Source organism: Actinomadura monticuli, assembly GCF_041463655.1.
GTDB classification, from domain to species: Bacteria; Actinomycetota; Actinomycetes; order Streptosporangiales; family Streptosporangiaceae; genus Spirillospora; species Spirillospora monticuli.
Map to the genome: position 1 here is coordinate 1 of NZ_JAXCEI010000027.1, position 57356 is coordinate 57356.

46 protein-coding genes and 1 pseudogene are annotated in these 57356 nt (G+C 75.2%); 30 read left to right on the forward strand and 17 right to left on the reverse strand.

Annotated features, from left to right (window positions below):
• Positions 1 to 1324 (forward strand): maltokinase N-terminal cap-like domain-containing protein (locus tag SM611_RS35565; protein WP_371954784.1); only part of this gene is annotated, 1324 nt, incomplete at its 5' end.
• 158 nt (positions 1325 to 1482) lie between these two features.
• Positions 1483 to 2487, forward strand: coding sequence for a C40 family peptidase (locus SM611_RS35570; RefSeq protein WP_371954785.1), 1005 nt, complete (start codon positions 1483 to 1485; stop codon positions 2485 to 2487).
• An 85-nt stretch (positions 2488 to 2572) separates the two neighbouring features.
• Here SM611_RS35570 and SM611_RS35575 read toward each other — a convergent pair whose 3' ends face one another.
• Both SM611_RS35575 and SM611_RS35580 read right to left on the reverse strand, forming a co-directional pair.
• Entirely contained in the window at positions 2573 to 4414 is a 1842-nt protein-coding gene (locus tag SM611_RS35575; protein ID WP_371954786.1) for an N-6 DNA methylase, read from the reverse strand.
• Complete coding sequence (locus SM611_RS35580) at positions 4411 to 5226, reverse strand: PP2C family protein-serine/threonine phosphatase (protein WP_371954787.1); 816 nt, start codon at positions 5224 to 5226, stop codon at positions 4411 to 4413. Before SM611_RS35580 ends, SM611_RS35575 begins: the two co-directional genes overlap by 4 nt.
• A 387-nt stretch (positions 5227 to 5613) precedes the next feature.
• Here SM611_RS35580 and SM611_RS35585 point away from each other — a divergent pair, with 387 nt between their 5' ends.
• Together SM611_RS35585 and SM611_RS35590 are read left to right on the forward strand one after the other, a co-directional pair.
• Positions 5614 to 6672, forward strand: a complete 1059-nt coding sequence (locus SM611_RS35585; protein ID WP_371954788.1) for a rod shape-determining protein — start codon at positions 5614 to 5616, stop codon at positions 6670 to 6672.
• A 22-nt stretch (positions 6673 to 6694) separates the two neighbouring features.
• The gene (locus SM611_RS35590) at positions 6695 to 7633 is read left to right on the forward strand and encodes an MBL fold metallo-hydrolase (protein WP_371954789.1); all 939 of its coding nucleotides are present in this window, start codon (positions 6695 to 6697) and stop codon (positions 7631 to 7633) included.
• 73 nt (positions 7634 to 7706) lie between these two features.
• On the opposite strand, the gene SM611_RS35595 is transcribed toward SM611_RS35590, so the two are convergent.
• Entirely contained in the window at positions 7707 to 8003 is a 297-nt protein-coding gene (locus SM611_RS35595) for a hypothetical protein (protein ID WP_371954790.1), read from the reverse strand.
• Between the two features lie 49 nt (positions 8004 to 8052).
• Here SM611_RS35595 and SM611_RS35600 point away from each other — a divergent pair, with 49 nt between their 5' ends.
• The 4 genes from SM611_RS35600 (at position 8053) to SM611_RS35615 (ending at position 14931) form a co-directional block, all read left to right on the forward strand.
• A complete protein-coding gene (locus SM611_RS35600; RefSeq protein WP_371954791.1) occupies positions 8053 to 11532 on the forward strand; it encodes a protein kinase domain-containing protein in 3480 nt (1159 codons plus the stop codon).
• Entirely contained in the window at positions 11529 to 12428 is a 900-nt protein-coding gene (locus tag SM611_RS35605) for a tetratricopeptide repeat protein (protein WP_371954792.1), read from the forward strand. Before SM611_RS35600 ends, SM611_RS35605 begins: the two co-directional genes overlap by 4 nt.
• Positions 12429 to 12519: 91 nt before the next feature.
• Positions 12520 to 13641, forward strand: a complete 1122-nt coding sequence (locus SM611_RS35610) for a cystathionine gamma-lyase (RefSeq protein ID WP_371954793.1) — start codon at positions 12520 to 12522, stop codon at positions 13639 to 13641.
• Positions 13642 to 13665: 24 nt separating this feature from the next.
• The gene (locus SM611_RS35615; protein WP_371954794.1) at positions 13666 to 14931 is read left to right on the forward strand and encodes a tetratricopeptide repeat protein; all 1266 of its coding nucleotides are present in this window, start codon (positions 13666 to 13668) and stop codon (positions 14929 to 14931) included.
• 57 nt (positions 14932 to 14988) lie between these two features.
• On the opposite strand, the gene SM611_RS35620 is transcribed toward SM611_RS35615, so the two are convergent.
• Together SM611_RS35620 and SM611_RS35625 are read right to left on the reverse strand one after the other, a co-directional pair.
• The gene (locus SM611_RS35620) at positions 14989 to 16377 is read right to left on the reverse strand and encodes an FAD-dependent oxidoreductase (protein ID WP_371954795.1); all 1389 of its coding nucleotides are present in this window, start codon (positions 16375 to 16377) and stop codon (positions 14989 to 14991) included.
• A 27-nt stretch (positions 16378 to 16404) separates the two neighbouring features.
• Positions 16405 to 17517, reverse strand: a complete 1113-nt coding sequence (locus SM611_RS35625) for an amidohydrolase family protein (protein WP_371954796.1) — start codon at positions 17515 to 17517, stop codon at positions 16405 to 16407.
• Between the two features lie 97 nt (positions 17518 to 17614).
• On the opposite strand from SM611_RS35625, the gene SM611_RS35630 reads away from it, so the two are divergent.
• The 3 genes from SM611_RS35630 (at position 17615) to SM611_RS35640 (ending at position 21144) form a co-directional block, all read left to right on the forward strand.
• Positions 17615 to 19060: a type I glutamate--ammonia ligase gene (locus tag SM611_RS35630; RefSeq protein WP_371954797.1), complete on the forward strand. Its 1446-nt coding sequence runs from the start codon at positions 17615 to 17617 to the stop codon at positions 19058 to 19060.
• A gap of 170 nt (positions 19061 to 19230) precedes the next feature.
• A complete protein-coding gene (locus SM611_RS35635; protein WP_371954799.1) occupies positions 19231 to 19734 on the forward strand; it encodes a CGNR zinc finger domain-containing protein in 504 nt (167 codons plus the stop codon).
• A gap of 81 nt (positions 19735 to 19815) precedes the next feature.
• Positions 19816 to 21144, forward strand: coding sequence for an FUSC family protein (locus SM611_RS35640; protein ID WP_371954800.1), 1329 nt, complete (start codon positions 19816 to 19818; stop codon positions 21142 to 21144).
• 149 nt (positions 21145 to 21293) lie between these two features.
• On the opposite strand, the gene SM611_RS35645 is transcribed toward SM611_RS35640, so the two are convergent.
• The gene (locus SM611_RS35645; protein ID WP_371954801.1) at positions 21294 to 22685 is read right to left on the reverse strand and encodes an MFS transporter; all 1392 of its coding nucleotides are present in this window, start codon (positions 22683 to 22685) and stop codon (positions 21294 to 21296) included.
• 64 nt (positions 22686 to 22749) lie between these two features.
• Between SM611_RS35645 and SM611_RS35650 the strand changes: the two genes are divergently transcribed.
• Both SM611_RS35650 and SM611_RS35655 read left to right on the forward strand, forming a co-directional pair.
• Positions 22750 to 23319 carry a TetR/AcrR family transcriptional regulator gene (locus SM611_RS35650; protein ID WP_371954802.1) on the forward strand — a complete coding sequence of 190 codons (570 nt, stop codon included), beginning with the start codon at positions 22750 to 22752 and terminating at the stop codon, positions 23317 to 23319.
• A gap of 62 nt (positions 23320 to 23381) precedes the next feature.
• Positions 23382 to 24404, forward strand: a complete 1023-nt coding sequence (locus SM611_RS35655; RefSeq protein ID WP_371954803.1) for a LacI family DNA-binding transcriptional regulator — start codon at positions 23382 to 23384, stop codon at positions 24402 to 24404.
• A 57-nt stretch (positions 24405 to 24461) separates the two neighbouring features.
• Here the strand turns inward: SM611_RS35655 and SM611_RS35660 are convergent, their stop codons facing one another.
• Positions 24462 to 25514, reverse strand: coding sequence for a polysaccharide deacetylase family protein (locus SM611_RS35660; RefSeq protein ID WP_371954804.1), 1053 nt, complete (start codon positions 25512 to 25514; stop codon positions 24462 to 24464).
• Between the two features lie 202 nt (positions 25515 to 25716).
• Here SM611_RS35660 and SM611_RS35665 point away from each other — a divergent pair, with 202 nt between their 5' ends.
• Complete coding sequence (locus SM611_RS35665; protein ID WP_371954805.1) at positions 25717 to 26280, forward strand: LmrA/YxaF family transcription factor; 564 nt, start codon at positions 25717 to 25719, stop codon at positions 26278 to 26280.
• Positions 26281 to 26288: 8 nt separating this feature from the next.
• Complete coding sequence (locus tag SM611_RS35670) at positions 26289 to 27074, forward strand: MBL fold metallo-hydrolase (RefSeq protein WP_371954807.1); 786 nt, start codon at positions 26289 to 26291, stop codon at positions 27072 to 27074.
• Here SM611_RS35670 and recD2 read toward each other — a convergent pair.
• Both recD2 and mtnA read right to left on the reverse strand, forming a co-directional pair.
• Positions 27065 to 29296: an SF1B family DNA helicase RecD2 gene (gene recD2 / locus SM611_RS35675; protein ID WP_371954808.1), complete on the reverse strand. Its 2232-nt coding sequence runs from the start codon at positions 29294 to 29296 to the stop codon at positions 27065 to 27067. The two genes, SM611_RS35670 and recD2, sit on opposite strands and share 10 nt — an antisense overlap.
• A 45-nt stretch (positions 29297 to 29341) precedes the next feature.
• On the reverse strand, positions 29342 to 30370 hold the full coding sequence (mtnA, locus tag SM611_RS35680) for an S-methyl-5-thioribose-1-phosphate isomerase (protein WP_371954810.1): 1029 nt from the start codon (positions 30368 to 30370) through the stop codon (positions 29342 to 29344).
• Positions 30371 to 30506: 136 nt separating this feature from the next.
• Here mtnA and imuA' point away from each other — a divergent pair, with 136 nt between their 5' ends.
• The 4 genes from imuA' to SM611_RS35700 all read left to right on the forward strand — a co-directional run bounded on the left by imuA' (position 30507) and on the right by SM611_RS35700 (position 38259).
• Positions 30507 to 31259 carry a DnaE2-dependent mutagenesis accessory factor ImuA' gene (gene imuA', locus SM611_RS35685; RefSeq protein ID WP_371954811.1) on the forward strand — a complete coding sequence of 251 codons (753 nt, stop codon included), beginning with the start codon at positions 30507 to 30509 and terminating at the stop codon, positions 31257 to 31259.
• Complete coding sequence (locus SM611_RS35690) at positions 31256 to 32773, forward strand: DNA polymerase Y family protein (RefSeq protein WP_371954813.1); 1518 nt, start codon at positions 31256 to 31258, stop codon at positions 32771 to 32773. Before imuA' ends, SM611_RS35690 begins: the two co-directional genes overlap by 4 nt.
• A gap of 9 nt (positions 32774 to 32782) precedes the next feature.
• Positions 32783 to 36070: an error-prone DNA polymerase gene (locus tag SM611_RS35695; RefSeq protein ID WP_371954814.1), complete on the forward strand. Its 3288-nt coding sequence runs from the start codon at positions 32783 to 32785 to the stop codon at positions 36068 to 36070.
• A gap of 113 nt (positions 36071 to 36183) precedes the next feature.
• Positions 36184 to 38259, forward strand: a complete 2076-nt coding sequence (locus SM611_RS35700; RefSeq protein ID WP_371954815.1) for a protein kinase domain-containing protein — start codon at positions 36184 to 36186, stop codon at positions 38257 to 38259.
• A gap of 12 nt (positions 38260 to 38271) precedes the next feature.
• On the opposite strand, the gene SM611_RS35705 is transcribed toward SM611_RS35700, so the two are convergent.
• Complete coding sequence (locus SM611_RS35705) at positions 38272 to 39201, reverse strand: Ppx/GppA family phosphatase (RefSeq protein ID WP_371954816.1); 930 nt, start codon at positions 39199 to 39201, stop codon at positions 38272 to 38274.
• A 73-nt stretch (positions 39202 to 39274) separates the two neighbouring features.
• Here SM611_RS35705 and SM611_RS35710 point away from each other — a divergent pair, with 73 nt between their 5' ends.
• Positions 39275 to 39703, forward strand: a complete 429-nt coding sequence (locus SM611_RS35710) for a PH domain-containing protein (protein ID WP_371954817.1) — start codon at positions 39275 to 39277, stop codon at positions 39701 to 39703.
• A gap of 21 nt (positions 39704 to 39724) precedes the next feature.
• Here SM611_RS35710 and SM611_RS35715 read toward each other — a convergent pair whose 3' ends face one another.
• The 4 genes from SM611_RS35715 to SM611_RS35730 all read right to left on the reverse strand — a co-directional run bounded on the left by SM611_RS35715 (position 39725) and on the right by SM611_RS35730 (position 42058).
• Positions 39725 to 40627, reverse strand: coding sequence for a ribokinase (locus SM611_RS35715; protein ID WP_371954818.1), 903 nt, complete (start codon positions 40625 to 40627; stop codon positions 39725 to 39727).
• 44 nt (positions 40628 to 40671) lie between these two features.
• Positions 40672 to 40890, reverse strand: a complete 219-nt coding sequence (locus SM611_RS35720; RefSeq protein ID WP_371954819.1) for a hypothetical protein — start codon at positions 40888 to 40890, stop codon at positions 40672 to 40674.
• A 70-nt stretch (positions 40891 to 40960) separates the two neighbouring features.
• Positions 40961 to 41437 (reverse strand): MarR family winged helix-turn-helix transcriptional regulator, encoded by a 477-nt coding sequence (locus SM611_RS35725; RefSeq protein WP_371954821.1) that lies wholly within the window; start codon positions 41435 to 41437, stop codon positions 40961 to 40963.
• 72 nt (positions 41438 to 41509) lie between these two features.
• The gene (locus SM611_RS35730; protein WP_371954823.1) at positions 41510 to 42058 is read right to left on the reverse strand and encodes a hypothetical protein; all 549 of its coding nucleotides are present in this window, start codon (positions 42056 to 42058) and stop codon (positions 41510 to 41512) included.
• Between the two features lie 156 nt (positions 42059 to 42214).
• On the opposite strand from SM611_RS35730, the gene SM611_RS35735 reads away from it, so the two are divergent.
• The 8 genes and pseudogenes from SM611_RS35735 (at position 42215) to SM611_RS35770 (ending at position 53834) form a co-directional block, all read left to right on the forward strand.
• Positions 42215 to 42628: a substrate-binding domain-containing protein gene (locus tag SM611_RS35735; protein ID WP_371954825.1), complete on the forward strand. Its 414-nt coding sequence runs from the start codon at positions 42215 to 42217 to the stop codon at positions 42626 to 42628.
• Complete coding sequence (locus SM611_RS35740) at positions 42625 to 43338, forward strand: (Fe-S)-binding protein (protein WP_371954827.1); 714 nt, start codon at positions 42625 to 42627, stop codon at positions 43336 to 43338. Before SM611_RS35735 ends, SM611_RS35740 begins: the two co-directional genes overlap by 4 nt.
• Positions 43335 to 44804, forward strand: coding sequence for a LutB/LldF family L-lactate oxidation iron-sulfur protein (locus tag SM611_RS35745; protein ID WP_371954828.1), 1470 nt, complete (start codon positions 43335 to 43337; stop codon positions 44802 to 44804). Before SM611_RS35740 ends, SM611_RS35745 begins: the two co-directional genes overlap by 4 nt.
• Entirely contained in the window at positions 44801 to 45421 is a 621-nt protein-coding gene (locus tag SM611_RS35750) for a LutC/YkgG family protein (RefSeq protein ID WP_371954829.1), read from the forward strand. The genes SM611_RS35745 and SM611_RS35750 overlap by 4 nt, the downstream gene beginning before the upstream one ends.
• A pseudogene (locus SM611_RS35755) lies at positions 45418 to 46837 on the forward strand (rhamnulokinase). Before SM611_RS35750 ends, SM611_RS35755 begins: the two are co-directional and overlap by 4 nt.
• Positions 46838 to 47094: 257 nt before the next feature.
• Complete coding sequence (locus tag SM611_RS35760; protein ID WP_371954830.1) at positions 47095 to 50028, forward strand: helix-turn-helix transcriptional regulator; 2934 nt, start codon at positions 47095 to 47097, stop codon at positions 50026 to 50028.
• A gap of 134 nt (positions 50029 to 50162) precedes the next feature.
• Positions 50163 to 51257, forward strand: coding sequence for an alpha/beta hydrolase (locus SM611_RS35765; RefSeq protein ID WP_371954831.1), 1095 nt, complete (start codon positions 50163 to 50165; stop codon positions 51255 to 51257).
• Positions 51258 to 51260: 3 nt separating this feature from the next.
• Positions 51261 to 53834, forward strand: a complete 2574-nt coding sequence (locus SM611_RS35770) for a GMC oxidoreductase (protein ID WP_371954832.1) — start codon at positions 51261 to 51263, stop codon at positions 53832 to 53834.
• Between the two features lie 132 nt (positions 53835 to 53966).
• Here the strand turns inward: SM611_RS35770 and SM611_RS35775 are convergent, their stop codons facing one another.
• From SM611_RS35775 to SM611_RS35785, 3 genes are all read right to left on the reverse strand, one after another.
• Entirely contained in the window at positions 53967 to 54416 is a 450-nt protein-coding gene (locus SM611_RS35775) for an SRPBCC family protein (RefSeq protein ID WP_371954833.1), read from the reverse strand.
• A gap of 48 nt (positions 54417 to 54464) precedes the next feature.
• Entirely contained in the window at positions 54465 to 54893 is a 429-nt protein-coding gene (locus SM611_RS35780) for a PPOX class F420-dependent oxidoreductase (RefSeq protein ID WP_371954834.1), read from the reverse strand.
• Positions 54894 to 55003: 110 nt separating this feature from the next.
• Positions 55004 to 55699, reverse strand: a complete 696-nt coding sequence (locus SM611_RS35785; RefSeq protein ID WP_371954835.1) for a hypothetical protein — start codon at positions 55697 to 55699, stop codon at positions 55004 to 55006.
• A gap of 327 nt (positions 55700 to 56026) precedes the next feature.
• Here SM611_RS35785 and SM611_RS35790 point away from each other — a divergent pair, with 327 nt between their 5' ends.
• Entirely contained in the window at positions 56027 to 56623 is a 597-nt protein-coding gene (locus SM611_RS35790) for a sigma-70 family RNA polymerase sigma factor (protein WP_203596324.1), read from the forward strand.
• Positions 56620 to 57348 (forward strand): anti-sigma factor family protein, encoded by a 729-nt coding sequence (locus SM611_RS35795; protein ID WP_371954837.1) that lies wholly within the window; start codon positions 56620 to 56622, stop codon positions 57346 to 57348. Before SM611_RS35790 ends, SM611_RS35795 begins: the two co-directional genes overlap by 4 nt.
• The last annotated feature ends 8 nt before the right edge of the window (positions 57349 to 57356 follow it).

Below are 57356 nucleotides of genomic sequence, written 5' to 3' on the forward strand. Positions count from 1 at the left end.
CGAGCTGTCCATCGGCACCGCCACCGAACTCCGCTCCGGCGACCCCGCCCTCCACCACCTCGTCCTCGACGTCCGCCAGAACGGCGCCACCGACCACTACCAGCTCCTCCTCGGCGTCCGCCGGCACCTGCCCGACCGGCTCCGGCACGTGGAGATCGGCCGCGAGACGCGGAGTGCGGGGCCGCGGCTGTACGACGCCGCCCACGACCCGGAGCTGACCCGGACGCTGCTGGACGCCCTGGCGGACGAGGCGTCCATCGGCCCGCTGCGGTTCAAGCACCTGGCCGGCGCCCGCATCCGCACCGACCTGGCGAGCCTGCCCATCACCGCCGAGCAGAGCAACACCTCGCTGCTGTTCGGCGACGCCTACATCTGCAAGCTGTTCCGGCGGCTCAGCCGCGGCGTCAACCTCGACCTGGAGGTCAACCTCGCGCTGACCCAGGCCGGCTGCACGCACGTCCCGGCCGTGCACGGCTGGATCGAGTTCGAACCGGGCGGTCCCGGCGCGGAGCCGGTCACGCTCGGGCTCCTGTCGGACTACCTGCACACCGGCGCGGACGGCTGGAGCCTGGCGATCGCGAGCGTGCGCGACTGGTTCGCCTACCCGCTGCCGTCCGGGGACGAGTGGGCGGAGCTGGACTCCAGCGCCGCCGGCGGCGACTTCGCGGCCGAGGCCGAACGGCTCGGCGCCGCCACGGCGCGGGTGCACCGGTCGCTGGCCGACGCGTTCGGCGTGACGGTCGTCCCCGGGGACGAGGTGCGCGCGCTCGCCGCGCGGATGAACGCCGAGCTGACCGCCACCTGCCGGGCCGTGCCCGGCCTCGCGCCGCACGCGAAGGCGCTCACCGCGGCGTTCCTCGACCTGGCCGCGCGGGCGGAGCCGATGCCGGTCCAGCGCGTGCACGGCGACTACCACCTCGGCCAGGTGCTGCGCACCGAGTCGGGCTGGGCGCTGCTGGACTTCGAGGGCGAGCCGGCCCGCGCGGAGAGCGAGCGCCGCGCCCTGGCGCACCCGCTGCGGGACGTCGCCGGGATGCTGCGCTCCTTCGAGTACGCGGCGCGCTTCCTCATCACCAAGGCCGGCACGGTCCCGACCGAGTCCGGGCCGCACCTGGAGACGCGGGCGCACGCCTGGGCCGCGCGGAACAGGGCGGCGTTCTGCCGCGGCTACGCGGCGGCCGGCGGCGCCGACCCGGCCGCGCATTCGGTGCTGATGCACGCCTTCGAATTCGAGAAGGCCGTGTACGAGGTGCGGTACGAGGCGCGGAACCGGCCGGCCTGGCTGCCCGTGCCGCTGAAATCGCTGGCCCATCTGACCGCTTGATCAAAGACACTGAAGCGCGCCTCCAATTCCGCGTCATGATCATGTAAAATCGGCCGGTTCTCTCAATTCCGCGGCGATCAACGGGTACCCGAACTCACGGCAGGATGATGATCACCTGCGGAGTACCACCCGGCAATGGGGAACGGGGAGAACGGATAATGTCCATCGGACGCCACTCGCACGACGACGCCGCCGGAAACGAAGCGATCGACGGCCCTAGCGGCCGCACCCGCGCGGACGGCCGAAAACAGGGAACGCTCCGCGCGGCCGTCACCGCGACGGTGACCGGGCTCGCGCTGGCGGTCCCGCTCGGCGCGCCCGCCACGGCGGCGCTCAACCCGTCGGCACTGCGGAGCCTGCACCTGGACTCCGCCATGCTGCAGAAGGTCAAGGCGTACGACGCGTACCGGACGCGCGAGGCCTCCCAGCGCAAGAAGGCGAAGAAGGCGCTCCGGTTCGCGCGGAAGCAGATCGGCAAGCCGTACCGGTGGGGCGCCGACGGGCCGAGCGGCTACGACTGCTCCGGGCTGGCGATGGCGTCGTGGCGCAGGGCCGGTGTGAGGCTGCCGCGCGTCACCTACGCCCAGTACCGCAAGGTCGACCGGAAGGTGAAGTACCGGAACCTCGAACCCGGCGACCTCGTCTTCTTCCACGGCCGCGGCCACGTCGGCCTCTACGTCGGGCACAAACGCTTCCTGCACGCGCCGCACTCCGGCGCGCGGGTCCGGATCGACAAGATTTCCAAATGGCGGAAGAAACAGTTCGCCGGCGCGGTACGGCCCGGCGCGCCCGCCTACCGCGAATGGGCGCCCTCCGTCCGGGAGCTGGTCGAGAAGATCGACCGGATGAGCACGCAGAAGAGAGCGGACCAGAAGCCGCCAGATAAGGAGCGGACCCCCCAGATTCCGCCACCTTCCGATACGTTGCCCAAGAAACACGACAATCCCCCGATGACCGCCCCCGGACACACCCCGGCGAAACAGGCCGCGCCACCCGGCGGCCCCGCCCCGAAGAAGCCGGGCGATTCCGCGGCCGCGCCGCCGCGCGGCGAGGCGGCCTCGAAGACGAGGCCCGACCCGAGGCCGCGAGCCATGGCTCCCGAGCACCAGCGACGACCGTTCCCCATGTGGAACCGCCCATGGGCCAGATACGTCGCTCCATGATCCAGAGCGGCCGTCCCGGCGCCGGGCACCCCGCGCCGGGACGGTCCGTCCATCGCCTCGGCGCCGGACGCTAGAGCGCCGGACGCTACAGCGCCGTCCGCGGGCGGGCACCGCCGTGAACGGAGTCCTCCTCGGGGACGAGAGCGCCGTCCAGCAGGCCGTCGAAGCTCAGCCGGACCAGGGCCTCCCCCAGCGCGGACATCTCGCGCAAGGTCTCGGTCAGGCCGATCAGCTCGCGGAACGCGCGGCCGTACGCCCGCTGGCGGTCCAGGGAGAGCCGCGGGACGCGGGTGCGGCGCAGGTCCGTGCGACTCGACGAGGCGCTGCTGCCGCGGACGCGCGCCAACGTGAGGACGCCCGCGAGGAAGTGCGCGTCGAGCCGTTCGGGGTCCGGGCGGTAGCGCGTCAGATAGGGGCCGAGGGCGGTGCCGGGCTCCTCGATCACGCGCGCCGATCCGGCGGCGGTGGCGACGACGTCCCCGGCGTCCAGCATGATCAGGCCGGGGCCGGCGGCGGCCGTCGCGGAGGGGCCGCTCCCGGTGGTCAGGTCGTGCACGGTGAGGACGGGGACGTCGCCGCCGGCCGGCGGCCGGGCGGGCGCGTGGCTGACCGCGACGGCGCCGGCCCGGGCCAGCTCGGCGAGCGTGGTGACCGGCACCGGCCGCGGGTCGTCCCGCAGTCCGAGGGCGGGCGGGGCGGGCGACGCCGCGCGCAGCCGCTCCGAGACCTCGGTGTACCGGCGGCCGAACGCCTCGGCGGTCTGCCGGGGGCGGTGCCGGGACGGGCTGACGTCGACCTCGTCGTCCAGCAGGTCGAGGACCGGCACGGAGAACGCGCCGTCCGGGTGCCGCTCCAGCTCGTGCTCGGCGCGCGCGAGGTCGCCCTCGGCGTCCAGCAGCAGGACGGCGGCGGGCGGGCGCTCACCGGGGCGGGGCCGCCGCAGCAGCCACAGGTCGGGACCGCCGGGCGCGGTCGTGATCACGGCCCGCAGCGCGCCGGCCCGCAGCAGGTTCCCGCGGACGCGGCGGCCGGGCCGGCGGCTCGCGGCGGCCGCCGGCATCAGCACCGCGGCGCGCCCGCCGGGGCGGACGCGGGCGAGGCAGTGCTGCGCCCAGGCCAGCTCCGGCTCGCCGCGCGGCGGCAGCCCGTACTCCCAGCGCGGGTCGCCGGCCAGTTCCGCGTGGCCCCAGCCGCGGTCGCCGGACGGCGGGTCGCAGACGACCGCGTCGGCGGCCTCGCCGGTGAAGCCGTCGGCGCGCAGCGAGTCGCCGGCGACGATCTCGGCGGGCGTCCCGGCGAGCAGCAGCCGGACCGCGGCGATGCGCGCGGCGGACGGGTCGGCCTCCTGGCCGAGCGCGCGCCGCGCGCCGGGGGCCGCCAGCAGCAGGGTCCCGAGCCCGCAGGCGGGGTCGAGGACGGTACCGCCGTCGCGGCACACCAGGCGCGTCATCAGCCGGGCCACGTCCGCCGAGGTGACGACGAGCCGCCGCGAGTGCGCCCGCACGTAGCGCTCGACGAGCGACTCGAACGCGGCGGCGCGGCCGTGCTCGGCGGCGAGGCCGTCGAGCGCGCCGGGAAGGCCGGGGTCGCCGGGTTCGAGGTCGGGCGGGGGGATCTTCGCGGCGTCCCCGCCCGAGTCCAGCAGGTGCAGCCCGGCCCAGCCGACGAGGTCGGCGAGCCGGAAGTCGTCGCCGGACGCGCGCAGCCGCTGCCAGGTCCGGTCGGCGAGGGAGACCTCGAACGGCTTGCCGTTGCGGCGGAGCCAGTCCTCGACCTCGGCGAGCGAGAACAGCGGGCTCGCGGCCGTCCCGCCGGCCGGGCGCGGGAAGTCGCCGTGCCGGCGGCGCCAGTTGCTGACCGTCGCGCGCCCCACGCCGGCCAGCCGGGCGATGTCGCCCGCGGTGACCGCCGGGTCGCCCCCGCTCATGCGCGGCGGAGCCGGCGGGCGAGCCGGGCGAGGGGCCCGGGGCCGGCGTCCGGCGCCGCGGCGCCGAGCAGCACCGGCTCGCGTTCGGGGGCGCCGCCGGCCGGGACGACGTCCGCGACGACGCAGGTGATGTTGTCGGGCCCGCCCGCGCGGAGGGCGAGGTCGACGAGGCGGGCGACGGCGTCCGCCGGGCGCGCCGCTGCGGCGAGGGCGTCCCTGAGCGCCTCGGGCGGGACGGGCCCTGACACGCCGTCGGAGCACAGCAGGTACCGGTCGCCGGGCCGGGCGTCGTGCCGGAACACGTCGGGCTCGCCGCTCTGCTCGCTCTGCAGCGCCCTGACCAGTGCCGACCGCTGCGGATGCCGGGCCGCCTCGGCCGGGGTGAGCCGGCCCGCGTCCACGAGCGACTGCACCATCGTGTGGTCGCGGGTGAGCTGGACCAGCTCGCCGGCGCGCAGCAGGTAGGCGCGGGAGTCGCCGATGTGGGCGATCGCGAACCGCGTCCCGTCCCAGGCCATCGCGGTCAGGGTCGTGCCCATGTGGGCCAGTTCGGGCTTCTGCCGTCCGAGTTCGTCCAGGCGCGCGGCGATGCCGGCCACGGCGGCGGCGAGGCCGGCGGCCGGGTCGCCACCGAGCGCGTGACCGGCCAGTGCCGTGACGGCCGTCCGGCTGGCGACGTCGCCGTGCGGGTGGCCGCCCATCCCGTCGGCGACGGCGAGGAGCCGCGGACCGGCGAGCGCCGAGTCCTCGTTCACCTTCCGCCGCCGCCCGATGTCCGTCGCGGCGGCGAAGTCGAGCGCGTGGTGAGCCATGCGGCCATGGAAGCACGCTAAAACACGATTCACAATCATTTCGCTTCGATACACGGCTTCCCCCGCACCCGAGCGATACGGACACTCACCGGTCGCGGGCGCGGTTCTGGGGGTCGTCGGCGGGCCGGCCGGGACGTTCGTCGTCATGCGCGACGGCCGGACGGCCCGGCGCGGCGCCGGGCCCGCATGATCTCCGCCACAGGATGTCTTGGTGCCCGCCCGGTGCTCGGCGCCGGGCGGGCGCCGGGTGGCGGGCCGCGTTCCGGACATGCCGGATCTCTGGTCGCGATGACGTTGCGATTCGCTTACCCGGCCGTGGGCATCGCCGCCGAGCGCAAGGGCATCAACAAGACTCTTGCGACTTTCGGGGCGATTGGGAGGGACGCGATGTGGGACTTCGCGGGCCGTGACACCGCTATCGACCTGGGCAGCGACACCGTGCGGATGCACGTGCGGGACCGCGGCGTCGTGTGCCGCGAGCCGTCCGTGCTCGCACGGTCCCGGGAGACCGGGCACATCCTGGCACTGGGCCGGCCCGCGCGGCAGATGGCCGGGCGCAACCCCGACGTGACCCTCGTCCGGCCGATCCGCGAGGGCGCGCCCACGGAGACCGACGAGGCCGAGTACCTGATGCGGCACCTGGTCCGCCGCCACCACCGGCGCCATTACACCGCCCGTCCCCGGCTCGTCGTCACCGTCCCGAGCGGGATGACGTCCGTCCACTACCGGGCCCTGCAGTTCTCCGCCTACCAGGCCGGCGCGCGGCGGCTCACGCTCGTGCCGACGCCGATCGCCGCCGCCATCGGGATGGGCATGACCTCCTCCACCCGTCCCGAGATCGCCGTCATCGCCTGCATCGGCGCGGACGTCACCGACGTCGGCGTCATCGCGTTCGGCGGGCTCGTCACCTCGCACACCGCGCACGTCGGCGGGTCGTCGCTGGACAAGGCGATCGTCGCGCTCGTCAGGCGCGAGCACCAGGTGACGCTGTCGCGGACGGCCGCCGAGGAGGCGAAGCTGGCGGTCGGGGCGGTGCCGCCGCTCGGCCGGCGTCCGGTGAAGCAGACCGTCGTGACCGGCCGCGACATCGCGACCGGCATGCCGCGCGAGATCGTCCTCACCACGCTGGACGTCGGCCGCGCGATCGCCGGGCCGGTCGCCGAGATCGTGGACGCGATCGGCGCCGGCCTCACCGGCTGCGCCCCGGAGATCTCCGGCGACCTGCTGTCGGTCGGCATCACGCTGAGCGGCGGGTGCGCCCGGCTGCCCGGCCTGGACCGGCTGATCCGGGACCGTACCGGGCTGGAGGCGCGGCTCGGCGACGACACCGGCGACGCGGCCGTGCTCGGCGCCGGCGAGGTGCTGCGCTCGGCCGGCACGCAGGAGCCGTCGGCGCGCAGGTCGTCGCCGCGTCCGCAGGTGCTGACCACGCTGCCGGAGTACTGACCGGGGCTACACTGCCGGTCGCATGAGCGACGCACCCGGCCTCGACGGCCCCGGAAGCCCCCGCCTGCAGGAGGTCTCGGAGGGGATCTTCGCCTACGTGCAGCCGGACGGCACCTGGTGGATCAACAACACCGGATTCCTCGCCGGTACGCGCGGGGTGGTGAGCGTCGACGCCTGCTCGACCGAGCGCCGCACCCGCGCGTACCTGGAGTCGATCCGGTCGGTGACGGACCGGCCCGTCCGGACGCTGGTCAACACCCACCACCACGGCGACCACACGTTCGGCAACTACCTGTTCGCGGGCGCGACCATCGTCGGCCACGAGGGGACGCGGGAGGGCGCGCTCGCCTGGGGCAGGCCGTTCGACGAGCCGTTCTGGACGAAGGTGGACTGGGGCGGCATCGAGGTCGAGCCGCCGTTCCTCACCTACACCGACGGCGTGACCCTCTGGGTGGACGACCTGCGCTGCGAGGTCCGGCACGTCGGGACGCCCGCGCACACGACCAACGACTCCATCGTCTGGATCCCCGAGCGCCGCGTCCTGTTCTGCGGCGACCTCCTCTTCAACGGCGGCACCCCCTTCCTCATGCAGGGCTCGGTCGCCGGGGCCATCAGGGTGCTGGAAGAGGTCGTCGCGCCACTCGGCGCGGAGACGATCGTCCCCGGCCACGGCCCGGTCGGCGGCCCGGAGCTGATCGACCGCGTCGTCGGCTACGCGCGGTTCGTGCAGGCGACGGCCGCCGAGGCCGGGCCGGCCGGGCTGACCCCGCTGGAGGCCGCACGCGAGGCCGACATCGGCCCGTACGCGGAGCTGACCGACGCCGAGCGCCTCGTCGGCAACCTGCACCGCGCCTACGCCGAGCTGAACGGCCTGGAACCGGGCGGCGAGATCGACCTGGCCGCCGCCCTCGGCGACATGATCACCTACAACGGCGGTCGTCCGCTGACCTGCCGCGCCTGAGCCCTCGCGGCCCGCGCGGGTGGAACGGCGTGCGGTGCGGCGGCGGCGCGAGCGGCTCCGGGGTGACCGCCGGTCAGCGGAGTTCGGCGGTCGCCAGCAGGCGGATGCAGGCGGTGGCCCAGGCGCCGGCGGCGCGGCGCGGGTCGTCGGCGGTGAGCGCGCCGGCGAGGGCCGCCAGGGTCCCGGCGGCGGCGCGGAGGCCGGCGCGGTCCAGGTCCTCACCGGCGCGGGCGATGCGCTCCCGCAGGCCCGGCGGGAGGTGCAGGAGGCCGCGGTGCGCGGCTTCGGCGCAGGCGGCGAGGGCCTCGGCCAGGACGCGGTCGAGCGGGTCGCGGCCGGCCGGGGGCGGGGCGTCGAGAGCGGCTTCCATGGCGCCCAACGGTAGAGGGGCGGGCCGACAAATCCGTAGGATCTCCAACATGATCGACGCGACGTGGCGGCGCGGCGATGTCGTGCTCGATCTGTACGAGGTGCGTGACGTGGTCGCCACCGGCGGCATGGGGCTGGTCTACCGGGTCCGGCACCGGGGCTGGGACGCCGAGCTCGCCATGAAGGTCCCCCGTCCCGAGCTGGTCGGATCCGAGCACGCGCTGCGGGGCTTCGAGGACGAGGCGGAGACCTGGGTCGGGCTCGGCCTGCACCCGCACATCGTGAACTGCGCCTACGTGCGCCGGCTCGGCGCGCTGCCGGGGGTGTTCGCCGAATGGGTCGGCGGCGGCAGCCTCGCCGACGCGATCAGGGAGGGGCGGCTGCGCGGCCCCGACCCGCGCGGCGCCACCGGGCGGATCGTCGACGTCGCCGTCCAGTTCGCCTGGGGCCTGGACCACGCGCACCGGCACGGGCTCGTCCACCAGGACGTGAAGCCCGCCAACGTGATGCTCACCCCGGACGGGACGGTCAAGGTCACCGACTTCGGGCTGGCGAAGGCCCGGATCCGGGCGGGCGAGGACGGCGTCCCGCGCCCGGACGCCGACCCCCTGGTCAGCTTCGCGGGCCTCACCCCGGCGTACTGCTCCCCCGAGCAGGCGCGGGCGGCGGCGGGCGACCGGGCGCCGCTGACCCGCGCGACGGACGTGTGGTCGTGGGCGCTCAGCGTGCTGGCGATGTTCACCGGCGGCCCGCCGGTGCGGTCGGGCGCGGAGGGCGGACGGGCGTTCGAGGAGTTCGCCGTGCGGGCCGCCGGTGTGCTGCCGCCCGGCCTCGCCGACGTGCTGCGCGCGTGCTTCCGGCCGGACCCGTCGTCGCGCCCCGACCGGATGGACGAGCTGGCCGAGGCGCTCGCCACCGTGTACGCGCAGGTCACCGGTACGCCCTATCCCCGGGAGCGGCCGGCGCCCGCGACGTTGCTCGCGGACGGGCTGTCGAACCAGGCGCTGTCCATGCTCGACCTCGGCCACCCCGCGGAGGCCGAGGCGCTGTGGGCGCGGGCGCTGGAAGCCGATCCCCACCACCCGCACGCCGTCTTCAACCGGGGGCTGCGCCTGTGGCGCACCGGCCGGATGACGGACGCGCAGCTCATCGGCGATCTGGAGCAGGTCCGCGCGACGCACCGGGACGACTGGATCGGCGACCACCTGCTCGGGCTCGTCCACCTGGAGCGCGGCGCCGCGGCCGAGGCGGTGGCGCTGCTGGAGTCCGCCGCCGGGCGGGCGCCGGACGCTCCGGAGCCGGCCGCCGCGCTGCGGAGCGCACGGCGGCTGCCCGGCGCGCCGCCGCCCGTCGTCCTCGCGGGCCACGCCAACCCGGTCGGCGCCGTCGCCCTCGGCGCCGGCGCCGGGCTGGCGGTGAGCGGCGGCCGGGACGCCTCGAACCCGCCCCCGCCCGGCGCGGAGGGCGGCACCGTGCGGATCTGGGACCTGGCGGCCGGACGCTGCGTCCACACGCTGCCCGCGCACTCCGCCGGGCTCGCGGGCGGGGTGGCCGCGGTCGCGCTGAGCCCCTGCGGGCGGTTCGCGGCCTCCGGCGGCGCGGACGGCGCCGTGCTCGTCTGGGACGTCCGGTCCGGAGCCCGGCTGCACCGGCTCGGCGGCCACGCCGGCCGCGTCGACGCGCTCGCGTTCGCGCCGGACGGCTCGCTCCTGGCGACGGCCACGGAAGGCGGGGCCGTCCGGCTGTGGGACACCGGCGGCGGTCACTGCGTCCGCACCCTGCAGCGGGAACAGGACCTCCCGCGCGCCCTCGGCGGAGCCGTCGCGCTGACGGACGAAGGGCATGTCGTCAGGTGGGAGCCCACCACCATGCGCCTGCGCGTCTGGGACGCGGCCACGGGCATGCTCGTCCGGACGACGTCGATGCCGCGGGCCCGCGTCGCGCTCAGTGCGGGAGGACGGGTCGCGCTCGCCGCCACCGAGGCGGAACTGCGCGTCTGGGACGCCGTGGCGGGGCGTCCGCTGCGCGCCCTGGAGCGGCCGGTCAGCCCCGACACCCGGTTCGCCGTCAGCGGCGACGGCACGCTCGCCCTGTCGACCGGCCCCGACGGCCTGCGGCTGTGGGACCTGGAGGAGGGGCGGGGCGTCCGCACGCTGCAGGACGAGGGCGCCCTCACGGGGACGGCGGCGCTGAGCGACGACGGCCGGCACGCGCTCACCGCGCCGGGCGGCCCGGCCGTCCACGCGTGGCGGCTCACGGACCCCGGGCCGCTCGCCCCCTGGAGCCACGCGCGTCCGCGGACGGCGGCGGAACTGGCCCGGGAGGCCGACGCGGCCGGCCTGGCCGTCGCCCGCGCCCGGCGGCTCGCGGACGCCGGGGACTGGGCGCGGGCCGGGGCGGAACTGCGCGCCGCCCGGAACGTCCCCGGCCACGAGCGGAACCGCGACCTGCTCCGCCTGTGGCGCGAGGTGGGGCGGCACGGCCGCCGGACGGACCTGCTGGGCGCCTGGCAGGGATCCGAGCTCCCCGGCACGGAGCGCAGGTCGGTGAGCGCCGCAGTGCTGAGCTCCGGCGGCGTCCTGGCGGTGGCGTTCGGAGGCTGGTCGATCGTGTGGCTCGTGGACGCCGTGTCCGGCGACCTCCTGCACACGCTCCAGGTGGGCGGCATGTCCGTCGAGTGCGTCGCCTTCACCCCGGACGGGCGCCGGCTGCTGACCGGGGCGAGCGACGGGAAGGTCCGCGTGTGGGAGGTGGCGTCCGGCGAGTGCCTGCGCGTCCTCGGCGGCCACAAGGCCGACGTCAGGTCGCTGGCGGTGAGCCCGGACGGGCGGCTCGCGGCATCCGGCGACCAGGACGGCGCCGTCCGCGTCTGGGACCTCGCCAAGGGCAGGCGCAGGCACGTCCTCAGGGGACACAGCGGAGTCGTGCTCTCCCTGCGCTTCGGCCCCGGCGCCGGAACCCTCCTGGCGTGGGACATGCGCCGCGTGGTGACGCTCTGGCGGCTCCGAGACCGGCGCTCGCGCGTCCTGCCGGGCCAGTCCCCGGCCGCCATGAGCGCCGACGGCCGCACGGTCGTGACATGCGGCCACACGGTCGGCACCCTCTGGACCTCGGACGGGACGACCGGCGAAGGCACCGGCTACGTCCGGGGCGCGCCGGAGGAGCTCGCGTCCATCCACGTGGACGCCTCCGGCTCCCTCGCCGCCACCGTCGGCCCCCGCAGCGCCCTGCGCGTCTGGGACCTGCGCGCCGAACGCCTCCTGCACCACCCGCCCGAACCGGTCACCTGCCTGGCGCGGAGCGCCGACGACCGGTTCGCGGTCTCCGGCGGGCCGGACGGGAACCTGCGCGTCTGGGACGTCCCGTCCGGGCGCTGCCTGCACACCCTCAAGGCGCACGCGGCCGCCGTCACCTGGGTCGGCCTCAGCGCCGACGGCCACCTCGCGGTGTCCCGCGACCGGGACCATGTGATGCGCGCCTGGGAATTCGACTGGGACCACACGTTCGAGAACGGAAAGGCACCCCCATGATCCTCAGCTGCTCCGGCTGGGCCTGCACCCGCCTCATCTCGGTGTCGAAGATCCCGGGCGGCAACCCGGCCGCCCGCAACGATCCCGAGGGCTTCGCGATCGAGTTCATGATCTGCGGCGACTGCGGCAAGAACTTCTGCGACCGCTGCCACGCCCCGGGCTCGGCGTTCCGCGCGCCCCGCTGCGCGCACTGCGGCGGGAAGCTCCTCCCCGGCCGGCGGCTGGAGCAGCTCAGCGGCCGCCCCCGCCCAGCCGAGGTCGGGCACCACGACCGGGCCGTCGCCGCGATCGAGTCCGGCCGCTTCGAGGACGCGCTGCGGGACCTGGACGAGGCCGTCCGGCTCCGCCCCGGGTACGCCACGGCCCACCACTGGCGCGGCGTCGCCCTCGCCGAGTCCGGACGCCACGCCGAGGCGATCGCCGCGTTCGACGAGGCGATCCGGCTCAACCCGTCCGACGTGCCGTCCCGGTTCGAGAAGGCCCGCGCGCTCTCCCTCATGGAACGCGCGGCCGAGGCGCTCGCCGCCTACGAGGAGACCATCGCCGTCCAGCCGCGCTACCCCGCGCCGCAGGTCAACCGGGCGGTCCTCCTCCTGGACGGCGACCGCGACGCCGAGGCCCTCGCCGTCATCGACCGGGCCATCGCCCTGCTCACCTCCGGAACCGCCGTGGGCGCTGGCCGGTACGACCTCGCGAGCGCCCACAGCGTCAAGGGCGCGGCGCTGGTCAAGCTGGACCGCTGCGAGGAGGCGCTGCCCGTCATCGACTACGCCATCGACAACGGCCCCGACTCGTGGAACGACCACTACAACAAGTCGGTCGCCCTCGAAGCGCTCGGCCGCATCGAGGAGTCCGAGATCGCCCGGAGCATCGGCGACTCCCTCCGCGGCGCCTGACCGGGTCCCCGCCGGGAGATCGACCGACCCTCCCGGCGGCCCGGCGGAGGGGTGCGCGACGATGGGGTCCGGCATTGCAGAGGAGGCGCGGATGGAGATCGGGGACGGGACGCTGGCCGTAGGGGCCGGGCTGCCGGGCGCGGAGAACTACGCTCCCCCGCTGCCGGGCCCGGTGTTCGCGGCGCACTACCACCTGGCCGGAGAGGCGTCCGGACCCTACCTGTACGGGCGCGACTCCAACCCGACATGGTCGCTGCTGGAGCGGGCGATCGGCGAGTTGGAGAGCGGCGCCGAGGTCGTCTCGTTCTCGTCCGGGATGGGCGCCGTGTCCGCCGTCATCCTGTCGCAGGTGCGGACCGGGGACGTCGTCGTCCTCCCCGACGACTGCTACCTGACGACGCGCGCGCTGAAAGAGCGGCTGGAGTCCTACGGGGCGGTGGTGCGGATGGCGCCCACCGCCGGGGACGCGCAGCTCGCGGCGTTGGACGGCGCGCGGCTGGTCTGGCTGGAGACGCCGTCCAATCCGCGGCTGGACGTGTGCGACATCGCGCGGATCGCGGACGCCGCGCATGCGGCGGGAGCGCTGGTCGCGGTGGACAACACGCTCGCCACGCCGCTGGGGCAGCGCCCGCTGGACCTGGGCGCCGATTTCTCGGTCGCGAGCGGCACCAAGGCGCTGACCGGGCACGGGGATCTGCTGCTCGGTCATGTCGCGACGCGTGTTCCGGAACTGGCCGAGGGGATCCGGCTCTGGCGCAAGACCGTGGGCGCCGTTCCGGGGCCGATGGAGGCCTGGCTGGCGCACCGGTCGCTCGCCACGCTCCAGCTGAGGCTGGAGCGGCAGTCCGCCAACGCGCTGGCGCTGGCGGAGGCGCTGCGGGGAAGGGTCGCCGGGCTCAGGTATCCGGGACTGCCGGACGACCCGTCCCACGAGGTCGCGGCCCGGCAGATGCGCCGGTTCGGCTGCGTCGTGTCCTTCACCCTGCCGGACGCGGAGGCCGCCGAGAGGTTCCTCGGGTCGCTGCGGCTCGTCATGCAGGCCACCAGTTTCGGCGGCGCGCACAGCTCGGCGGAACGGCGCGGACGCTGGGGCGGCGACGCCGTCGAACCGGGGTTCATCCGCTTCTCCGCCGGCATCGAGGACACCGATGATCTCGTGGCCGACGTCCTCCGGGCCCTCGAAGGCACGGGAAAAAGACGTGATCACCGGTAGCGCCCGCATGTAGCGTGGCCGCCCATGAGTGACGCACGGGCACTTCTGGAAAGCGGCGACATCGCCGGACTGATCCGGCATCTCCGGTTCAACGCGGACGGCATGGACCTGCGCGAGGTGGCGCGCCTCATGGAAGGCGCGGCCGCGCTGTCCGGATTCGACGACATGCGGGACGCCGCGGCGGCGCTGGCCGCGCGCCAGGAGCCGCAGGAGCTCTACGACTTCGGGTACGCGTGCGTCGAGCGCGGCATCCCGTTCCTGGCGGTTCCGCCGCTCAGGCGCGCGGTGGAGATGATGCCGGACGAGCCGGTCCTCCTCATGGAACTCGTCTCGGCGCTGGAGCGGGAGAACCGGCACGCCGAGGCGGTCGCGGCCCTGGAGCCGCGCGTCGACGCGCTGGACCCGTGGCCCGCGCGCTACCTGCTCGCCCACAACGCGCTGTTCGCCGGCGACGTGCCCCGGGCGGAGCGGGAGGCCGCTCGGCTGCCCGCGCCCGCGGACCGGGACTGGCTGCCCGCCCACGACCGGCTCACCCGGATCCTCGCGCGAACGCGGGCGGCGCGGGCCGTCGCCCCGCTGGACGGCACGGACCTGCGCGGCTGGCACTTCGCGCTGGGCGGGAGCGTTCTCGTCACGATCTCGCCGTACGGGTTCCACGACGGCATGACCGGGCGGTTCGCCTACATGTCCGACGGTTTCGAGACGTGCCGGCGGAGCCTGGACCGGCTGCGGCTGATCCTGGACGCGGCGGGACGCCGGCCGGCGTCGGTCGGCCTGCTCCCCGACCGGTCCAGCCGTGCCCTCGGGCTGGCCGCCGCCCAGGTGCTCGGGCTGCCCGCCGAGCCGTTCGCCCCCGGCCGTCCCGGCGCGCTCGTGGTCGCCTACGACCTGAACGGGACCGGCCTGAGCGAGACCGAGGCGAGGGGCCTGCGTGAGCGGGCCGAGGGGCAGGTGCTGTTCGAGCACGCGTCCTGCTGGACCGACCCGCCGATGGTCGGCGCCGACGTCACCGGGTTCCTGCACCAGGTCGTGAAGCCGCCGTGGGGCGAGCGGCTGCGGATGTCGCCCGGCGGCGGGACCGAGACCGTGCCGCCGGACGAGCGTCCCGCCGAGGAACTGGCCGCCGATATCGTCCGCGCGGCGCCGGAGCCGTTCGACGAGGACGGCGCGCCGCCGGACCCCGACGAGGCCCTGGTCTCGCTCGTCCGCGCCGTCCGCGGGCTGTGGCTCACCGGACCGAGGGACGCGCCGCGCTCCCCCGGCCCGGTGCCGAGCAGCCGCTTCGCCTAGGGGCCTGCGGGGGCGGCCAGGGTCGTCAGACCGGCGCGGCGGTCACCGGCAAGGCGATCAGGAACGGGCGCGCATGTCCTCCTCGACGGCGTCGGCGGCCTTGCGGGCGGCGATCAGGACCGGGTCCCACACGGGCGCGAACGGCGGCGCGTAGCCGAGGTCGAGGCCGGTCATCTCCTCGACCGTCATGCGGTTCCACAGCGCGATGGCGAGGCCGTCGATCCGCTTGGCGGCGTTCTCCTCGCCGACGATCTGCGCGCCGAGCAGCCGCCCGGACCGCCGCTCGGCGATCAGCTTCGTCCGCATGGCGGTGGCGTCCGGGTGGTAGCCCGCGCGGGTGGTCGACTCGACGACGACGCTCAGCGCGGCGAACCCGGCGGCGGCCGCCTCCCGCTCGTTCAGCCCGGTCCGCGCGACCTCCCACTGGCAGATCTTGGACACGGCGGTGCCGACCACGCCGGGGAACGTGGCGTAGCCGCCGCCGATGTTGACGCCGGCGACGCGTCCCTGCTTGTTGGCGTGCGTGCCGAGCGGGATCGCGACCGGGCCGCCGGACACCAGGTGGCGGTTCTCGACGCAGTCGCCCGCCGCCCACACCCGCTCGGTCCGGGTCCGCATGCGCCGGTCGGTGACGATCCCGCCGGTCGGGCCGGTCTCGATGCCCGCCTCGCGGGCCAGCCGCGACTCGGGCCGCACCCCGAGCCCGAGGACGACCAGGTCCGCCGGGAGCGTCCGGGCGCCGGTGCGGACGGCGGTGACGTGCCCGTCCGGCCCGGTGTCGAATCCCTCGACGGGCTCGCCCAGGTACAGCCGCACGCCGAGGCCGCGCATCGCGTCCGCGACGGTCGCGCCCATGTCCGGGTCGAGGCTTCCCATCGGCTGGTCGGAGGCGTCCACCAGGGACACCTCCAGTCCGCGCATCACCATCGCCTCGGCCATCTCCAGGCCGATGTAGCCGCCGCCCACCACGACCGCTCGGCGCGGCGCGCGCTCTTCGAGGACGCGGACGATCGCCACCCCGTCGTCGAGGACCTGGACGCCGTGGATCCCGTCCGCGCCGGCCCCGGGCAGCCGCGGCCGGACGGGAGCGGCGCCGGTCGCCACGACGAGGTCGTCGTAGGGTTCCCAGCGCTCGCCGCCGCCGTCCACGTCGCGGACGCGCACCCGGCCCCCGTCCGTGTCGATCTCCACGGCCTCGGTGCGCAGCCGCACGTCGATGCCGCGGTCGCGGAACTCGGCGGGGGTGCGGGCGATCAGCTCGTCCAGGCCGGCGACCACGCCGCCGACGAAGTACGGGATGCCGCACGCCGAGTAGGACGCGTAGTGGCCGCGCTCGACGGCGACGACCTCCAGCTCGTCCGGGCCGCGCCGCTTGCGAGCCTGGGACGCGGCGCTCATCCCGGCGGCGTCCGCCCCGATGACGAGCAGGCGTGCACGTGCGGCCATGACGGCTTCCTCCCAAAAGATCGTCTTTCACAGACCATAGACGCGGCGGGCGTTGCCGGACGCGATCATTCCCCCGACGCGTTCGGCGTCCCGGGACGTCCACGCGCCGTCCTCCACCCCGCCGGCGAGGAACCCGGCGAGGCCGTGCCGGAACAGCAGCGCGCCCAGGTGGTACAGCTCGGCGAGCCCGAACGCGTCCGAGGAGTACAGCACCTTCCCGAACGGCGCCAGCTCCAGCAGCTCGGCGATCAGCGCGGGCGCGCGGTGCCCGAGGTTGTGGGTCGCGAGCCCGGCATCCACGTACACGTTCGGGAGCACCTGCGCGAGGTAGCCGGCGTGCCGGTGGAACGGGTAGTTGTGCAGCAGCATCGCCGGGACGGGGTCCATGGCGCGCAGCAGCCCGATCAGCAGCAGCGGGTCGCCGCGGCGCAGGTCGGCGTCCACGTCCCCGTACCCGACGTGGAACTGGACGGGCAGGCCCGCGTCGACGGCGCACCAGACGAGGAAGCGGTGCAGGACCTCGTCGCAGACGCGCGGCTGCGTCCCGCCCGCCTCCGCCGCGCGCATCAGCCGCCCGGCCGCGGCCGCCACCTCGGCGTCGGACGGCCGCGCGCCGGACAGCTCCAGCCCGGCCCGGTAGGCGGCGATCGACTTGGCGCCCACCGCGCCCCGGGCGGCGACCCGGCCCCGCACCTCGTCGGCGAACCCGGTGGCGGCGGTGCCGTCCGCCGCGACCCGCTCGGCGACCGCCTCCAGCCGGACGATCTCGTGGGCCGCCGCCCCGGCGAGCCGCCCGAGGGCGTCCGGGCCGAGGATCGACCGCGGGGCGTACCCGGTGTCCACGCACAGCGCCGCCAGCCCGGCCGCGGCCAGGAAGCGCCGGTTCACCTCGGCCGCGCCCAGCTCGGCGCGGCGCGCCAGGTACGCCTCCGGCTCCGCGTGCGCCTCCAGGTCCAGGACGGGCGGGCACCAGCGGCGCAGCGCGAACCCGACCTGCGTGTCGAACATGCTCGCGCCCGGCGGGCCCGCCGTCTCCGCCTCGGTCAGCGACTCCTCGAACTCCGCCCGGCCGAGATCGCGGTCGAGGACGCCGTGGCAGTGGTGGTCGACCAGCGGCAGCGACTCCAGGTACTCCAGCACGGCGCCCGCCTCCCAGAAACAAGCCGGTGTTCTCCCTACGATGCCCTTACGGGCCGTGCCCGCGTCCTCCGCCGCCACTCCGACCGGGAGCAACACCGTGGAACAGACCCCTGAGACCGCCGCGGGCGGCACCGGCCTGGAGGCGTACGCGCTGGGCGGGCGCGAACGCACGCGCCTCGGCGGGCGGGCCGCCGAGGCGGCCCGCAGGCTGGCCGGGGAGGGCGTCGTCGCCGTCGCGCTGACCTGGGTGGACGTCAGCGGCATCACGCGCGCCAAGACCGTCCCGGTGGAGCGGCTGGAGCTCGCCGCCGCGTGGGGCGTGGGGATGTCGCCGGTCTTCGACGTGTTCCTGCTGGACGACTCGATCGTGTCCGGCCGGTACATCGGCGGCCCGGCCGGCGATCTGCGGCTCCATCCCGTCCTGGAGCGGCTCGTGCCGATGGCGGCGCTGCCCGGCTGGGCGCACGCGCCCGCGCTCCGGTACGCGCAGGACGGCACGCCGCACCCGCTCGACGCGCGCGCCGTGCTGCGCCGCGAGACCGACCGGCTCGCCGCGGGGGGCTGGTCGGTGAAGGCGGCGTTCGAGGTCGAGTGGGCGGTGTCCAGGGGCGGCGGGGACGATTTCGCGCCCGCCTGCAAGGGCCCCGCCTACGGGATGACGCGGGTGACCGAGCTGGCGGGCTACCTGCGGGACGTCCTCGGGGCGCTGCAGAGGACGGGCGTCACGGTCGTGCAGCTGCACCCCGAGTACGCGGCCGGGCAGTACGAGGTGTCGGTGGCCGCCGAGGCCCCGCTCGGCGCGGCCGACACCACCGTCCTGGTCCGGGAGACGATCCGCGCGGTGTCGATCGAGCACGGGCTGGCCGCGTCGTTCTCCCCCAAGGTCGAGGCCGGCTCGGTCGGCAACGGCGGGCACGTCCACCTCAGCCTGTGGCGGGAGGACACCGGCGACGGCCCGGCGAACGCGATGGCGGGCGGCTCCGGCCCGTGCGGGATGACGGCCGCCGGGGAGGCGTTCGCCGCCGGGATCCTGCGCCGGCTGCCGGCGCTGCTGGCCGTCGGCGCGCCCGCGGTGGCGAGTTACCTGCGGCTCGTCCCCTCGCACTGGGCGAGCGCGTTCGCGTGCTGGGGGCTGGAGAACCGCGAGGCGGCGCTCCGCTTCGTCACCGGCGCCGAGGGCGAGCGGGCGACGGCGGCGAACCTGGAGGTCAAGTGCCTGGACGCCGCCGCCAACCCGTACCTGCTGCTCGCCGCGCTGCTCGCGGCCGGGCGGGACGGCCTCGGCGCCGGCCTGCGGCTGCCCGAGCCCGTCGACGCCGACCCGGCGGACCTGCCGGAGGAGGAGCGCTCGGCGCGGGGCATCGTGCCGCTGCCCGCCTCGCTGGACGAGGCGGTCGCCGCGTTCGAGGCCGACGGCGTCCTGCGGGACGCGCTCGGCGAGGCGGTGGCCGACACGGTCGCGACCGTCCGGCGAGGAGAGATCGCGCTCTTCGACGGGGCGACGCCGGAGCACATCGCGGCCGTCACCCGATGGCGGCACTAGGGCCGGTCGGGGGCGGGCTTCCGACGCCCCGGCGCCCCGGCGCCCGCGGGCATTCCACCGCGCATCCTCGGGACGATGCGTGTAAGGCTTATAACCGAGAAGACATTTACGGCAGCCGAGCGGGACCGGAGGCACGGGCGATGCGCGTCACTGGGTACGGGAGCCACGGCGTGTCTGCCGCGGTGGCACTGGTCAACGCCGTGACCGCCACGGGCGGGGACGACTCCGCCGGCGCGCTGCGCCGCCTCCTGCGCGACAACGAGTTCTTCTGGCAGGAGTTCGACGACGCCGACGCCGAGGACTTCCGCCGCTGGGGCCGCGTCCTGCGCCCGTTCTTCGAGGCGGCCCGCCTCCGGGACGCGACGGAGCTGCTGAACCGGCTCATGCTGGAGATCCCCATGCACCCGCACCTGTCCGACCACGAGCCGCACGGGCTGCACATGCACTACGCGCCGCCCTCGTCCCGGCTCCCCGACCGGTTCCGCGCGACCACGCTGATGAACCTCGCCGAGCTGGTCGTCCAGTACGGGCTCGGCCGGACCGGCGTCTGCGCCGCCGACGGCTGCGACCGGGTGTACGCCGACACGTCCCGGGCCGGGCGCCGCCGGTTCTGCACGGAGGCGTGCGCGAACCGGACGAACGTCGCCGCGTTCCGCGCCCGCCGGAGGACGTGAACCCCCGCTCCCGCGGACGTGACCTGCCACGCATTCGCGGCTTTGCCGCAATATTGCCGGCGCGCGGGAAAGACACACGGCATGTCGCTCCCGCTCTTGCGCCGCCGGTCCGACCGGGGTGACCGCCCCGGCCGCTCGCCGCTCCGCGTGGCGACCGAAGTGCGGTCCGCGGCCTACCGCATCGCCCGGCTGACGCTCACGGCCGTGCTGGCGTTCGTGCTGGCGGTCGCCGTCCTGCCGCCGGGCGGGCCGCAGCCGCTGCTGGCCCCGCTGACCGCGCTGCTCGTCGTGCAGTTCTCCGTCGTCCAGACGATCAAGGCGAGCGTCCTGCGGGTCGCCGCGGTCACCTCGGGGGTGCTGGTCGCGGTGATGGCGTCCAGCACCATCGGGTTCTCCTGGTGGACGCTCGGCCTCACCATCCTCGCCGCGCTCGTCATCGGGCACGTCCTGCGGCTCGGCGAGCATGTGCTGGAGGTGCCGATCTCCGCGATGCTGATCTTCGCGCTGGGCGCGGCGAGCGAGGCCGGCGCGGCCGAGCGCGTGCTGGAGACGCTGATCGGCGCCGCCACCGGGCTGGCGGCGACGCTGCTGTTCCCGTCGGTGCGGGTGCGGCCCGCGGAGGAGGCCGTCCAGGACATCGCCGAGAGGCTGCGGGAGCTGATCGCGACCATCGCGGACGGGCTGCGCGGCGAGCGCGCCGACGGCGAGGCGGCCCGCTGGCAGGACGCCGCGGAGCGGCTGGCCCGCGAGCTCGGCCGGACCGACCGCGAACTCGGCGCCGCCGAGGAGAGCGTCAAGCTGAACCCGCGGGCGCGCCGCCTCGTCGACGCCGGCGTCGCGCTGCGCAACGCCATGGAGACGATGGAGCACTTCATGCTCTCGCTGCGCGGGCTGACCCGGTCGCTCGCCGACGACGAGGGGTTCGGCGAGCGGGGCCGGCTGCTGACCGACCCGGCGCTGCGCCGCGACCTCGGCGACGCGCTCGCCGGCATCGCCGCGAGCATCGCGGCCTACGGGCGGCTTGCCCGCTCCGACCTGGCCCGCGACGCCCGGCCCTTCCTCGCCGAGCACGACCTGGAGATGCGCGTCGACGTGGCCCGCGAGCGCCGCGCCCGGCTCACCCGCGAGCTGCACGAGCGGGCCGCCGCCGGGGACCTGTGGCCGCTGTACGGCGAGGTGTCGATGGACATCGACCGCCTCATCGAGAATCTGCGGGTCGAGCACCGGGCCCGCGCCCGCGAGCACTGGCGGCGGCACCGCGGCGCGAGCCGGCACCTGCCCCCGAAGCATGTGCGGGCCGTCCAGCATGCCGGGCACCAGCTCCGCCGGGCCGCCGAGTCCGCCGTCCAGGCCGCCGAGCGCACGGCCCGCGCCCGCGACGACCCCGCCGACCCGGACGACCGGCCCTGACAGGGCAGAGACCCGCCCCAGGGGGTGGGGGCGGGCCTCTGCGCGGGTGGGGGCTCAGCGGAAGGTCGGCTCCAGCACGTCGACGCCGCGCGTGTTGTCGGCGACGTAGACGTACCCGCCGTGCCAGTACGGCTGTGGTCCGCCCACGATCACCTGGTCTGGTCGGAGCGGGTGCGCGGCGTCACCGCCGGCGCCTTCACCGGCCTCCGCCTCGACCGGCTGACCGTCAAGAGGTGAAGAGCCGGGAGGGCGCCGAGAAGGGCCAGGGCCGCGGCGGTGACGAGCATGGCGCCCAGCCCGCCGAGGCCGTACGGGACGCCGAGGACGGCGACGCCCACCGCGATCCCCAGCTGCTTGGCCGTGTTGGTGATCCCGGCGGCGACGCCCGCGCGTTCCGCAGGGGCCGCCTCTAGGGCGACCTGGCTGGACACGAGGTTGCCGATCGCGCCGAGGCCGCCGACGGCGAAGCCGGGCACCAGCGGGGGCCACGACCCCGTCCGGTAGGCGGCGGCGAGCAGGAGCGTGGACAGCACGGTCAGCAGCGGCCCGGCCGCCACGAGCGCGGCGGCCGGGAAGCGGTGCGCGACCCGCCCGAGGGCCAGCGGCGCGGCCAGCGCCGGGGCGCTGTAGGTGAGGAACCACAGGCCCGCCTGCGCGGGCGGCGTGCCCATCGGGCCCTGCACGTAGAGCGAGAAGTAGGCCAGCGATCCCGCGCCCGCCGCGTGGGAGGCCAGCGCGGCCGAGGCGTTCGCGGCGTACAGGCGGTCCCGCAGCAGCGCCAGGTCGATCATCGGCTCGGGGACGCGGCGCCGGACGAGAGCGGCGAGCGCGGCGGCGCCCGCGGCGGCGGGAAGCAGGGCGCCGGGGTCCTCCCAGCCCAGCCGGGGGATCTCGATCAACGCCCACAGCAGCCCGCCGAGCCCGCCGGTCAGCAGCAGGGCCCCGAGCGGATCGAGCGGGCGCGGGCGGGCGTCCCGCGACTCGGGCACCGTCCCCGCGGCGACGGCGATCGCGATCACGCCGGCCGGCACGTTCAGGAAGAAGATCGCCCGCCAGCCGAACAGCTCGGTCAGCGCTCCGCCGACCAGCGGGCCGGTCGCGATGGCGGCGCCGGACGCGGCGGCGTACACGCCGAGCGCCCGGTTGCGCGCGGGGCCCGCCGGATACGCGGCCGCCAGCAGCGGCGAGGCCGTCCCGTACAGGACGGCCGCGCCGCACCCCTGGACGACGCGGAACACGTCCAGGAGCGGGGCCGAGGGCGCGAGCGCGCAGCCGAGCGACGCCGCGGTGAACGCGGCGAGCCCGCCGAGCAGCATGCGGCGGCGTCCCACCCGGTCGGCCAGCGCGCCGGCGGTGAGCAGCAGCCCGGCGAGCGCCAACGCGTAGGCGTCGATGGACCACTGCACCTCGGCCAGGCCCGCGTCGAGACGGCGACGCATGTCGGGCAGCGCGATGTTCACCCCGACGAGGTCGAGGACGAGCAGGTACCCGGCCGCCGACGCGACGGCGAGGGTCCAGGCGGGCCGGTGTGCGGTGGGCATGGCGCCCTCCCCGTTAATATACGCTGTAGATATACGCCGTATATTAACCACTAGACTGCCGCCCATGAAGACCCCGGCCAGACGTGGACGCGGAACCCGCGGGCTCAGCCGCGACGAGGTGCTGGACGCCACCCTCGATCTCGCCGAGGAGCGCGGCCTGGACGCGGTGAGCATGCGCGGGGTCGCCGACCGGCTCGGCGTCACGCCGATGGCGCTCTACCGGTACGTCGGCGACAAGCAGGGGCTGCTGGACGGCCTGGTCGAACGCCTCATCACCGAGCTGCCGGACGACGATCCCGGCCTGCCCTGGCAGGACCGCCTCCGCGCGCTCGGCGCCGGCATCCGGGAGGTCGCGCGCCGCCATCCGCAGGTGTTCCTGCTGCTGTTCATGAGGCCGACCGTGACCGAGGAGGCGCGGCGGGCGCGCGACACCGTGCAGGCGCTGCTGCGCAGCGCGGGCGTACCGGAGGACGTCGTCCCGCCGCTGCAGCGGCTGCTGGACACGATCGGCATGGGGCTCGCCGCGTCCGAGGCGAACGGGCGCTTCAGCGGCGACGCCGCGGACGTCGACAGGGTCTACGACCTGGCCGAAGACCTCCTCCTCACCGCCATCGAACGGTACGCGCGGGAGTGATCCCCGGCTCTGGAGCGGACGCCGAGTTTCGGAGTCGGTGCCGAGATCCTTATGCTTCGAGCATGCAGCAGGAGGACGAGACGAGCCGGGTGACCCTGGCCCAAGTGGCCGATCAGGCCGGTGTCTCCATTTCGACGGTTTCGAAAGTGCTCAACGGCCGCGAGGACGTCGCCCGCAAGACCCGCCTCCGGGTGGAGCGCCTGCTGGAGCACCACGGCTACCGGCGGGGCTCCCGGTCGGGTCCCGACGCGCCGCTCATCGAGATCGTCCTCCACGAGATCGAGAGCCTCTGGACCATGGAGCTGATCCGGGGGGTGGAGAGCGTCGCCAAGGCCAACAACGCGAGCCTGGTGCTGACCGAGAGCGGGACCCGGCACTCCCCCGGCCCCGAGTGGATCGGCGGGGTGCTGCGCCGCCGCCCGCTCGGCGTCGTGCTGCTGTTCTCCAGCCTGCCGCCGGAGTACAAGAAGCGGCTGCGGTCCCGGTCGATCCCGTTCGTCATCATCGACCCGGCCGGCGACCCGGAGCCGGACGTCCCGTCGGTCGGCTCGGCCAACTGGTCCGGCGGGCTCGCGGCGACCCGGCACCTGATCGACCAGGGGCACCGGCGCATCGCGATCATCACCGGCCCGGCGGACATGCTGTGCTCCGTCGCGCGGCTGGACGGGTTCCGCTCCGCCATGAGCATGGCCGGGCTGGACGTCGATCCGTCCTATGTGTCCTACGGCGACTTCCACGTCGACGGCGGCTTCGAGCGTGCGATGGAGCTGCTCGGCCGCCCCGACCGGCCGACCGCGATCTTCGCCGGGAGCGACCTGCAGGCGCTCGGCGTGCTGGAGGCGGCGCGCGTGCACGGGCTGCGGGTCCCCGACGACCTGTCGGTGGTCGGCTACGACGACGTCGCGGTGGCGCCGTGGGCCAGCCCCGCGCTGACGACCGTCCACCAGCCGCTGCGGCAGATGGCGGAGTCCGCCGCGCAGATCATCCTCGGCATCCGGAACGGGGAGCCGGTCGCGACGCGGATGGAGCTGTCCACCAGCCTGGTCGTCCGCAAGAGCACCGCACCGCCGCCCGGCCAGGGCTGACGCGTCGGTCGTCCCGCGGCCGGGGCCCGGCCGCGGGACGGGGCGTGCGGGGCCGGGTCAGCCGACGGCGCAGGAGACGTCCGGCCACGTCCAGTTGCCGTTGTGCAGGACCGTGAAGCCGAACGTGTCGCCGCTGCCGTTCGGCCGCATCGTCATCACATCGCCGCCTCCGCTCCAGGACGGCGAGCCGTTCCAGGTCGCGATGATCTTCTGCGGGCTGTGCACGGTCACGGTGACGACCCAGGTGCTCGTCCCCGAGACGGTGACCGACAGGTTGAACCGGTCGCTCCACTGCTGACCCGGGGAGATCTGCGCGGTGCAGGAGCCGCCGCCGGGCGGCGGGGTGCTCCCCCCGTCGGGCGCGACGGCGCGGCCGGTGGACGGCGAGATCATGCCGGGGCACAGGCCGCGGCTCCTGAGGTTCGCGGCGATCTGCGGGACGGCCTGGATCGTCGCGTTGTAGCCGTCGTGCATCAGGATGACCTGGCCGTTCTGGAGCTGGCTCGCCCGCTGCACGATCTGGGCCGTGGACGCGCCGTTCCAGTCCTGCGAGTCGACGTCCCAGATGATCTCGGTCAGGCCGAGCTGCTGCTCGACCGCCCGCAGCGTCGCGTTCGTCTCGCCGTACGGTGGCCGGAACAGCTTCGGCGCCGTTCCCGTCTGCTGCTGGATCGCCTGCTGCGTCCGCTGCAGCTCCGCCAGCATCTGCGACTGCGACATCTGGGTGAGGTGCGGGTGCGTCCAGCTGTGGTTGCCGATCCACATGCCGGCGCTCTTCTCCGCGCCGACCAGCGACGGGTTGTTCTGGGCGTTCTGCCCGATGTTGAACAGCGTGGCGCGGACGCCGTTCTGCCGCAGCGCGGACAGCAGCGCGGACGTGAAGCCCGAGGTGGGACCGTCGTCGTAGGTGAGGCCGACGTATCCCGCGGCGCAGTCGTCGGCGGCGAGCGGGACGGCGGCGGGCCCGCGCTGTGCCGCGAGACCGGCCGCGGCGGGCAGGCTCACGAGGAAGGCGGCCGCCAGCGCGAGGGCGGCGGCGAGGACCAGCGCGCGCCGGGCGGCGGAGGGCCTCCTCCGGGGGCTGCCGGGCGGGGGAGCATGCTCGATCATCCGTGTTCCTCCATGGGGCGGGGGGACCCTCATTTTGAGAACGCCTCCGAAAGGTGTCAATACATTGGAGTGGTCCTTTCGATATACAGATTCATAAGCCGAGAAAGAACAAGCTCTGAGCTGCTCATTCAATAACGAAAAGTTTCGATAAATCGAGAACGGCGATTGAAATCTATAGACCGGTCGGTCTAGTCTGTTCGCCATGGCACCGCGCGGAGAGACGAGAGAGCGGGTCCTGCGGACGGCGGCGGAGCTGTTCCAGCGGCAGGGCTACCACGGCACCGGGCTGAACCAGGTCCTCGCGCGGAGCGGGGCGCCGAAGGGGTCGCTGTACTTCCACTTCCCCGAGGGGAAGGAGCAGCTCGCGTCGGAGTCGGTGGCCCTGTCCGGACGGACGGTCAGCGAGGCCCTCGCCGAGGTCGTGCTCGCCGCGCCGGACGGGCGGGCGGGCCTCGCGGCCATCGGCGACCACTTCGCGCGGAACCTGCTGGAGTCGGACTTCGGCAAGGGCTGCCCCGTCGCGACCGTGGCCCTGGAGACGGCCGCCGGGAGCGAGACGATCCGGGCCGCCTGCGACACCGCCTACGGGCAGTGGCTGGACGGCCTGCGGGTCGCGCTCCTCGGCTGGGGCGTGCCCGGGGAGCGCGCCGAACCGCTGGCGGCGCTGGTCCTGTCGGCGTTGCAGGGCGCCCTCATGCTCGCCCGCGTCCAGCGCGACGTGTCCGTCATCCACCAGGTCACCCGCCAGCTCGCCGGCCTTCTCTGAGGAGTTCCATGCGCGTCCACCACCTCGACTGCGCCCCCATGCGGGAGATCGAGCCCGCCGGCGGCCCGGGGAGCCCGCTGCGGCCCGCGCGAGCCGCCGGCCATGTACTGCTGGTCGAGACCGACTCCTCCGGGCTGGTCCTCGTGGACGCGGGGATCGGCCTCGGCGACATCGCGCGCCCGTCCGAGCGGCTGCTCGACGACTGGGTGGAGATGGCGGGGCCGGTGCTGGACCCCGCCGCGACGGCCGTCCGGCAGGTCGAGGCGCTCGGGCACTCCCCCGCCGACGTCCGGCACATCGTCCCCACGCACCTGCACCGCGACCACGCCGGCGGGCTGAGCGACTTCCCGGACGCGGCCGTGCACCTGTTCGAGGCGGAGCACGCGGACGGCGGCAAGACCCCCGCGCAGCTCGCGCACGGCCCGAAGTGGGTCGTCTACGAGGACGGGGGCGGCGAGACCTGGCACGGGTTCGGCGGCGTCCGCGCCCTGGACGGCGTGGCCGGGGACATCCTGCTCGTGCCGCTCGGAGGGCACACGCCGGGGCACGCGGGCGTCGCGGTGCGGGACGGCGACCGCTGGCTGCTGCACGCCGGGGACGCGTACATGTACCACGGGGAGGTCGACCGCCCGGAGCCGGTCGTGCATCCGCTGATGGAACTCGTCCAGGCGGGCGGCGAGGTGGACCGCGAGCTGCGGCTCGCGAACGTCGCCCGGCTGCGGGAGCTGGCGCTCGGCGGCGAGGTGGAGGTCTTCTGCGCCCACGACCCGTGGGAGCTGGCCCGCTACCGCTGAGAGAGGCGGTGGGCCAGGGCGGTGTGGCGGCGGCCCGCGCCCGCGGTGCGGACGGCGGCGGCGAGCGCGCGGCGCGAGCCGACGAGGACGACGAGCCGCTTCGCCCGGGTGATGCCCGTGTAGAGGAGGTTGCGGCGCAGCATCATCCAGGCGCCGGTCGTGAGCGGGACGACGACGGCCGGGTACTCGCTGCCCTGCGACCGGTGGATCGTGATCGCGTAGGCGTGGGCGAGCTCGTCCAGCTCGTCGAAGGCGTAGTCGATGCTCTCGTCCTCGTCGGTCACGACGGTGAGCGACTGCTCCTCCAGGCTGACCTTCGTGACGACGCCGACGGTCCCGTTGAAGACGCCCGCCTCGCCCTTGTCGTAGTTGTTGCGGAGCTGGGTGACCTTGTCGCCGACGCGGAAGACGCGGCCGCCGTAGCGGCGTTCGGGACGGGCGTCGTCGTGCGGCGTCAGCGCCTCCTGCAGCAGGTTGTTCAGGGAGCCGGCCCCGGCCGTCCCCCGGTGCATGGGCGTGAGGACCTGGACGTCGCGGCGCGGGTCGAGCCCGAACTTGCGCGGGATGCGGTTGGCGACGACGTCGACGGTCAGCTCGGCGGCCTCGTCCTGCTCCTCGCACGGGAACAGGAAGAAGTCGCCGTAGCCGCGCGTATGCGGGTGGTCGCCCGCGTTGACGCGGTGCGCGTTGACGACGATGCCGGACTCCTGCGCCTGCCGGAAGATCCTGGTGAGCCGCACCCGCGGGATCGCCTCGGCGGCGAGCAGGTCGGCGAGGACCTCGCCCGCGCCGACGGACGGGAGCTGGTCGACGTCCCCGACGAGCAGCAGGTGCGCGCCGCGCGGGATCGCCTTCACCAGCTTGTTGGCGAGGATCAGGTCGACCATGGAACTCTCGTCGACGACGACCAGGTCGGCGTCGAGCGGGTTGTCCTGGTCGTACTTGGGGTCGCCGCCGGGCTGGAGCTGGAGCAGCCGGTGGACGGTCGCGGCATCGTGCCCGGTCAGCTCGGCGAGGCGCTTGGCGGCCCGCCCGGTCGGCGCCACCAGCACGATCCTGGCCCGCTTCGCGGCGGCCAGCTCGACGACGGAGCGGACGGTGAAGCTCTTGCCGCAGCCGGGGCCGCCGGTCAGCACCGACACCTTCGACGTCAGCGCCAGCTTCACGGCCTCCTCCTGCTCGGGGGCGAGCGCCTGGCCGGTGCGCTCCTTCAGCCACGGGAGGGCCTTGTCCCAGTCGACGTCGGCGAACGCCTTGAGCCGGTCGGCGGGCGCGTCCAGCAGGTCGAGGAGGCCGCGGGCGAGCGAGCGCTCGGCCCGGTGGAAGGGGACCAGGTACACGGCGGGGATCGTCGCGGCGTCCTCCCCCTCGCCTGGGATCGGCTCCCGGACGACGCCCTCGTCGCGGGCCAGTTCGTCCAGCGCCGGGACGATCAGCTCCCGCTCCACGCCGAGGATCTTCTCCGCGGCCGTGACGAGGTTCGGCTCGGGCAGGAAGCAGTGCCCGTCGTCGGCGGCCTCCGACAGCGTGTACTGGAGCCCCGCCTTGATGCGCTCGGGGCTGTCGTGCGGGATGCCGACGGCCTGCGCGATCGTGTCGGCCGTCTTGAACCCGATGCCCCACACGTCCGACGCGAGCCGGTACGGCTGCCCGCGGACCGTGTCGATCGACTGATCGCCGTACCGCTTGTAGATCCGGACGGCGAGGGAGGTGGAGACGCCCACGCCCTGCAGGAAGACCATCACCTCCTTGATGGCCTTCTGCTCCTCCCACGCGTCGCCGATCCGCTTGGTGCGCTTCGGGCCGAGGCCCGGCACCTCGACGAGGCGTTCCGGCTCCTCCTCGATGACGCGCAGGATGTCGGTGCCGAAGTGCCCGACCATCCGGTCGGCCATCACCGGCCCGATCCCCTTGATCATCCCGGAGCCGAGGTAGCGGCGGATGCCCTGGATCGTCGCCGGCAGCACGGTCGTGTACGAGTCGACCTCGAACTGCTTGCCGTACTTCGGGTGCGACCGCCACCGGCCGACCAGCCGCAGGCTCTCCCCCACCTGCGCGCCGAGCAGGGCGCCGACGACGGTGAGCAGGTCGCTCCCGCCCTTGGCGGTCGCCACCCGCGCGACCGTGTAGCCGGTGTCCTCGTTGGCGTAGGTGATCCGCTCCAGGACCGCGTCGAGTTCCGCCGGACGCGGCGCGGCGGAGGGATTCGGGGAGGTCGGCACGATCACCATGATGGTACGGCGGCCTCCGCGCCGCGACCCGGTCGCTCAGCCCCGGAGCCGGCCGGGGGTCGAGCCCGCCGACACCTCCAGCACGCCCGTCTCGGTGACCAGCGCGGTCACGAGGCGGGCGGGCGTGACGTCGAACGCGGGGTTGTACGCGCCCACGCCGGCGGGGGCGGTCCTGGCGCCGCCCCAGGACAGCACCTCGCCGGCCGGGCGCTCCTCGATCGGGATGCCGTCCCCGTCGGGGAGGGCCAGGTCGACGGTGCTCCACGGCGCGGCCACGACGAGCGGGACCCCGGCGGCGCGGCAGGCCAGCGCCACGCCCACCGAGCCGATCTTGTTGGCGGTGTCGCCGTTGGCGGCGATGCGGTCGGCGCCGATCACGGCGACGTCCACGAGGCCGCGCAGGATCGTGCTCGGCGCGGCGGCGTCCGCCTGGACGGCGCACGGGATCGCGGCCCGGTCCAGTTCCCAGGCGGTGAGCCGGGCGCCCTGCAGCAGCGGGCGGGTCTCGTCGGCGTAGACGAGCTCGACGCGGCCCCGCCCGTGGAGTTCGCGGACGACGCCGAGGGCCGTGCCCCATCCGGCGGTGGCGAGGGCGCCGGCGTTGCAGTGGGTGAGGACGCGCAGGGGCCGGTCTCCCAGGCGCCCCAGGATCCAGTCGGCGCCGAAGGCTCCGATGGCGCGGTTGCCTCGGACGTCCTCCTCCAGCATCGCCTGCGCCTCGGCCGCCACGGCGTCGGCGCCCTTGGCGACGAACGGGAGCACCCGGTCGACGCCCGCGGCCAGGTTCACCGCGGTCGGGCGGGCCTCCCGGACGGCGGCGATCGCGGCGTCGCGCAGGTCGTCGTCCCACCCCTCCAGCGCGGCCTCCCGGACGGCGATGGCGACCCCGAACGCGCCCGCGACGCCCAGCGCCGGCGCCCCCCGCACGGCCAGCCGCCGGATCGCGTCCACGAGCGTGCCGACGTCGCGGGCCACGACGTACTCGACGCGGCCCGGCAGCGCGGTCTGGTCCAGCAGCCGCAGCCCGTCGCCGGTCCACTCCAGCGTGCGCACGTCGTTCGTCATATCGCCCAAAATACCGCGAAGCCCCATGCCATCGGGCCTTCCACCCTCCGCGACTCCGCTGCGTGACCTGCGATAACTTGACACAGGTCGAACTTGTGTTCGAAATTGTGCAGGAGCACGTGAGAGGAGGACGACGGTGCCGGAGGCCGCCCTGCGGGACCTGTCGGCGGCGCTGGAGACGGCGCCCCGCGCCACGGTGCCCGTGCTGCCCGCGCTGCGGCCCGTGCTGCCCGGCGGCGGGCTGCGCCCCGGCTCGGTCGTCGGCCTCGGCGGTCCCGGCGCCGCGTCCCTCGGCCTCGCGCTCGTCGCGGGCGTCTCCCGGCACGGCGGCGAGGACGGCACCGGCGGCTGGTGCGGCGTCGTCGGCCTCCCGGACTTCGGCGTGGCCGCCGCCGCCGGGATGGGCGCCGACCCCGGACGGCTGCTGCTCGCCGACGACCCGGGCGACCGCTGGCCCGACGTCATCGCCGCCCTCTCCGAGGCCGTCGAGCTGATCCTGCTGCGCCCGCCGGAGCGGCCGGGCGCGGCGGCCGTCCGGCGGCTGTCGGCGCTGGCCCGCAAGCACGGCTGCGCCCTGGCGCTGACCGGCCCGTTCGCCGGCGACTGGCCGGGCACCCGGCTCCGCCTCCACCTGGACGACCTGGCCTGGGAGGGGCTCGGCACCGGCCACGGGCGGCTGACCGGCCGCCGCGTCCAGGTCATCGCCGAGGGCCGCGACGCGCCCGGCGCGGGCCGCCGCACCCGCCTCTGGCTGCCGGCGCCCGACGGCACCGTCAGGCCCGACGAGACGGCGCGCCGGCCCCTGGAGCTCGTCTCCGCCGGCGCCCCCGTCCACCCCCGGCCGTCCGGCGTTCCGCCGCTGGTGCGGGTCGAGGAGGGGATCGCATGACGCGGGCGCTGGTCGTGTGGTGCCCGGACTGGCCGGTCACCGCCGTCGGGATCGACGCGGCGACGGCCGGGGCCGTGGTCGCGCGGGGACGGGTCGCGGCGTGCTCGGCGGCGGCGCGGGCCGAGGGCGTGCGGCGCGGGCAGCGGCTCCGGGACGCGCAGCGCCGCTGCCCCGAACTGGTCGTGCGGGACCGGGACACCGACGCGGAGGGGCGCCGCTTCGAGGAGGTCGTGGAGGCGGTCGCGGAGCTGACCCCGCGCGTGGAGGTGGTGCGGCCGGGCCTGTGCGCGATCCCGGCGCGGGGCCCGGCCCGCTTCTACGGCGGCGAGCAGGCGCTGCGGGTCCTGGTGCAGGACACGGTCGTGGAGGCCGGGCACGACTGCGGGTCGGGGATCGCCGACGGCCTGTTCGCCGCGGAGCTGGCGGCGCGGTCCGGGGACGGCGGCGCCGTCGTGCCCGAGGGCGGCGCGGCGGCGTTCCTCGCGCCGTACCCGCTGTCCGTCCTGGACCGGCCGGAGCTGGCCGACCTGCTGCGGCGGCTCGGCATCCGGACCCTCGGCGACTTCGCGGCGCTGCCGTCCGGGCACGTCGCCGGGCGGTTCGGCCCGGACGGCGCGCTCGCGCACCGGCTGGCGCGCGGCGAGCAGCCGCGTCCCCTGGCACCCGTCCGGGGCCCGGCGGACCTGTCGGTGCGCGGCGACTTCGACCCGCCCGCCGAGCAGGCCGAGCGGGTCGTGTTCGAGGCGAAGCGGCTCGCGGGCGAGCTGCACGCGGGGCTCGCGGCGGGCGGGCTGGCGTGCGTCCGGCTGGAGGTCGCGGCCGGGTTCGCGGACGGGCACGTGCTGCGGCGGCTGTGGCGGCACGAGGGGCTGTCGGCGCTGGCCGTCGCCGAACGGGTCCGGTGGCAGCTGTCGGCCCATCGGCCCGCGGGGCAGGGGGCCGAGGCCGGGTGGGGCGGCGTCACGTGGGTGGAGCTGGCGCCCGACCAGATCGTCCCGGACGAAGGGCGCCAGGAGGCGATCTGGGGCAGGACGTCCGTCACCGACCGGATCGCGCGAGCCGCCGACCGCGTCCAGGCGCTGCTCGGGCATCAGGGGATCACCCGGCCGGTGCTGGTGGGCGGGCGAGGCCCGGGCGAGTGGGTGGTCCGGGTCCCGGTCGGGGACCTGCCCCCGGCCGGCCCGCCCGAGGGCCCGTGGCCGGGACGCGTGACGGGGCCCGCGCCCGCGGTCGTCTCCCCGTCGCCGTACCCGGCGGAACTGGTCGACGCGTCCGGTGAGGCCGTGGTCGTGTCGGCGCGGTGCGAGGTGTCCGCGCCGCCCGCGACGCTCGTGGTCGGGGGGCGCCCCGCCGCCGTGACCGGCTGGACGGGCCCGTGGCCGGCCGACGAGCGCTGGTGGGACCCGGCCGCGGCCCGGCGCCAGGCCAGGTTCCAGGTCGTCACGGACGACGGCGCCGCCTACCTGCTCGCCGTGGAGGGCGGCAGATGGCACATCGAGGCCGCATATGACTAGAGGCGGGACATGACCAACTGGTACAACCCGCCGATCTCCTGGCGGGACTTCGAGGAGCGGCTGTCGTGGCGTCCGTCCGACAGGCCGCCGGACGAGCCGTCGCCGGACGAGCCGCCGCCGGTGGCCGGACTCCCGCGCCGCGCCGGCGCGGAGGTGCCGTGGGCGGAGCTGCACGTCCACTCCTCGTTCAGCTTCCTGGACGGCGCCAGCGACCCCGCCTCGCTCGTCGCGGAGGCCGCGCGGCTCGGCGTGCAGGCGATGGCCGTCACCGACCACGACGGCATGTACGGGGCGGTGCAGTTCGCGCAGGCCGCGCGCGACGCCGGGATCGGGACGGTGTTCGGCGCGGAGCTGAGCCTCGGCCTGCCCGGCCCGCAGACCGGCGAGCCCGACCCTGCGGGGCGGCACCTGCTGGTCCTCGCGCGCGGCGCCGCCGGGTACGCGCGGCTGTGCTCGGCGATCACGTCGGCGCAGCTCGCGGGCGGTCGCAAGGGCCGTCCCGTCTACGATCCGGGCGTCCTCGCCGGCGCGCACGAGGGCCGCTGGGCGGTGCTGACCGGATGCCGGAAGGGCCCCGTCCCGGCGGCGCTGGAGGCCGGCGGGCCGGGCGCGGCGGAGCGGGAGCTGCGCGATCTGGTCGGCGTGTACGGCCGCGACAACGTGTTCGTCGAGCTGATCGACCACGACCAGCCGGACGACGACCTCCGCAACGACGCGCTCTTCACCCTGGCGGGGCGCGTCGGCGTCGACGCCGTGGCGTCCAACAACGTGCATTTCGCGGCGCCCGGGGCCGACGCGCGGCTGGCGCAGGCGCTGGCGGCCGTCCGGGCCCGCCGCAGCCTCGACGACATGGTCGGCTGGCTCCCGGCGGGCGGCACCGCCCACATCCGCGGCGGCGCCGAGATGGCGCGGCGGCTGGCGCGGTTCCCCGGCGTCCTGGAGCGGACGGTCGAGCTGGCGCGGGAGTGCCTGTTCGGCTTCGACGTCGTCGCGCCCCGGCTGCCCGACTGGCCGGTCCCGGACGGGCACACCGAGGCGACGTGGCTGCGGCACCTGGTGAAGGAGGGCGCGCTCCGGCGGTACGGGCCGCCGGAGCGGGAGCGGCAGCCGGGCGCGTACGCGCAGATCGCCAAGGAGCTGGACGTCATCGAGCAGCTCCGCTTCCCGGGCTACTTCCTGATCGTCCACGACATCGTGGAGTTCTGCCGGCGCAGGGGCATCCTGTGCCAGGGGCGCGGGTCCGCGGCGAACTCGGCGGTCTGCTACGCGCTCGGCATCACGGGCGTCGACGCCGTCCGGCACGGGCTGCTGTTCGAGCGGTTCCTGTCGCCCGGCCGCGACGGGCCGCCCGACATCGACCTCGACATCGAGCACAGGCGCCGCGAGGAGGCCATCCAGTACGTCTACGGCAAGTACGGGCGCGAGTGCACGGCGCAGGTCGCGAACGTCATCAGCTACCGGCCGCGCATGGCCGTCCGGGACGCCGCCCGCGCGCTCGGCTTCTCCCCCGGCCAGCAGGACGCCTGGTCGAAGGGCATCGACCCGCGCGACCCGGTGGGGTCGGAGGCCGACGTCCCCGCGCCGGTCACGGAGCTGGCCGGCCGGATGCTGACGCTGCCCCGCCACCTCGGCATCCACTCCGGCGGCATGGTCATCGCGGACCGGCCGGTCGGCGAGATCTGCCCGATCGAGTGGGCCTCGATGGCGGACCGCAGCGTCCTGCAGTGGGACAAGGACGACTGCGCGGCGGCCGGGCTCGTGAAGTTCGACCTGCTCGGCCTCGGGATGCTCGCCGCGCTGCACGACTGCTTCGACCTCGTGGCCGTGCACCACGGGCGCCGCTACGACCTGCAGTCCGTCCCGCCGGAGGACCCGCTCGTCTACGACATGCTGTGCGACGCCGACACGGTCGGGGTGTTCCAGGTCGAGTCGCGGGCGCAGATGGCGACGCTGCCGCGGCTGCGGCCCCGGAGGTTCTACGACCTGGTCGTGGAGGTGGCGCTGATCAGGCCGGGGCCGATCCAGGGCGGGTCCGTCCACCCGTACCTGCGGCGGCGCAAGGGGCTGGAGCCCGCCGTCTGCCCGCACCCGCTGATGGAGCCCGCCCTCGGCCGGACCCTCGGCGTGCCGCTGTTCCAGGAGCAGATGATGCAGCTCGCCGTCGACTGCGCGGGGTTCACCCCCGCGGAGTCGGACCAGCTCAGGCAGGCGATGGGCGCGAAGCGCGCCCCGGAGCGCGTCGAGCGGCTGCGGCGCCGGCTGCTGGACGGGATGGCCGAGCGCGGCATCCCGTCCGACATCGCGGAGAGCGTCTACGAGAAGATCCTCGGGTTCACCGGTTTCGGGTTCCCCGAGTCGCACGCGCAGAGCTTCGCCCACCTCGTGTACGCGAGCGCCTACCTGAAGCGCCATTTCCCGGCCGCGTTCACCGCCGCTCTGGTGCGGAACCAGCCGATGGGGTTCTACAGCCCGCAGAGCCTTCTGGCGGACGCCAAGCATCACGGGGTCGTGGTCAGGGGCGTGGACATTAACGCCAGCGACGTCCATCCGACGCTTGAGGAGCCCGTCGAGGTCGACTCCGACCACCCGCACGCGCCGGGCGAGCCGCAGCCGGCGATCCGGCTGGGCCTGTCCGGGATCCGGAACCTGGGCGACGAGGCGGCGGAGGCCGTCGCGGCGGGGCGTCCCTACACCGGCATGGAGGACCTCGCCCGGCGCGTGCCGCTGTCGGCCGCGGCGCTGGAGGCGCTCGCCACCGCGGGCGCGTTCGACGGGCTCGGGCTGTCGCGGCGGGAGGCGCTGTGGGCGGCGGGCGCGCTGGCCGGTTCCGGACCGGGGCGGCTGGAGGGCGTGACGCCGGGGGCGGCGGCGCCCGCGCTGCCCGCGATGACGCCGATCGAGGAGACGCTCGCCGACCTGTGGGCCACCGGCGTCTCCCGCGTCCATCCGGTCGCGCACGTGCGGGACGCGCTCGACGAGCTGGGCGCCCTGTCGTCCGCTGCACTCGCCGCGACACCGGGCGAGACCAACGTCGTCGTCGCCGGGCTCGTCACCCACCGGCAGCGCCCGCCGACCGCCGGCGGCATCGTGTTCATGACGCTGGAGGACGAGACCGGCATCATCAACGTGGTGTGCCCGCCGCAGGTGTTCCAGCGGCACCGGGGCCTCGCCGTGGACTCGCAGGCGCTGCTGGTCAGCGGGCGGCTGGAACGCGCGGACGGGGTCGGGTCCGTCCGCGCGACGCGGCTGCGGCGGCTGCCCGTCCCCGGCCGCGTCAAGGCGCGCAATTTCCATTGATCCGCGGACGCTAGAACCTTGGGCCGCGCTCTGTCATCGTAAGGAAGCGTTGGGGCCGCGTGCCGCCGCGGGGGCGGCCGCCAAGACGCGGCTCGCGGAGAAAAGGTGATCCCATGGACGGGCCGCGAGCGTCCTCCCTGCGCGAGCTGCGCCCGGACGACCCCACGCGGATCGGCCGGTACCGGATCGAGGCCAAGATCGGCGAGGGCGGCATGGGCGCCGTGTACCTGGGCCGCGACGAGGCGGGCCGGGCCGTCGCGGTCAAGGTGGTCCGCGCCGAGCTGGCCGGCGACCGGACGTTCCTCGCCCGCTTCCACGACGAGGCCGCGAACGCGCAGCGGGTCGCGTCGTTCTGCACCGCGCAGGTCCTCGAACACGGCGAGGACCTCGGCCTCGCCTACATGGTGACCGAGTACATCGACGGGCCGTCGCTGCTGGAGCACGTCGGCGAGAAGGGCGCGCTGTCGCCCGGCATGCTGCACGGCGTCGCGGTCGGCGTCGCCGCCGCGCTCGTCGCCATCCACAGCGCGGGGCTGGTGCACCGCGACCTGAAGCCGAGCAACGTGCTGCTGTCCATCTCCGGCCCCCGGGTGATCGACTTCGGGATCGCCCGCGCGCTGGACGTGGCCTCGTCCCACACCCGGACCGGGCAGGTCGTCGGCACGCCCGGCTGGATCGCGCCCGAGCAGATCACCACGCAGCAGGTCACCCCGGCGGTCGACGTGTTCGCCTGGGGCTGCCTCGTCGCGTACGCGGCGAGCGGGCGCAACCCGTTCGGGCAGGGCTCGTTCCAGCTGCTCGCGGCCCGCGCCGTGCACGCCGAACCGGAGATCGGCGACCTGCCGCCGTCGCTGTCCGGGCTGGTCCGGTCGGCGCTCCGCAAGGACCCGGCGGCCCGCCCGAGCGCGCGCGACCTGCTGCTCGCCCTGGTCGGCGGCGCGGGCGAGGCGGCGGTGACGACCGAGCTGGGCGAGTCGTGGACCTCGCCCCCGGCCGCGGGAGACCCCAACGTCACCACCTACGACACCCCCGCGCCGGCCCCGGCTCCCGCTCCCGCTCCCGCTCCGCCCGTTCCGCAGCGGCCCGTGCCGGCGGCGCCCCTGCCCGCGCCGCCCGTGCCGGAGCCGCGCACGCGGCCCGTGCCGGAGCCGCCCACGCAGCCGGTGCGGGAGCGCCGCACCGACCCGCCCACCGAGCGCGAGTACGCGGTGCCGCCGCCCGTCCTCCCGGCGACCTCGCGGCGGGACGAATGGCCGTCCAGGCGCACCACGTTCATCGCCTCCTCCGTGGTGGGCCTGCTGGTGGCCGGGCTCGTGGCGGGCGGCATCTACTATCTGACCCGGCCGTCCGGCAAGGCCGGCGGCACCGGCGCGAAGCCGGCGCCGTTCCCGTCCGGGCCCATGCTGGTCCGCGTCGACGCCCAGCCCGGCTGGCCGAAGTCGTGCCACGCCGACATCGGGCTCTTCGCGCCCGGCACCGGGTCCGTGCGGACGCTCGCCGGCGGGTCGAGCTGCGACGTCCTGCCCGAGAAGTCCCCGGACGGCAGGTCCATCGCGTTCACCCGCACGGGCTCCGGCCGCAGCGAGGCGTGGGTGATGAACGCCGACGGCGGCAACCAGCGCAAGGTCACCGACATCGCGGGCGGACGCGTGACCTGGTCACCGGACGGCGCGCGCCTGGCGTACATGGGCCGGCAGGGCGGCACGAAGCAGATCTTCACGATCACGCTGAACGAGCACAAGGTCACCCAGCTCACCACGGACGACTCCGCCAAGGACGACCCGATGTGGTCGGCCACCGGGAAGCTCGTCTTCTGGAGCAGGCGCGGCGGCGACGAGCAGATCTACACGCTCGACCCGGAGCACCCCGCCCGCACCTGGACGAAGCTGACGAGCGGAGCGCGCTCCGTCGACCCCGAGTGGTCGCCCGACGGGTCGAAGATCGCCTTCACCCGGGGCCCGTCCGACGGCAGCACCATCTGGACGATGAACGACGACGGCTCCGGTCTCCGGCAGTTGACGACGGGCACCGGGGACGACATGGACCCGGCGTGGTCCTCCGACGGCCGCTGGGTCTGCTACGTGCGCGGCAAGATCACCGACCCGGTGATCCGCGCCGTCCGGGCCGACGGCACCGGCGACCGGCCCGTCAGCCCGGCCGGACGCTCCCTCGGCCACCCTAACTGGTAGCGGCCGGCCGGCTCAGCCGGGGAGACCGTCGAGGCGGCGCAGGATGACGCCCTCGCGCAGCGCCCACGGGCAGATCTCCAGCTCGGTCAGCTCGAACAGGTCCATCGCGGCGTCCGCGACGATCGCGCCCGCGAGCAGCTGCTGCGCGCGGCTCTCCGACACCCCGGGCAGCTCGGCGCGCTCCGCGGACGGCATCGGCGCGAGCTTCTCCGCCCAGTCCGTCACGTCGGAGTCGGACAGGGTGCGGCGCTGGTACGGTCCATCGGCGGTCGGCGCGGCCCCGGCGATGCGGGCGAGCTGCTTGAACGTCTTGGACGTCGCGACCGCGTGGTCGGCGGGCCCGTACCGGGCGACGTCCCCGACCTGCCGCGCGATCTCCGCCCGGACGTGCCGGCGCAGGTCGCGGATCTCGTCGGGCGGCGGCGGGTCGGCGGTGAACCGGTCCCGGGTGAGCCGGCCCGCGCCGAGCGGCAGCGAGATCGCCACGTCCGGGTCCTCGTCGATGCCGGACGCGATCTCCAGCGAGCCGCCGCCGATGTCCACCACCAGCAGCCGCCCCGACGACCAGCCGAACCAGCGGCGGACGGCGAGGAACGTCAGCCGCGCCTCCTCCTCGCCGGACAGCGCGCGGACGTCGATCGACTTGTCCGCGCGGATCCGGGCGAGGACGTCCTCGCCGTTGGCGGCGTCGCGGACGGCGGAGGTCGCGAACGCGACCAGGTCCTCGACGCCCTTGTCCTCGGCGATCTGCAGCGCCTCGTCGACGAAGTCGCGCAGCAGCGCCTCGCCCTCCTCGGACAGGCGGTCGTCGTCGTCCAGGTGGGCGGCGAGCCGAAGTTCGGCCTTGTGGGAGTACGCGGGAAGGGGCCGCGCCCCCTGATGGGCGTCGACCACCAGGAGATGCACGGTGTTCGAGCCCACGTCCAGCACGCCGAGTCGCATGCCTGCGACGCTACCGGACGCCCCCGCGGCCGCCATTGCCCGGCAGGGCCAGGTTGCGGCTACGGTGGCGGGCATGGACGCGGGAGAGCAGCGGCGGTGGCGGGTACCCCCAGGTCATGTGGCGGTGAAGTGCGCCGCGGCGGCGGCCGTCACGGCGCTGATCGTCCTCTACAGCCACGACCCGCAGTTCCTGTTCCTCGCCGCCGCGGCGGCGATCGGGCTGAACGCGCTCGCGCTGCGCGACCTGGTCGCGCCGGTCCGGCTCGCCGCCGACGGGGACGGGCTGACGGTCGTGACCGGCTACGCGGGGCGCCGCCGCATCGGCTGGGAGGAGATCGGCGCGATCCGGGTCGACGAGCGGCGCCGGCTCCTGCTGCACACGCGGATGCTGGAGATCGAGACCGCCGACGACCTGCACCTGTTCAGCGCCTTCGACCTCGGCTCGGACGTCCACGACGTCGCCGACGAGCTGTACCGGCTGCGGGCCCGGACGAGCCGCTGACCGGGGCGGCGCGGGCGGCGTCTACGGCTCGGGCAGCTCGTCCGGCGTCGGGTAGGAGCTCTGCGCGCCGCGCTTGCGGACGGCGGCGGCGCCCACCCGGGTGGCGTACCGGGCGGCGTCGCGGAGCGCGTCGCCGCGGGCGAGCCGGAGGCAGAGCGCCGCGGTGAAGGCGTCGCCCGCGCCCGTCGTGTCGACGGCGGCCGCCTTCGGCGACGGGATCGCCGTGACGCCGTCCCCGTCGGCGACCACGACGCCGTCGGCGCCGAGCGTGACGACGACCGAGCGCGGGCCGGAGCGGGCGAGCGCCGCCGCCAGCGCGCCGGCGTCGCCGCCGCCGTCCAGGAGGAACGCGGCCTCGTGCTCGTTGACGACGAGGGGGTCGCAGAGCGCGAGCAGCTCGTCCGGGACGGGCGCGGGCGGCGACAGGTTGAGCACGACGCGCCCGCCGGCCTCGGCCGCGGCGCGGGCGGCGGCCTCCACGGCGGGCAGCGGCACCTCCAGCTGGAACGACACCACGGACGCCCCGGCGATCATCGCGCGGGCGGCGGTGACGTCGGTTGGGCCGAGCCGGGCGTTGGCGCCGGGCGAGACGATGATGCTGTTGTCGCCGTCCGGCCCGATCGTGATCAGCGCCACACCGGTCGGCACGCCGGGCGTGGTCTCCAGGTGGGCGAGGTCCACGCCGTCCGCGGCGAGCGCGCCGCGCAGCAGCTCGCCGTGCCCGTCGTCGCCGACCCGGCCGACGATCCCGGCCCGGCCGCCGAGCCGCGCCGCCGCGACCGCCTGGTTGGCCCCCTTGCCGCCCGGATGGACGACGAGGTCGGAGCCGAGCACGGTCTCCCCCCGCGAGGGACGGCGGTCGACCTCGACCACCAGATCCGCGTTGACCGACCCCACCACGACGACTTCCCACCGATCACTCACGGTGTAACGACTACAGGTGCGGCGGCCGTTCGCGCAAGCGCTGGTCACACGGGGTGCAGCCCGGCCAGGTCGACGACCTCGGCGAGGTCCTCGACCGACGGGTAGTAGCCGCGGCCGACCAGTCTCCCGCCCCGCGTCACCAGGAACGCGCTCTCACCGCGTACCCCCGCGTACTCCGCCAGGACGCGGTGCGCGCCCGTCAGCCGCACCACCGTCACGCGCAAGCCGCCGGGCCCCGTCCAGCTCCCCCGATCGCCCCCCATGTACGGAACGTTACGTGCCGTGACACCGCGTGGCGGGAACCGGGTCCGGCGTCGCCCGTTACGGCGCCGGCTACGGCGTCCGCTCGGCGGCGTCCGCGTCGCGCCAGGCGGTCTGGTCGCGGGCGACGCGCTCGAAGGCGTCCTTGAAGACGGTGTAGGTCTCGTCGCCGAGGGCGCGCCGGTGGCGCTCCTCGGCGGCGGCGAGGATGGCGCGGGCCTTGGCGATCTCGTCGAGGCCGCGCTCGGTGGGGACGACGCGCTTGGCGCGCCGGTCGGCCGGGTCGGGTTCGCGGCGCACGTAGCCGAGGGCGGCCAGCTCGTCCACGATGGTGCCGACGATCTGCTTGTGCTGGCCGGACCGGGCCGACAGCTCCGTCGCGCGCAGCCCCTCGGCGTCGAGGAAGGCGAGGACGGTGCCGTGCCGGGGCCGGACGTCCGGGTGGCCCTGCTCGGCCAGCCGCTCGAACAGCTCCTGCTGGAGCGCCCGCATCAGCCGCCCCGCCAGCACCCCCAGGTCGGGCGCCCGGCCCCCGCTCTCCTTAGTCACGATTATTGACCATACTCCAGGCCCGCTCAGGGCGCGGGCCACGTCCCCGCACGCGCCGCCGGAGCCGTCCGGTCAGGGATTCACTTGGACGAGGTCGATCTCCAGCAGGTCGGCGAGGGCCGCGAGGTCGGCGGCGATGTGCCCGGTGCCGAGGGCCCAGTGGTGGGAGATGCCGGTGGCGGACCACGCGTCGGTCCACTCGCCCGGGTCGCAGCCGAAGTCGACGCGGGACGTGGTGTTGCCGATCCGCAGCAGCGGCCCGTCCACGGTCTCCCCCTCCGACGCGACGAACGCGAACCGGCCGTCGCGGCGCTGGACGATCCCGAACGCGGTGACCGGCCCGTGCCTGACGTCGAACTCCACGGATACGCCGTAGCCGCGCTTGCCGTGGTAGACGCCGAGGCCGCGCAGCAGCGGGCGGCGGGAGCTGATCGCCAGGTGCGCGGGCCCGTCGTGGCCCATCTCGACGTGGCCGCGGTGGAAGTCGAGGGCCTGCAGCTCGGTGAACGAGCCGCCCGCGCCGAGCCGGTCGGCGACCAGCATGGCGAGGGACGTGCGCAGCTCGTACTCGCCCGCGGCGGGGACGCCGCGCGCGGTGAGCAGCGACGCGCCGAGGATCATGCCGGCGCCGATCGCGCGCTCGCCGAGCTTGCCGGCCGTGAACTTCTCGCCCTCCGCGCCGGTGATCTGGCCGGACGACAGCTCGCCGCCGCGTACGCCGCGAGGTAGCCGAGGTTCTTGGGGTCCCAGAGCTCGAACTCCTTGACCGTGCCGTCCTTGACGGCCGCCGGGCTCGGCCGGGAGGCGATGCGCGAGGTCGCCGTCGGCGCGATGAACGCGCGGTCCGGTCAGGAGGCGGCGCGGCGGCTGCTGGAGGCCGGCCCGCCGCTGCCGGACGCGATCTTCTGCGCGAACGACCTGCTCGCGCTCGGCGTGCTGCGCGTCCTGCTGCAGGCCGGTATCAAGGTGCCGACTGACGTGGCCTTGATCGGGTACGACGACATCGAGTTCTCGGCCGCCGCCGCCGTCCCCCTCAGCTCGGTGCGGCAGCCCACCTACCAGCTGGGCCGGATCGCGACCGAGCTGCTGCTGGAGGAGTGCGACCTGTCGGGCGGGCACGCCCACCAGCAGGTCATGTTCCAGCCCGAGCTGGTGGTCCGGGAGTCCAGCCGCCCAGGAGGCGCCTCATGAAGGTCGCGCTGTTCCTCACCTGCGTCAACGACACGATGTTCCCGGGGACGGGGAAGGCGATGGTGCGGCTGCTGCGGCGGCTCGGCCACGACGTCGAGTTCCCCGAGGCGCAGACCTGCTGCGGGCAGATGCACCTCAACACCGGCTACCGGCGGCAGGCGCTGCCCCTGGTGAAGGGGTTCGCGGAGACGTTCGAGCCGTACGAGGCGATCGTGACGCCGTCCGCGTCGTGCGGGGCGATGATCCGCGACTGGCATCCGAGGCTGGCGCCGCGCGCGGCCGGGGTCGCGTCGCGGGTGTACGAGCTGTCGGAGTTCCTGGTGGACGTCCTCGGCGTCACCGACGTCGGCGCCTACTTTCCGCACCGCGTCACCTACCACCCGACCTGCCACTCGCTGCGGATGCTGCGCGTCGGCGACCGCCCGATGCGGCTGCTGCGCGAGGTGCGCGGCATCGACCTGGTCGACCTGCCGGACGCCGCCGAGTGCTGCGGCTTCGGCGGGACGTTCGCGCTCAAGAACTCCGAGGTGTCGGCCGCGATGTGCGCCGACAAGGTCACCGCCGTCCGCGCGACCAAGGCCGAGGCGCTGTGCGCGGCGGACAACTCGTGCCTGATGCACATCGGCGGCGCGCTCACCCGCACCCGCGCGGGGGTGCGGACGATCCATCTGGCCGAGATCCTCGCGTCGACGGAGGAGGACCCGTCATGACGTCTCCCGCAATGCCGACCTATATCGGGATGCCGTCGTTCCCGGACGCGGCACGGGAGGCCGTGGCCGACACGCGGCTGCGCGGCAACCTCGCGCACGCCACCGCCACGATCCGGGCGCGCCGCGCCGGCGCGGTCGCCGAGCTGGCCGACTGGCCCGCGCTGCGCGAGGCGGGCAAGCAGATCAAGGACCACGTCCTGGCGAACCTCGGCCACTACCTGCGGCTGCTGGAGGAGAGGGTCACCGAGGCCGGCGGGACGGTGCACTGGGCGCGCGACGCGGCCGAGGCCAACCGGATCGTCGCCGGCCTGGTGAAGGCGACCGGCGAGACCGAGGTCGTCAAGGTCAAGTCGATGGCGACGCAGGAGATCGGGCTCAACGAGCATCTCGCCGAGGAGGGGATCACCGCCTACGAGACCGACCTCGCCGAGCTGATCGTCCAGCTCGGCGACGACCGGCCGTCGCACATCCTCGTCCCGGCCATCCACCGGAACAGGTCCGACATCCGCGACATCTTCCTGCGCGCGATGGAGGACGCCCCGGAGGGCCTGAGCGACTCCCCCGCCGACCTGGCGGAGGCCGCGCGGCGGCACCTGCGCGCCAAGTTCCTCTCGGCGAAGGTCGGAGTGTCGGGGGTGAACTTCGCCGTCGCCGACACCGGCACCCTCGTCGTCCTGGAGTCGGAGGGCAACGGGCGGATGTGCCTGACGCTCCCCGAGACGCTCATCTCGGTGATGGGCGTGGAGAAGATCGTGCCGTCCTGGCGGGACCTGGAGGTGTTCCTGCAGCTGCTGCCCCGCTCGTCCACGGCCGAGCGGATGAACCCCTACACCTCCGCCTGGACGGGCGTCTCCCCCGGCGACGGCCCGCGCGACTTCCACCTCGTCCTGCTGGACAACGGCCGCACCGCGACGCTGGCCGACGAGGTGGGCCGGCAGGCGCTGCGCTGCATCCGCTGCTCCGCGTGCCTGAACGTGTGCCCGGTCTACCAGCGCGCGGGCGGCCACGCCTACGGGTCGCCGTACCCGGGGCCGATCGGCGCGATCCTGTCCCCGCAGATCAGGGGCGTCGGGTCGGACGTGGACGCGTCGCTGCCGTACGCGTCGTCGCTGTGCGGGGCGTGCTTCGAGGCGTGCCCGGTCGCGATCGACATACCGGAGGTGCTCGTGCACCTGCGGGCGCGGGCGGTGGAGAAGGGGCCGCGGCATCCGCTGGAGCGGGTCGCGATGGCGGCCGCCGGGTGGACGCTGCGCTCCCCCACCCGGCTCGGGCTCGCGCAGCGCGCCGCGTCCGCGAGCCGCCGGATCGTGGCGCGCGGCGGCCGGATCCGGCGGCTGCCCGGGCCGCTGAACGCCTGGACCGAGACGCGGGACGCGCCCGCGCCCCCGCCGGAGTCGTTCCGCGCCTGGTGGGCCCGCACGGACGGCGGCCTGAAGGACGGCAACCGGAAGGGGGACGGCGAGTGACCGCACGCGAGGAGATCCTGCGCCGCATCGAGGGCGTCGCGCCGACCCGCCCGGCCGCCGAGGTCGCGACGTCCTACGACCGGATCGACCGGTCCTACCTGCGCCGCCACCACGAGGACGGCGTCCTCGACCTGTTCGCCGAGCGGGTCGCCGACTACCGCGCGACGGTCCTGCGGGTCGCCGCGCCCGACCTGCCCTCGGCGGTCGCCGAGCGGCTGGCGGCCCGCCCCGGCTCGTACGGGGCCCCCGCCGACCTGCCGGCGGAGTGGACGTCCGCGACGGACGCGCCGCTCGTCCGCGACTTCTCCGTGGCGTCCCTCGACGGGCTGGCGGGCGCGGTCACCGGCTGCGCCGCCGCGATCGCGGAGACCGGCACGATCGTCCTGGACCACGGCGCCGCGCAGGGGCCCCGCGCCCTGTCGCTCGTGCCCGACTACCACCTCATCGTGGTGCTCGCCGGGCAGGTCGCGCCGGACGTGCCGGAGGCGCTCGAACGGCTCGACCCGTCGCGTCCGCTGACGTTCGTGTCGGGGCCGTCGGCGACGAGCGACATCGAGCTGTCGCGGGTGGAGGGCGTGCACGGGCCGCGCACGCTGGAGGTGCTGGTCGTCCGATGAGCGAGGCGACTTTCGCGGCCGTCGACCTCGGGGCCTCCAGCGGGCGCGTCATGGCCGGGCGCGTCGGCCCCGGCACCCTCGAACTGGACGAGATCCGCCGGTTCCCGAACCGTCCCGTCCGGGTCGGCGGCACGCTGTACTGGGACATCCTGGGCCTCTACGGCAACGTCCTCGACGGGCTCCGCGCCGCGCCGGCCGGGCTGGCGTCGGTCGGGATCGACTCGTGGGCGGTCGACTACGGGCTCCTCGACGCGGACGGCAGGCTGCTCGGCAACCCCGTCCACTACCGGGACGCCCGCACCGACGGCGTCATGGACCGGGTCCGCGCCGAACTGGGCGACGACCTCCTCTACCAGGCGTCCGGCCTGCAGTTCCTGCCGTTCAACACGGTCTACCAGCTGCTGGCGGACGACCTGTCGCGGGCGAGCACGCTGCTGCTCGTCCCGGACCTGCTGGCCTACTGGCTGACGGGCGAGGCCGGCGCCGAGCGGACGAACGCGTCCACGACCGGCCTGCTGGACGTCCGCGACGGCACCTGGTCGCGCGACCTCCTCGCCCGCCTGGGCCTCCCCGCCGCTGCGCGACCCCGGTTCGGCCGTCGGCGCGCTCCGCCCGGACGTGGCGGCCGAGACCGGCCACGGCGGACTGCGGGTCACGGCCGTCGGCTCCCACGACACCGCGTCCGCGGTCGCCGCCGTCCCCGCCGCGGACGGCCGGTTCGCCTACATCTCGTGCGGCACCTGGTCGCTCGTCGGCGTCGAACTCGACGCGCCCGTGCTGACCGAGGCGAGCCGCAAGGCCAACTTCACCAACGAGGGCGGCGTCGACGGCACCGTCCGCTACCTGCGCAACGTGATGGGCCTGTGGCTGCTCCAGGAGTCCCTGCGGGCCTGGGGGAACCCCGATCTGCCCGCGCTCCTCGCCGAGGCCGCGCGGGTCCCCGGGCTGCGCTCGCTGATCGACCCCGACGACCCCGAGTTCCTCCCGCCCGGCGACATGCCGTCCCGCATCGCCGCGCACTGCCGCCGCCGGGGGTTCCCCGAGCCGGAGACGCGCGCCGGGACGGTCCGCTGCATCATGGACAGCCTCGCCCTGGCGCACCGCGCCACGCTGCGCCGGGCCGCGGCCCTGTCCGGTGTCGACATCGCGGTCGTGCACCTGGTGGGCGGCGGCAGCCGCAACGACCTGCTGTGCAGGCTGACCTCGGACGCCAGCGGCCTGCCGGTCGTGGCCGGCCCGGTCGAGGCGACCGCCCTCGGCAACGTCCTGGCGCAGGCGCGCGCGCAGGGCGTCGTGGGCGACCTGGCCGAGGCCCGCGCGCTCGTGGCCGCGACGCAGGACGTCCGCCGCTACAGCCCGTCCGGCGACGAGGCCCGCTGGCGGGAGGCCGCCGTCCGGCTCGGCCTGGAAGCCTGAGCCGGCTCCGGATGTCACGACGCCGCGACGGTTTGGCCACCCGAGGTTGACATGGGGCTCCCGAGGGCCGTTCATAGCTATGTACGTACGGTCACGGAGGAGACCGCCCCGGTGGGGACCGCACGCGGTGGGAGGCGTGTTGCCCCACCTTATTGACGTTCCACCCGATAAGGTGATCCCGCAATTCTCAGGACCACCACCACCACGAGAAGCATGATCACGGCGTTTCGGCCGCCTGTCGCTGTTGGGATGTGGACATGCAGGGTCGTGCGGCGCGCGGGGCCGGGGGCTCCGGCAACGCTCCGCTGGTCGGGCGGCGGGACGCGCTGCGCGAGATCGGCCGCGTCCTGGACGCCGCCGAGGGCGGCTACGGCTTCCTGGCGCTGGTCGGCGAGCCCGGCGCGGGTAAGACGCGGCTGCTGAACGAGCTGGCCGACGCGGCGATCGCGCGGGAGCTGCCGTTCGCCGCCGGGCGGGCGGGCGAGTTCGAGCAGGAGATGCCGTTCGGCGCCGTGGTCGACGCGCTCGACGACCGCCTCGAAGACCGCACGCCGGGCCTGTCGGCGGGCGCGCTGCGCCTGCTCGGAACGGTGTTCCCCGCGCTCACCGACCCGACCGGCGAGCCCGCGTTCGCCTCGCCGGAGTCGCAGGTGGCGCGGTACCAGCTGCACCGGACCGTCCGGCACCTGCTGGAGGAGCTGGCCGAGCCGGCCGGGCTGGTGCTGATCCTGGACGACCTGCACTGGGCCGACGACGCGACGATCGAGCTGCTGGACCACCTGGTCCGGCATCCGCCGCGCGCCCGGGTGCTGGTCGCGGTCGCCTACCGGCCGGCCCAGGCGTCGCCGCGGCTGGCGGCGCTGGTGGACGCGGCGGGCCCGCAGGGCGTGCGGGTGACGGTCGACCCGCTCACGCAGAGCGAGGTGCGCGAGTTCCTCGGCCCCGACGTCAGCCGCTCGCAGTGCGAGGCCCTGTTCAAGGCCAGTGGCGGCAACCCCTTCTACCTCGAAGCGCTCGCCAAGATGGCGGACGGCACCGCGCCCGTGGCCGGAAACGGCCTCGACCGGCACTGGGAGCAGGGCGTCGCGAACCTGACCGAGGTGCCGCCGGCGGTGCGTGCGGCACTGCAGGTGGAGCTGAGCGCGCTGCCCCCGCAGGCGCTGGCGATGGCGCGCGGCGCCGCCGTCGCCGCCGACGTGTTCGAGCCCGCGCTCGCCGCCGTCGCGGCGGAGATGGAGCAGAACGCCGCGCTCACCGCGCTGGACGTGCTGACCGGCCATGACGTGGTGCGGGCGGCGCCGGGCGGCCGGTTCCGGTTCCGGCACCCCCTGGTGCGGCACGTCGCCTACGCCTCGACGGCGGCGGGCTGGCGGATCGCCGCGCACGCGCGGGTGTCGTCGCGGCTCGCCGACCTCGGCGCCCCGGCGGCGGTGCGCGCCCACCACGTGGTGCGGTCGGCGCGGTTCGGCGACGCCGAGGCGATCCGGACGCTGGTGGAGGCCGCCCGCGTCGTCGCCCAGCAGGCGCCCGGCACCTCCGCGTACTGGCTGCAGGCCGCCCTCGACCTGATGCCCGACACCGCCGACGACGGCTACCCCGACCGGGTCGAGGTGCTGGTCGAGCTGACCTTCATGCAGGCCGTCAGCGGCCACGCCGAGGAGGGCCGGGTGACCGCCCGCACCCTGCTGGGGCTGCTGCCGCCCGACGACATCGTGCGCCGCGCCCGGACCGTGCACATGTGCGCGATCATGGAGCGGCAGCTCGGCCGGATCCACGAGGCCCGCGCCCTGGTCCTGGACGAGCTGCGCCGCATCACCGACCGGCAGACCCCCGAGGCCGTCCTGCTGCGCATCCGGCTCGTCGCCGACCGCATCCAGCGGATCGACACGCGCGGGTCCCACGCCATCCTGGAGACCATCCCGGCCGGCGCGCCCGGCTGGAGCCCGGGGCTGGTCGCCGCGGTCGCGGCGATGCGTCCGATGGTCGCCTACGGTCGCGGCGAGGTGGACGAGGCGATCGGCTACGCGCAGACGGCCGACCGGCTGTTCTCCGCGGCGTCCGACAACGACTTCGCCGACTGCCTGGACTGCTTCGCCTGGCTGGTGTTCGCCGAGTGCTTCCTCGGCATGTACGACGAGGCGCTGCGGCACGCCGACCGGCTGGTGTCGATCACCCGAGCGACCGGCCAGACGTTCGTGCTCGGCTACATGCTGGCCGGGCAGTCCCGTGCCCTCGCCCAGGTGGGGCGGCTGGAGGAGGCCGCCGCCGTCGCCGACGAGGCCGCCGCGGTCGGCCGCGACCTGCGCTCGCAGGAGGTCCTGGCCTACGGCCTGATCCAGCAGTGCCTGACCGCGTCCTGGATGGGCGACCACGAGCGGGCGATCCGCGCGGGCGACGAGGCCGTCGCCAACGACACCGGCTCGGGCGAGTGGTGGACGCACATGGCGCACGTCGCGCGCGCCATCGCGGTGATCAACGAGGGCCGGCTGGAGGAGGGCGCCACCGCGCTGATCGCCGCGTGCGGCGACGGCACCCTCGGCCTGGACTTCGGCACGCTCGGCATCTGCGCCGAGGCGCTCGCCTGCGTCCGCGCCGCGCAGGACGACGCCGCCGACGCCGCGAACTGGGCCGACATCGCCGATTCGATCGCCAACCCGGCGCTGGCCGGCGACCTCGGCCTGGCCCAGCTGACCCGCGCGCACGCGCTGCGCGCCGCCGACCCGGCCGCGTCCGCCGCGCTCGCGGCGGAGGCCGCCGACCTGCTCACCAAGGCCGGGCGGCGGCCCGAGGCGGGGCGCGCCGAGCTGGCCGCCGGGCTCGCGCACGCCGCCGCCGGCGACCGCTCGCAGGCCAGGGAGCGGCTGCGCGCCGCCGCGGAGGTCTTCGAGTCCTGCGGGATGAAGGGGCTGCACGCGCAGGTCGTCCGCGAGCAGCGCCGCCTCGGCGTCCGGGTGCCCTCCGCCGGGGCGGCCGGCGGGAGCGCCAAGGGCAGGAAGGACCTGCCGTTCGGGTTGTCGCCGCGCGAGCACGAGATCGCGCTGCTGGTCGCCGAGGGCCTCGGCAACCAGCAGATCGCCGAGCGGCTCTTCCTCAGCGTCCGGACGGTCGAGACGCACCTGTCCCGCGTCTTCGCCAAGATCGGCGTGTCGTCCCGGGTCGGCGTCGCGACTGCGATGAACCGTTCCAAGTAGTTCCGACTCTTATCTCACGTACGTCCCGTACGTGACGCGGGCCCGGCCGCGCACGTAAGTACGGGTTCTCCACGATGCCGCGCCGATATCCGCGTTTGGCAAGGTTGGAGCGTCAGAAAGCGGAGGAGACGGACATGGATCAGCAGCGGATCGCGCGCTTCACGCACGCGGGCGTCGCGGACGCCGAGATATCCGTGCACCCCTTCGCCACCGACGACGGGCTGGGCCTCAACCTGACCCGGTTCCGCCGCGCCGCGTGCGACGACGTCGTCCTGCTCGTGCACGGCCTCACGACGTCCAGCGACATGTACGTCATGCCGGAGCACACCAACCTGGTGAACTACCTGCACGACGCCGGGTTCGGCGACGTGTGGGCCCTGGACGCGCGGATCAGCGGCCGGTTCCCCTACAACGCCGAGACGGCGCGGCACAACCTCGACTGCATAGCGCTCTACGACCACCCGGCGGCGGTCGCCGAACTGCGGCGCCACGTCGGGAACCGGCGCCTGCACGTCATCACGCACTGCGTGGGCGCGATCTCCTTCTCGATGTCGCTGTTCGCCGGCGCCGTCACCGGCGTCACCAGCCTCGTCTGCAACAGCGTCTCGGTCACGCCGCGCACGCCGGCCTGGTCGAAGATCAAGCTCGGCTACGGGCCGCCGCTGATGGAGTACCTGCTCGGCCCCTGCCACCTGGACCCGCGCTACGGGAACGCTCCGGTCATGACGCGCGGCTGGATGCTCGCCAAGGCGGTCGCGCCGTTCCACCGCGAGTGCGACGAGGCCGCCTGCCACATGCTCAGCTTCATGTGGGGCGGCGGGAAGCCGATCTACACGCACGAGAAGATGTCGCCGGTCACGCACGGCCGGTTGCCCGACCTGTTCGGGGCCTGCAACGTCAACTACTACCGGCACCTGCACGCGATGGTGAAGGCCGGCCGCGCGGTGAAGTACCGCCCGCGCGACCCCCGCTTCGCCGCGCTGCCGGACGACTACCTGTCCCGCGCCGACACGGTCACCACACCGATCCTGTTCCTCACCGGAGACCGCAACAACGTGTTCACCGACTCCAACATCGTCTGCCACCGCACGCTCGAACAGGTCTCGCCGGGCCTGCACGAGCTGGCGATCCTGCCCGGCTACGGCCACCAGGACCCGTTCATGGGCCGCAACGCCGACACCGAGGTGTTCCCGCAGGTCGTGGACTTCCTGAAGAGGAAGGCGGGCTGACCGATGACAGGAGCGGAGCGCCAGCGGAGCGAAGGTCGCCGGTCGGCCCCCGGCTCGGGGGCCCGGGGGCCGTCCCCGAGAGGCGACAAGGGGGCGGAGCATGCGGACGCGGTCGTGGTCGGGTCGGGGTTCGGCGGGTCCGTCGCCGCGTACCGGCTGGCGGAGGCCGGGCAGTCGGTGGTCCTGCTGGAGCGCGGGCAGCCGTACCCGCCCGGCAGCTTCCCGCGCACGCCCGCCGAGATGGGGCGCGCGTTCTGGGACCCGGCCGAGGGCCTGTACGGGATGTTCGACGTCTGGAGCTTCAAGGGCTGCGACTCCGTCGTGTCGTCCGGCCTCGGCGGCGGGTCGCTGATCTACGCGAACGTGCTGCTGCGCAAGGACGAGCGCTGGTTCGTCAACGACCGCCCCGACGGCGGCCACGACCCGTGGCCGATCACCCGCGCCGACCTCGACGGCCACTACGACGCCGTCGAGAAGATGCTGGGCGCGATGCCGTACCCGCTCGAGCAGGTCCCGTTCGACGACACCCCGAAGACGCACGCCATGCAGGACGCGGCGGCCGAACTGGGGCTGGAGATCTCGCTGCCGCCGCTCGCGGTCAGCTTCGCCGCGCGGCCGGGCGGCCCGCCCGGCATCAGCCTGCCGATCGCCGACGCCGGCTACGGCAACGTCCACGGCGCCGGCCGGCGGACGTGCAAGCTGTGCGGCGAGTGCGACATCGGCTGCAACGAGGGCGCCAAGAACAGCCTCGACCACACCTACCTGTCGGCGGCGGCGCACCACGGCGCCGACATCCGCACCTCCCGCGAGGTCAAGGCCATCCGGCCCCGGCCCGGCGGCGGCTACGAGGTCGACTACGTCCACCACGCGATCCCGCGGCCCCCGGCCCGGGAGGCGGGCAAGAGCCGCCCGCCCGTCCAGACGATCACCTGCGACCGGCTGGTCCTCGGCGCCGGCACCTACGGCACGACGTTCCTGCTGCTGAAGTCGCGGGAGGCGTTCCCGGGGCTGTCCGACGCGCTCGGCACCCGCTTCAGCGGCAACGGCGACCTGCTGACGTTCCTGCTGCGCGCCAGGGACCGCAACCGGGTCCGGCCGCTGAACGCCGCCCGCGGCCCGGTGATCACCACGGCGATCCGGCTGCCGGACGAGCTGGACGGCGTGCCCGGCGCGGGCCGCGGCGCCTACATCGAGGACGGCGGCTACCCCGGGTTCACCGACTGGATCGTCGACAGCCTCGACCTCGGCAACGACCTCGAGCGCGCGGTGCGGTTCCTGTGGAACCGGTTCACCGAGTTCTTCAAGGACGCGCCCGACACGAACCTGTCCAAGGAGATCGCGGACCTGATCGGCGACGGCGCCCTGACGGTCAGCTCGCTGCCGCTGCTCGGCATGGGCCGCGACACCCCCGACGGGCGGCTGCACCTCAAGGGCGGCCGGCTCGCCGCCGACTGGACGCCGGAGACCAGCGAGGCGCTGTTCAACCGCGTCCGCAAGACGATGCAGGGGATCGCCGACGTGCTCGGCGCCGACTACCACGACAACCCGATGTGGTTCAGCAAGCGCATCGTCACCGTCCACCCGCTGGGCGGCGCCCCCATGGGCGCCCACCCGGGCGAAGGCGTCTGCGACGCCTTCGGCGAGGTGTTCGGGTTCCCGGGCCTCTACATCGCCGACGGGGCGGCGATGCCGGGACCGGTGGGCCCGAACCCTTCGCTCACCATCGCCGCGCAGGCCGACCGGATGGCCGAGCGGCTGCTCGAGGACGCGTCCGCACGAAGGCGTGCGGCCCGGTCCGACACCGCCCCGTCTGCCACGGGGGCCGAGCCGGCCGGGGGAGCCGGCTCGCTGGACGGGGCGGGGAACGGCTCGGCGTACGGCCGGTTCCGGGGGGTGCGGGGGGCCGTACCCCCGCAGGCGACCGGCCCGGTTCCGCAAGACCGCGGCGGGACACGGGGACCGTCCCCCGCGGCGGCCGGCCGTACGTCGCTGTCGTTCACCGAGGAGATGAAGGGGTTCGTCACCTACGGGGAGGACGATCCGCGGATCGGCGAGCTGGCGGAGGGGCGCCGGCCCCTGTCGTTCCGGCTGACGATCACCGCGGAGGACACCGACCGGTTCCTCGCCGAGCCCGGCCACGAGGCGAAGGCCGACGGCTGGATCGACGTGGGCGGGCAGGGCGGCCGCTGCCCGGTCGAGCGGGGCACGTTCAACCTGTTCGTCGCGGAGGGCCCGGGCGACCGGCGGCTGATGAGGTACCGGCTGTTCTACACCGACGGCGAGGACCGGCGGCGGACGTTGAGCGGGCACAAGGACGTGCTGCACGGGCCGCCGACCCGGATCTGGCCGGACACCTCCACGCTCTACGTGCGGCTGCTGGACGGCCACGTCGGCGCGGAGGCGGAGGACGAAGCGGACGTCGTCGCGGCGGGGGTGCTGCACATCCGGCTGACGGACTTCGCGCGGCAGCTGACGACGTTCCGCACGTCCGGCCCGGACGGGGCGGGCAAGCTCCTCGACTTCGGCAGGTTCTTCGCCGGGGAGCTGTGGGAGGTGTACGGCCCGGATCCCGTCTGAGGGGGATCCACCTGGGGGGCCAGGTTCGTGCAGGCCGAGGGAACTGCGGGGTGCTCTCGGCCTGCACCTTTCTCGCCGGAGGTCGCGCGGGGGGTCGCGCGGCCTCCGGCCCGTGCGGGGCCGGGCCGGGCGCTACAGGTCGCCGGCGCGGCGGGCGGGGCAGTCGGCCGGGCAGTTCTCCACGTGCGCGGGCAGCCACCGGACGAACGACTTCAGCATCAGCCCCAGCGCGAACCCGACCAGCGGGCGGGTGCCGGGGACGAGCGGCTCGAACACCGCCTCCCAGCGGATGGCCGTGCCGGAGTCGCGCGCCTCCAGGTGGACGTCCGAGCGGTAGCGCCGCACGGGCAGCCCCGACAGGGCGATGTAGGCGAAGTGCGAGTACGGCTCGTAGGCGACGGTCTGCTCGCTGGCCGGCCAGATCTTCTTGACCGTCCCCACGCCGTAGGTGGTGGTGTCGCCCTTGCGCGTCTGCTTGGCGGAACCGGGGAACTTCCCCCAGGCGCCCCACGCCTCGGGGACGGCCAGGTGCCGGAACACCTCTTCGGGCGTGGCGCTGGTGGTGGCGGTGGCCTGGATCATCACCGAACCGTAGCCACCCGCGCACCACCCCCACAAGACCGCCCGGCGCTAGCGGGCGAAGCCGTAGACGCGCTCGACGTGAAGGCGGATGACAAGGCGCCGGTCCGCGACCATGGCGCGCCGGTAGTCGTCCCAGTCGGGGTGCTCGGCGCCGCGGACGTCGCGGTACACCTCGATCAGCTCCTCGACGGCCGCGTCGTGCGGGTCGGCGGCGACGGCCGACAGTTCGGCGGTGCCCTCGGCGACGGCGTAGGACCAGCCGTCCGGCGAGCTGACGTGCAGGCTGGCGCGCGGGTCGCGGGCCAGGTTGCGGGTCTTGGCGCGGTCGGCGGTGGCCGAGATCCGGACGAGCCGGCGCCCCTCGTCGAAGTGGTAGTTGATGTTGGACAGCTGCGGCCGCCCGTCCCGCTTCAGCGTGGCCAGGACCCCGAGGTCCCGGCTCTCCAGCAGCTTCACCAGCGCCGCGTCGTCCGCCATCGTCCGCCTCCGTGGAAGTGATCCGTTTCGGGCGACAACCACCGCCCGCCCGTTTCCCTTCCCGGGGGCCGCATCCCGGGAGGACGTCCTCGGGCCCCGGTGGGCGCCGGTCAGCGGGCGGCGGCGGTGGGGAGGCTGAGGACGACGGCGTGCGGGGGCGGCCCGGAGGCGGGGCCGCCCCGCTCGCCGGCGGACCCGGCGTCGCGGCGGGCGCCGCCGCGCGCGGCGCGGCCGGTGTGGATGTGGCCGCGGAACACGGCGCCCTTCGCGACGACCTTGACCGCCTGGAAGTCGTGCGGCGGCAGCGCGCAGAACCCGGTCCGGACGACGTCGTCGAACAGCGAGTCCGACACGACGTAGGCCAGGTCGCGGTCCGCGTCGTCGGCCAGCAGGCGGCGCAGCGGCCCCGCGTCGAGCAGCCGCTGGACGACGATGGGCGCGTCGCCGGCGGGCCCGAACGGCCCGGCCGTCAGCGTGCCGTGGTGCAGCGCGAGCCGCACCCGCAGCCGGAACCGGCCGGCGCCCTCGTTGACGTCGCGCAGCGCCTCGTCGAGGCCGATCACGAAGTCGCCGGCGACCGGGGCGGGGTCGACCCCGTCCGGCAGCGTGGCGAGCTCGCCGTCCCCGCCGACCTGCTTGTCCCAGCCGGCGCGGTCGAGTCCGACGCCGCGCGCGGCCCGATCGAGCGCGTCCGACAGCTGCCGCTGCGCGAGCAGCTGCTCGCGCGTGTCGCGCTTGCTGTACCCCTGGATGTCCACCGCCAGCAGCAGGCGGTAGCTGAGCTGTGCTTCCCCGTTTCCTTCCATCGTGCCGATCCCGCCCCTCGGTCCCGTGTGGGCGAATGAGCCTGATGCCCGCATTCGCTCCAAGTCGTGGAGTGAGCGTCGCCCCGGTTGAGGACTCCCTGAAGGGGATCGTGTCGCCATCGTCACGGCCCTTGGACGCGGGACCGCCACCGCCAGCGCCCGGAGGTAAGGAAAAGGTGGCGAACTAGTTAGGAGTGTTCTGGAAAATCCCCCACAAACCGGTCTCGGTTGAACCGGCCGGCCCCGGGATCGCGTACTGCCTCCCAGCGTGACACCCGACTCACGGTCACCGCGTCGTCCCGCCCCCGCACCCGCCCGGAGACCCCGATGGCCCACAGATCACCGGCCGCCTCGGCCACCCGCGAACGCCCGCCCGGACCATGGAGCTGGTTCCGCGGCCCGCAGCCCGCCGGCGGCGTGGACGACCAGGTGATCGTGACCGAGCTGTACCGCGTGTACGGGCGCCCGCTGCTGTCGTTCGTCCTCCGCCTCACCGGCGGCGACCGGCACTGGGCCGAGGACGTCGTCCAGGAGACGATGATCCGCGCCTGGCGCAGCGCGCACCAGCTCGACGAGAACGCGGCCTCGCTGCTGCCGTGGCTCGCGACGGTCGCGCGCCGGATCGTCATCGACGACCAGCGCCGCAAGAACGCACGGCCGCAGGAGGCGGGCGAGGGCCCGCTGGAGAACATGCGCGTGCCCGACGGGTTGGAGGATCTACTGCGCTCCGTCGTCGTGTCCGAAGCCCTCCTCGCGCTGTCCCCCGCCCACCGCGAGGTCCTCAACGAGACCTTCTTCCGGGACCGCTCGGTCAACGAGGCGGCCCGGCATCTCGGCATCCCCGTGGGCACGGTGAAGTCCCGGGTCTACTACGCGCTCAGGGCGCTGCGGGTCGCCCTGGAGGAGAGGGGCGTGACGCCATGAGCGCGGACATGCTGCACATCGACGTCGGCGCCTACGCCCTCGGCCTGCTGGAGGAGCCGGACCGCCGCGCGTTCGAGGCACACTTGTCGGCGTGCATGGCCTGCCACGAGGAGCTCGGCGCGCTGCGCGGGCTCGCCCAGACGCTGGACGGCATCGGCCCCATCGCCGAGCCGGCCGACGCGATGCCGGCCCCGCCCGAGCCCGGCGTGGTCGCCGACCTGATGCGGCACCGCGCCGGCCGGCGGCGGCGGTACCGGACGGCGCGGGCGCTGGCGGCGGCCGCCGCCGGGGTCGTGCTGCTCGGCGGGGCGCTCGGCACCGGCTACACGCTCGGCGCCGACCGCGACACCGCAGCCCCGCCCGCGCGGCAGGACGGCTCGACGGCCGCGCTGATGCGCGACGGGCACCGGACGACGGCCACCGACGCGGGCACCGGCGTCACCGGGACGGTGGCGGTGCAGGGCAAGGCGTGGGGCAGCCGGATCGGGATGCAGCTCAGCAAGGTCGGCGGACCGCTGGCGTGCGAGCTGGTCGCGGTGGACGAGCGGGGTGCCGCGCACACCGTCGTCGGCTGGTCCGTCCCCGCCAAGGGCTACGGGCTGGCCGGGTCGCCGCAGCCGCAGCTGGCGCTGCAGGGCGGCACGGCGCTGCGGCCCGAGGAGATCAGCCGGTTCGAGGTCCGCACGATCGGCGAGGGGCGCACACTGCTGACCGTCCCCGCGTAGGGGCCGCG

Excerpts from the sequence above, each read along its gene's own strand:
- SM611_RS35650 (WP_371954802.1), top strand. The coding sequence starts at position 22,750 with ATGAAGACCCCGGCCAGACGTGGACGCGGAACCCGCGGGCTCAGCCGC.
- SM611_RS35710 (WP_371954817.1), top strand. The coding sequence starts at position 39,275 with ATGGACGCGGGAGAGCAGCGGCGGTGGCGGGTACCCCCAGGTCATGTG.
- SM611_RS35655 (WP_371954803.1), top strand. The coding sequence starts at position 23,382 with ATGCAGCAGGAGGACGAGACGAGCCGGGTGACCCTGGCCCAAGTGGCC.
- SM611_RS35595 (WP_371954790.1), bottom strand. The coding sequence starts at position 8,003 with ATGGAAGCCGCTCTCGACGCCCCGCCCCCGGCCGGCCGCGACCCGCTC.
- SM611_RS35795 (WP_371954837.1), top strand. The coding sequence starts at position 56,620 with ATGAGCGCGGACATGCTGCACATCGACGTCGGCGCCTACGCCCTCGGC.
- SM611_RS35690 (WP_371954813.1), top strand. The coding sequence starts at position 31,256 with ATGACGCGGGCGCTGGTCGTGTGGTGCCCGGACTGGCCGGTCACCGCC.
- SM611_RS35605 (WP_371954792.1), top strand. The coding sequence starts at position 11,529 with ATGATCCTCAGCTGCTCCGGCTGGGCCTGCACCCGCCTCATCTCGGTG.
- SM611_RS35570 (WP_371954785.1), top strand. The coding sequence starts at position 1,483 with ATGTCCATCGGACGCCACTCGCACGACGACGCCGCCGGAAACGAAGCG.
- SM611_RS35770 (WP_371954832.1), top strand. The coding sequence starts at position 51,261 with ATGACAGGAGCGGAGCGCCAGCGGAGCGAAGGTCGCCGGTCGGCCCCC.
- SM611_RS35730 (WP_371954823.1), bottom strand. The coding sequence starts at position 42,058 with ATGATCCTCGGCGCGTCGCTGCTCACCGCGCGCGGCGTCCCCGCCGCG.
- SM611_RS35665 (WP_371954805.1), top strand. The coding sequence starts at position 25,717 with ATGGCACCGCGCGGAGAGACGAGAGAGCGGGTCCTGCGGACGGCGGCG.
- SM611_RS35760 (WP_371954830.1), top strand. The coding sequence starts at position 47,095 with ATGCAGGGTCGTGCGGCGCGCGGGGCCGGGGGCTCCGGCAACGCTCCG.
- SM611_RS35790 (WP_203596324.1), top strand. The coding sequence starts at position 56,027 with ATGGCCCACAGATCACCGGCCGCCTCGGCCACCCGCGAACGCCCGCCC.
- SM611_RS35775 (WP_371954833.1), bottom strand. The coding sequence starts at position 54,416 with ATGATCCAGGCCACCGCCACCACCAGCGCCACGCCCGAAGAGGTGTTC.
- SM611_RS35705 (WP_371954816.1), bottom strand. The coding sequence starts at position 39,201 with ATGCGACTCGGCGTGCTGGACGTGGGCTCGAACACCGTGCATCTCCTG.
- SM611_RS35575 (WP_371954786.1), bottom strand. The coding sequence starts at position 4,414 with ATGAGCGGGGGCGACCCGGCGGTCACCGCGGGCGACATCGCCCGGCTG.
- SM611_RS35645 (WP_371954801.1), bottom strand. The coding sequence starts at position 22,685 with ATGCCCACCGCACACCGGCCCGCCTGGACCCTCGCCGTCGCGTCGGCG.
- SM611_RS35590 (WP_371954789.1), top strand. The coding sequence starts at position 6,695 with ATGAGCGACGCACCCGGCCTCGACGGCCCCGGAAGCCCCCGCCTGCAG.
- SM611_RS35765 (WP_371954831.1), top strand. The coding sequence starts at position 50,163 with ATGGATCAGCAGCGGATCGCGCGCTTCACGCACGCGGGCGTCGCGGAC.
- mtnA (WP_371954810.1), bottom strand. The coding sequence starts at position 30,370 with ATGACGAACGACGTGCGCACGCTGGAGTGGACCGGCGACGGGCTGCGG.
- SM611_RS35695 (WP_371954814.1), top strand. The coding sequence starts at position 32,783 with ATGACCAACTGGTACAACCCGCCGATCTCCTGGCGGGACTTCGAGGAG.
- SM611_RS35780 (WP_371954834.1), bottom strand. The coding sequence starts at position 54,893 with ATGGCGGACGACGCGGCGCTGGTGAAGCTGCTGGAGAGCCGGGACCTC.
- SM611_RS35670 (WP_371954807.1), top strand. The coding sequence starts at position 26,289 with ATGCGCGTCCACCACCTCGACTGCGCCCCCATGCGGGAGATCGAGCCC.
- SM611_RS35745 (WP_371954828.1), top strand. The coding sequence starts at position 43,335 with ATGACGTCTCCCGCAATGCCGACCTATATCGGGATGCCGTCGTTCCCG.
- SM611_RS35610 (WP_371954793.1), top strand. The coding sequence starts at position 12,520 with ATGGAGATCGGGGACGGGACGCTGGCCGTAGGGGCCGGGCTGCCGGGC.
- SM611_RS35785 (WP_371954835.1), bottom strand. The coding sequence starts at position 55,699 with ATGGAAGGAAACGGGGAAGCACAGCTCAGCTACCGCCTGCTGCTGGCG.
- SM611_RS35740 (WP_371954827.1), top strand. The coding sequence starts at position 42,625 with ATGAAGGTCGCGCTGTTCCTCACCTGCGTCAACGACACGATGTTCCCG.
- SM611_RS35620 (WP_371954795.1), bottom strand. The coding sequence starts at position 16,377 with ATGGCCGCACGTGCACGCCTGCTCGTCATCGGGGCGGACGCCGCCGGG.
- SM611_RS35640 (WP_371954800.1), top strand. The coding sequence starts at position 19,816 with ATGTCGCTCCCGCTCTTGCGCCGCCGGTCCGACCGGGGTGACCGCCCC.
- SM611_RS35700 (WP_371954815.1), top strand. The coding sequence starts at position 36,184 with ATGGACGGGCCGCGAGCGTCCTCCCTGCGCGAGCTGCGCCCGGACGAC.
- SM611_RS35585 (WP_371954788.1), top strand. The coding sequence starts at position 5,614 with ATGTGGGACTTCGCGGGCCGTGACACCGCTATCGACCTGGGCAGCGAC.
- SM611_RS35660 (WP_371954804.1), bottom strand. The coding sequence starts at position 25,514 with ATGATCGAGCATGCTCCCCCGCCCGGCAGCCCCCGGAGGAGGCCCTCC.
- SM611_RS35580 (WP_371954787.1), bottom strand. The coding sequence starts at position 5,226 with ATGGCTCACCACGCGCTCGACTTCGCCGCCGCGACGGACATCGGGCGG.
- SM611_RS35720 (WP_371954819.1), bottom strand. The coding sequence starts at position 40,890 with ATGGGGGGCGATCGGGGGAGCTGGACGGGGCCCGGCGGCTTGCGCGTG.
- SM611_RS35615 (WP_371954794.1), top strand. The coding sequence starts at position 13,666 with ATGAGTGACGCACGGGCACTTCTGGAAAGCGGCGACATCGCCGGACTG.
- SM611_RS35600 (WP_371954791.1), top strand. The coding sequence starts at position 8,053 with ATGATCGACGCGACGTGGCGGCGCGGCGATGTCGTGCTCGATCTGTAC.